We start from the raw sequence: 57,671 nt of genomic DNA, 5'->3' as shown, positions 1-57,671 counted from the left end.
TAGTCGCCCCTTCTGAAAAGGTAGAGGTAATAGGTGAAAACGCGGTGCGATGTAAATAAGATTCTATAGCGCCATTTTTATCTAGTGATGCTTCAATGTGCTGAGCCGAAACTGCATGGTAAAAACCATGTTGTATGTCGTCTTCACGCGTCCATTGCACACGAATAGGTTTGCCTACTTTCATTGAAAGGTAAGCTGCTTCTGCTGAAAAGTCAGGTTTTGACTTACGCCCAAAACCGCCTCCTAACATGGTAACGTGAACATTAATTTTGCTCTCATCCATGCCAAGCATTGCAGCCACTGTTTTCATATCGGCTTGTGGATTTTGCGTAGCAGCCCATATATCAACACTGTCTTTGTTGTACATAGCAGTTGCACAAGGCGGCTCCATTGGTGCTTGAGCAAGATGCGGCGCGTAATAATCAGCTACGAGTTTATTGCTCGATTTAGCCAACACGCCCATGGCATCGCCTTTATCACGTATGTTTGCCTGTGGAGTTTGTACTGTTTTTAATAATGACTTTTTAAATTCTTCTGAATTGTAATCGCCATTTTTGCCATCATCCCACACCACTTTTAATGCTTTACGCCCTTGCCATGCAGCCCATGTGTTTTTAGCTATAATCGCAATGCCACCTTTTGGCTGAAACTGCGGTGCGCCTTTTGGTGCAGGTATTTCAATAACATCTATAACGCCGTTTATCGCTTTTGTAGCACTGGCATCAAATGACTTAACAACACCGCCTACTACCGGCGGGCGTTCAATTATAGCCACCAGCGCTTGTGGTTCGCGTACATCGGCTGCAAATATAGCTTTTCCTGTTACTAAATCGGCTAAATCTATGTGCGCCATGCCGGTATTAATGTAGCGCCATTCTTTGCGTGTTTTAAGTGTTAGTTTGTCAGCTTCTGGTGGCGTTATTGTAAATGCTAAGTCGATTAAATCTTTATAAGTAAGCGATTTACCTGAGCTGTGTGTAACAACGTGTTGATTAGCAGTACAGGTTTGCGGGTCAACATTCCAATACTTAGCGGCAGCATGCTGCATCATGTAACGTACACTTGCGCCCATTTCACGCAGGCGCTGCATGTTGTAGCGAATACTGCGCGAGCCATCGGTATTTTGATCACCGTATTTAGGGTCGCCCTTACCCTGAATAACAATAACCTTATCCCACGCGGCTTCCATTTCATCGGCAACAATTTGTGCAATCGCGGTGCGAATTTGCTGACCCATTTCAGAGCGATGGCAGGTTATTTCAACCATGCCGTCTGGGCGCAGTGCAATAAATAAGTTTGCGCGTTTTGCCAGCTCAGATGGCTGCTCTAACACACCCGCAAATGCTCTTGGCGCACTGCCTACAAAATAAGTACCGAGTACCAACGCACCTATTGCACTGGTTTTTAAAAACTTACGGCGGTTTAAATCAAAGTATTTGTTATCTTGGTTCATACTTCTTCCCCTTGTTCATTTGGGTCAAAATACTGAACACTCGCCATTGTTTTAGCAGCTGATTTAATTGCTTTATGAATACGCGGGTATGTACCACAACGGCAAATATTTCCCGACATATTACTTACTATTTCATCGTCGGTTGGGGTTGGGTTTGCAGCTAATAAGCTTGCAGCTTGCATCATTTGGCCGCACTGGCAAAAACCACACTGCGGTACTTTATGCTCAATCCATGCTTGTTGTACTGGATGGTCGCCCTGCTCGCTTAACCCTTCAATTGTAGTAATTGAAAGACCCGCTACTGCCGCTACAGGTAATACACACGAGCGCTGAGCTACCCCATCAATATGCACGGTACACGCACCGCACTGTGCCATACCACAGCCAAATTTAGGCCCAGTTAAATTCAATTCGTCTCGGAGATACCATAATACTGGCGTTGACGGATCGCCAGAAAACTCATGTTTATTACCATTAATGGTAAGCGTGATCATACAAAACTCCTTGGCAAAGCGCTTTACAGGAGGGTTCCTTGTTGCGCGAGAACTATTTTTAATTACTTACTATTTTATACTTACTACTTTTAGCCTACCACTTAGATCTGTTTTATAAAAATACTAATTATTAGAACGTTTTACTGTTAAAAACAGTTCTACATTATCAAGCATACTAAAACATACATTAATGAGTGCTTATAACATTTTCAAATAGTAATCGCTCATCGTCTTTATAAACTTCAAGCCAACCTGGTGGTGATGTATCGCAGCCAATAATAGTTACTTGTAGCACATAATGGTTACTTGTAGCACATAACTATAACGACCATTTTTAAACGTATAGTGATGATTCCCGCCGCTGCCCTCAAATGTAATATCGCCATTTAGTAAAACCATATCAGGCTTGTCACTTGGCTTTTTATTAATACCCCACACTGCATACCGAAAATTATGCTCGCCTAAATCATTAACACGAACATGATAGTTAGCCGTTTTCCAATTGAGTACTGGTTTTTCAAAAGTATTAATACTTGCGTGCAAGGATTGTTTATCGTCTTCGATTAAGCTTTTTGCAAGTGCCTGCTCTTTAGTATTTTGTGTATTTACAGCAATAATTTTACCTTCGGTATCTACCCACATAACGCCGTTATTTAGCATAATGCCGCGCCAACCTACTTTCTCCCAATCGGTGTTAATGTTTGAACTGGCAATAACTGCCACTAGCTCATCATTAAATACTTCATCAAAGCGGTTGATAAACTCAGCTTCATTTTTAATGTCAGGTATGGGGTATCGTCGTTTTAGCGGGTAATAAACAAGCGAAGCAATAGCTGCTTTATCGTCACTTTCAAAGGCTGCAATAACAGGTAAAACGAACTCGTGATATTTTTGCTCAAGAGCAAATGTGCTAGATGTGAAAAGTAGGCATAACCACAATACTATGTGGTTATGCCCTTCAAAGTTGAACCTGATCTTCATTTAAAGGTTCTAATATAACGAAAATAATTATATTTTTAGTTTTTCTCTTAACCCTGCAGGAGATAAATATCTAATAGCTTTGCTTTTTTTACTTTTCGTAGCAATTAAAAGATCTGCATCAACTAATCCATTTAAATATGTTCTTGCTGTGTTCTCATTAATATCAAATTCTATGGAAACCTGTTTAGTAGTAAATATTTTACCTGGATGCTTTACAGCTTCTTTGAGCAACTCTAATTGACCTCGCTTGAAGTTCTTTGATAGAGGGCTTTTTTCGATCCATTCCATGAATTGATAAAATTCACTTTTTTTAGATTCTATGTGAGTATTTAATGAATTAACCGCTTTCATGACAACATCAACTTGATGATAAATAAAGTAAGTTAAGTCAAATTCGTCTGTTTCTGTGTAAACAAATGCTGCATCATAATCACTTCTCTTTTCTTGGATTAGCTTACTAATTGACACATATTCAAATAACCAATAACCAGAACTGAGCATATACCAATAAAAAATAGCTCTGGCAGTTCTTCCATTCCCATCCCCAAAAGGATGAATGTAACCGATCATGAAATGTAAAATAATCGCTTTAACTAATGGATGTATAAACGTGTCGCTATTAGCCCCATCATGCTTTTCATTTGCAAAATCACATAAAGATAATAACCTTTCCTTTAAGGAAGAGAAGCATGGAGGTGTATGCGCTAATTCATTGTAGAGGTTTGAAACTGCTATATCATTGTCTTCTCTTAAAGCTCCTGAAATCGCATCATTATCAATAGCTTTATATGTAGCAATTGCATGAAGCTCTAGTATTAGCTCTATAGAAAGAGCTTCATCTTTTCTCTCTAGTGCTTTTTTCATCAAAAGGTAATTATTGAAAATCATTTGTTCAGATTTATCGATAGGTTGCCTTTTTGTTTCAAGCATTTCTTTCGCTATTTTCCTCGTTGTAGATGCGCCTTCGAGTTGAGAAGATGTTATTGCTTCTTCCATCATTAAGCTCTTAACCAGGTACCTATCTTTTTCTTTTGTAGTAATAAATGAACCATCACCAATTGCATGCCCACCACCAGATAATTTATCGATCTGATGAAGTAATGCATGAAGTGAATCTGGAATACAGTAAGTGAATTGTTTATTTTTTTCTGCAACTAATGATATTTTTTTTGATATAGTTTTCCTTGACAGCTTCGTAGCTACCCAAGCAGCTTGTTCTGATATATCTTTAGGTATACGCCATATAAATTTATCCCAGTGGAGATATTTCCCTTCTGAATTTGTAGGACCAAACTGCCCTAAAAGTGGAATAAACTCATCAGAAGGTGTAATAGATAGTAACTCGTTTAATGGTTTGGGAACTCTAATTCTTGCCATAGTAAAACACCTAAACTTAATTTTTATATAATGAGTTTACTTATAATTAAAAACTCGTCAACGTAAAAAAACAAATTTAAGTTTAGGTAAATAACTTTATACCAAAAGCGAGCTTAATTAGGCTCGCTTTTATTTTAACTGACCTGTTCTATTGCTCAGGATCATACCCCAAGTTAGGCGATAGCCACCTTTCAGCTTCTGCTAGCGTCATATTAGTTCGTTTAGCGTAATCTTCTACTTGGTCACGTTGTACCGCTGCTACTGCGTAGTACTTAGCTTCGGGGTGTGAGAAGTACCAACCTGAAACAGCAGCACCTGGCCACATGGCGTACGAGCTGGTTAGCTGCATGCCAATGCGTTTTTCGGTGTCGAGCAACTGCCAAATTTTCTTTTTCTCGGTGTGCTCTGGGCACGCTGGGTAACCTGGCGCTGGGCGAATACCTTGGTAGTTTTCGCGTATTAGCTCATCGTTTGCTAGGTTTTCGTCTGGTGCAAAACCCCAATACTCTTTACGTACTTTTTCGTGTAAGTATTCTGCAAACGCTTCGGCGAGCCTGTCGGCAACCGCTTTAATCATTATTTTGTTGTAATCGTCTTGCTGTGCGTCAAACGCATTTGCTAAGTCGTCTTCTTCTAAACCGCCCGTTACTGCAAACGCGCCAAAATAGTCTGGTGTGCCTTTTGGTGCTATGTAGTCGGCTAGGCAGTAATTAGCAAAGTCGGTTTTTTCGGTTTGCTGACGTAAATGGCATGAGGTCGTTAATAGCTCTTTGCGTGTTTCGTCGGTGTATATTTCTATGTCGTCCCCAACGCGGTTTGCTGGGAATAAACCAATTACGCCAAGTGGTTGCAAACTGCCTGCTTTTTCAAGGTCGTCTAACATGTCGTTAGCGTCTTTAAATAAGCTTTGCGCTTGCTCGCCTACTACTTCGTCGGTCATTATGCGCGGGTATTTACCGGCGATTGACCACGTCATAAAGTATGGCGTCCAATCTATGTATTTACGCAAAGTGGCAATTGATACGTTTTTAAACTCGATCACGCCGAGCTTTTTAGGCACTGGTGGCGTGTAGTTATCCCAATCGAGTTGTGCTGCGTTATCGCGTGCGCGCTGGATTGTAACAGGCTTAGAGCGAGGTTTTTTACGCGCTTGTTGCTCGCGTACTTTTACATATTCAGCTTGGGTTTTTTCTAAAAAACCAGGCTTATGCTCTTTTGATAATAAATTAGATACTACACCTACCGCACGGCTGGCATTACTTACATACACTACGCCTTTGTCATATTGTGGCTCAATTTTTACTGCGGTGTGCGCTTTAGAAGTAGTAGCACCACCAATTAACAGCGGCAGTTCAAAACCACGGCGTTTCATTTCTTTTGCTACGTGTACCATTTCGTCAAGCGATGGGGTAATTAAGCCCGATAATCCAATAATATCGGCTTTTTCGTCGATTGCGGTTTGGAGTATTTTATCAGCCGGTACCATTACACCTAAGTCGATTACTTCATAGTTATTACATTGCAGTACAACACCCACAATATTTTTACCTATGTCGTGTACGTCACCTTTTACGGTCGCCATCACTATTTTACCGTTAGTTGAGCCTTCTTCTTTTTCAAGCTCAATGTATGGGTCTAGGTAGGCTACGGCTCGCTTCATTACGCGCGCCGATTTAACAACTTGTGGTAAAAACATTTTACCTGCGCCAAATAAATCCCCTACTACGTTCATGCCGTCCATTAACGGCCCTTCAATTACGTGAATAGGTTTATCGGCAGCAGCACGGCATTCTTCGGTATCTTCATCTATAAATGTAGTAATACCTTTTACAAGCGCGTGCTCAAGGCGTTTTGCAACAGGCCATGTGCGCCACTCTAAATCTTCTACTCGCTCGGCTTGTGCCATGCCCGAATACTTAGGTGCAAGCTCTACTAAACGCTCGCCTGCGCCTGAGTCGGTGTTAAGTATTACGTCGGTAACTGCTTTACGTAATTCTTCTGGTATATCATCGTAAACGGCTAGTTGCCCCGCATTTACAATACCCATGTCCATACCAGCTTGAATGGCATGATATAAAAACACCGAGTGAATAGCTTCACGTACGGGGTTATTACCCCTAAACGAAAACGATACATTTGATACACCGCCCGACACTTTACAGTGCGGCAAATTTTGTTTAATGCGGCGTGTGCCTTCAATAAATTCTACGGCGTAGTTGTCGTGCTCTTCAATACCGGTGGCTACGGCAAAAATATTAGGATCGAATATAATATCTTCTGGCGCAAAGCCAATGTCTTCTACCAATATTTTATAACTGCGCGCACATATTGCGAACTTACGGTCTGCCGTGTCGGCTTGCCCGTCGGTATCAAACGCCATTACAACAGCGGCTGCACCAAAGCGTTTTATTATTTTAGCTTGGCGAATAAATGGCTCTTCGCCCTCTTTTAGCGATATTGAGTTAACAATTGCCTTGCCCTGAATACACTTTAAGCCTGCTTCTATTACTTCCCACTTTGAGGAGTCGACCATAATGGGTACGCGAGAAATATCAGGCTCTGAGGCTATTAAGTTTAAAAACTTAACCATGGCGGCTTTTGAGTCCAACATGGCTTCATCCATGTTTATATCAATAACCTGTGCGCCGTTTTCTACTTGTTCGCGTGCCACTGTTAGCGCGGCTTCATAGTCTTCTTCCATGATTAAACGTTTAAACATGGCAGAACCCGTTACATTGGTACGTTCGCCGACATTAGTAAATACTGCTATTTGTTGGGTCATGCTGGCTCCTTAATTTAAGTTACAGGCTTCAAGGCCTGATAAACGCATGCGTACTTCAAGCTCTGGTAGTTGCCGTGGTTTAACGCCCGCTAAACCTTTTGCAAAAGCGCGAATATGCGCAGGCGTGGTGCCACAGCATCCGCCTACTATATTAATAAAGCCCGATTTACCCCAATCGATAATTTCGGTTGCCATATCGCCCGCTTCTAAGTCGTATTCACCAAACTCATTTGGTAAGCCCGCATTAGGATGTACCGATGTAAAGGTTTCGCACACGCGCGATAACTCTTCTACATACTGGCGCAGTAAATCAGGACCAAGCGCACAGTTTAGACCAATTGAAATAGGCTTAATATGGCGAATAGAATTATAAAATGCTTCGGTTGTTTGCCCCGAAAGCGTACGGCCAGAGGCGTCGGTAATAGTACCCGAAATCATAACTGGTAATTTACGACCTGCTTGTTCAAAGGCTTCTTCTACGCCAAACGAGGCGGCTTTTGCGTTAAGGGTGTCGAATATAGTTTCGATTAGTATTAAATCGGCGCCGCCTTCCATTAATGCAAGTGTTGATTCAATATACGCAGTAACCAGCTTATCAAAGGTGACATTTCGGTAACCCGGATCGTTTACGTCTGGCGAAATTGAACACGTTTTAGATGTCGGCCCTAAAACACCGGCTACATAGCGTGGTTTTTCTGGCGTTTTAGCCGTAAATTCATCGCAAATTGCGCGTGCTAATTTAGCCGACTCTAGGTTTATTTCACGACTTAAGCTTGCCATGTCGTAATCTTCCATCGAAATAGTGGTCGAGTTAAACGTGTTGGTTTCGATAATATCGGCGCCCGCTGATAAAAAACCACGATGAATATCAGTGATTAAATCGGGCTTGGTTAGGCTTAATAAATCGTTATTGCCTTTAATTAATACATGCCAGTCTTTAAAACGCTCTCCGCGATAGTCTTCTTCTTCTAGCTTATGATCTTGGATCATGGTGCCCATAGCGCCATCTAAAATTAAAATGCGTTCTTTTAATGCGGCGCTTATTTCGGCTTGCTTATTATTTGTAGGAGCGTTATTCGGCATAGTTGTTAGTCCTCACGTCTTGGCTAACTAAATTAATATCATACGGTGTGGTTTGGTACACGTAGTAATTTAACCAGTTCGAAAAAAGTAAAAAAGCATGGCTTTGCCACGTTTTTGAAGGTTGTTTGGTTGCATCGTCATCCGGAAAGTAATTTTCGGGTTTTGGTGCATTAGGGCTTTTTTTACAATCGCGGTCGTATTCTGCTTTTAGCGAGTCGGCGTCGTACTCTGGGTGGCCGGTTATAAACACTTGGCTACCTGATTTATTTTTAAGTAAGTAAGCCCCTACTCGCTCAGAACCTGCCAGTACAACTAGCTCATCACAGGCGTTTATTTTATTTATATCAATGTGGCCATAACGTGAGTGCGGTACTAAAAAGGTGTCGTCGAATCCGCGAGTCAGTGCGCCGTGATCAAAGTAACATTGGTGGGTAAATACACCACACAGTTTGTCGTCTTTTAAATCACGCTTTAAATTGTAACGGTGATATAACGCTGCATGTGCTGCCCAGCACGAAAATAACGTAGAGGTAACGTGTTGCTCAGCCCAATCAATAATGACCTTTAGCTCATCCCAATACGCTACATCGTCGTATTCTAAATGCGCAAGTGGCGCGCCAGTTACTATTAATGCATCGTAATTGTTGTCTTTAACCTCAGAAAAATAACGATAAAAGGTATCAAGGTGCTCTTCTGAATTGCTGCTACTGCGGTGAGTGTCGAGCCGCAGTAGTTCTACGTTTACTTGCAAAGGCGAGTTGGCAAGCAAGCGAATAAACTGAACTTCGGTTTCTACTTTATTAGGCATTAAGTTTAAAATAGCCAAACGCATTGGGCGTATTTCTTGCGTTTTTGCACGTGTTTTTGGCATTACAAATACGTTTTCTTGACGTAAACGTGCAATTGCCGGCAACTCGTCTTTTACTGTAATTGGCATATTTTTACTCCTGCTCATAAAAACCGAAAGTTAATTATGAACTGAAAGTAAAAAATATCAACCTCTAGATGTATAGATGTCTAAATGAAATTTATTCATTCTATTAAATTAGGATTTACCGAGGTGGTATGTATGAGGAAAAACGCCTCTATTATAAAATAACCTGCTTTAATATTTTGAAGTAGCGCTACTAAAAACGAGTAGCGCATATACAGTTAAAAACGGTAAACCACAGATAAATTAAGTGCGTAAATATCGCCTTCATCTGTATCAAAATATTGGTATTCAGCGCTTAATTGCCAGCGTTGAGTTAACCTAAAGTCAACGCCAGTTCCATACGTTACGCCGCCTTCGTCGTAGTTTTGCTCAGTTATTAACGTAGAATTTTTATCTGTACCAGTTATTGATTCTGCAAGGTTTTTTAAGTCGCCTTCATTGTAACTTAATTTATTTCTACCATAGCCACCAAATAAAAACACATCAGCTCGAGATGAAATTGGATAATTAGCTTTTACAAATATACTTGTTTGCAAATCAAGGCTTGAATCGATTTCGCTCTTAATGAATTCTGAGCTAAGCGAACCGTCCTGTGGGTTCTGAGTATAAACAATTCCGTTTAGAGGAGCTGACTCATCATTTAACCCAAAACCTATACGCCCTTCTAATGCAAAGTATCGCGAAAACTGATATCCAAACCGGCCATAAAGCGTTGTAAACTGTATGCTATCACTCTCGTATACATCAATTTGCGTAGACCCTATCCCTATTCCTTGGTAATAACCATTTACGTGGAGTATGTCTGCTTGGCTCGAAAATGAGTATAAACCTAAAAGTAACGCTCCTAACTTTGTAACTATTTTCATGTTCATTCCTTTAAATCTTTGTAATATTTAATAATATGATGTCTAACAACAAACTAAGTGTGGCCTGCCTATATAACTTGCTTATACTTTACAACTTGTAAATATACTGTACCACTTTTGTTAAAAATGGAATGTATTTGAACAATATAAAACAATAGATTACAGAATTTTACATAATAGAAATCCTGTAATAGTAGTGTTTTAAACGAGCAATCAAAACAAAGTACCGCTTAGGTAAGCGTATTGTTCTATACAGCATTCGTTGACTGTTTCACCTGTCAGCCACTACAATACAACATTGAAATTTTTATTATTATTTGAAGGCTTTCCTCCATGGTTTTACCTGATAAATTTATATTCTCGATGAGTCGAGTATCTAAGGTTGTGCCACCTAAGCGCACTATCTTAAAAGATATTTCGTTACACTTTTTTCCTGGCGCTAAAATTGGTGTGCTTGGTTTAAACGGTTCTGGTAAATCTACGTTACTACGTATTATGGCCGGTGTTGACCAAGATTTTGAAGGTGATGCACATCCTCAGCCTGGTACAAAAATTGGTTATTTACCGCAAGAGCCTGTTTTAGACGAAAGCAAAACAGTTCGTGAAATTGTTGAAGAAGCTGTTGGCGAAGTTAAACACGCACTTAAACGTCTTGACGAAGTGTATAACGAATACGCCATGGAAGACGCTGACTTTGACGCACTTGCAAAAGAGCAAGGCGAGCTTGAAGCTGTTATCCAGGCGCACGATGGTCACAACATCGACAACGTTTTAGAACGTGCTGCTGATGCACTTCGCCTACCAGAATGGGATGCTAAAATTGAGCACCTTTCAGGTGGTGAGCGTCGTCGTGTTGCTATATGTCGATTATTGCTTGAAAAACCAGACATGCTTATTCTCGATGAACCAACTAACCACTTGGATGCTGAGTCGGTTGCATGGTTAGAGCGCTTCTTACACGATTACGAAGGCACTGTTGTGGCGGTAACGCATGACCGTTACTTCCTTGATAATGTAGCGGGTTGGATATTGGAGCTTGACCGTGGTGAAGGTATTCCATGGGAAGGTAACTACTCTTCTTGGCTTGAACAAAAAGATGCGCGCTTACAGCAAGAACAAAAATCTGAAAAAGCACGTCAAAAATCAATTGCGCAAGAACTTGAATGGGTTCGTTCAAACCCTAAAGGTCGCCAAGCTAAGTCAAAAGCACGTATGGCTCAGTTTACTGAAATGCAGCAGTCTGATTACCAAAAACGTAACGAAACTAACGAGATGTTTATTCCACCTGGCCCGCGTTTAGGCGACCAAGTGCTTGAAGTAACTAATCTTCGTAAGAGTTTTGGCGATCGCGTTTTAATTGACGATTTAAGCTTTAGCATGCCAAAAGGTGCCATTGTGGGCATTATTGGTGCTAATGGCGCGGGTAAATCAACGCTGTTTAAAATGATCAGTGGTGAGCAAAAGCAAGACAGCGGTAGCATTACCGTTGGCGAAAGCGTACACCTTGCTACTGTTGATCAGTTCCGCGACGGTATGGACGAAAGCAAAACTGTTTTCCAAGAAATATCAGACGGTCAAGACGTGCTAAAAATTGGTAACTTTGAGTTCCAAAGCCGTGCGTATGTAAGTCGCTTTAACTTTAAAGGTAACGATCAGCAAAAGTTTGTTAAAGACCTATCAGGTGGTGAGCGTAACCGTTTACACCTTGCTAAGTTATTAAAAGCTGGCGGCAATGTGTTACTACTCGATGAGCCAACCAATGACTTGGACGTTGAAACACTACGCGCACTAGAGAACGCTATTTTAGAGTTCCCTGGTTGTGTAATGTGTATCTCGCATGACCGTTGGTTCCTTGACCGTATTGCTACGCACATTTTAGATTACCGCGACGAAGGTCAAATTAACTTCTTTGATGGTAACTATACTGAATACGAAGAGTGGCTTAAAAAGACACTAGGTGCAGCAGCAACTGAACCTAAACGTATTAAGTACAAAAAAATTGGTTAATCTTTACTGTAGCTAATTTATTACAGTAAAACTAAGCCCTGCATTTATGCGGGGCTTTTTTATGCCACCAGCATTACAGGAGCATATCCTGCTAGCATGTAGAGAATTACCCGCTATGCTTAATTTATTATAAAAATAGTAAGGCTAAATTAGGTTATGCAAAATCGTCGTCAGTTTTCTCGTGTTTTATTTTCAACCGATGCACAAGTGATTTTTAATGATCACCAATACCCATGTAAATTACTTGATGTATCTTTGCATGGCGCATTAATCACTAAATGTGATGCTTTTATTGGCAACCAAAATAGCCAAGCTGTTCTGCGTTTTTCGCTGCCTCAAAGCGAAATAGAAATAAAAATGGAGGTTGTGGTGTGCCATATAGAAGCGGATCATATTGGTTTAAAGTGCCACCATATTGATATAGACAGCATTACTTATTTAAAGCGTTTAATAGAGCTAAACTTAGCTGATGACGAACTATTACATCGCGAACTCGCTATGTTGATTCACGACACACAAGAATAGACTCATTTGGATTAGTTGATTACCATAGTGCAAACTTTTTAACTTGTGTAAACATGACTTTAAATCCACATTTACCTTTGGTGTATCACCCTAACTACTCGTTTAATTTCGATCCAAAGCATCGTTTTGCAATGAGTAAGTTTGCACATTTATATCAGCATGTAGCAAAGCTTGGTTTGATTGGCGATAACCTGGTTGAGCCAATATTAGGCACGTCAGAGCCACTTGAGCTAATACACTGCGAAAATTACATACATGATTTGTGGAATAACCGCTTAGATGAAAAAGCAATGCGTCGCATTGGCCTACCTTGGTCAAAAGAGCTTATGGCACGTACCTTTACAGCACCTCAAGGTACTTTGCAAACAGCTCGTTTAGCACTTAAACATGGTATAGCGTGCCACTTAGCCGGTGGTACACACCATGCGCATACCGATTTTGGCTCAGGCTACTGCATGGTTAATGATTTAGCCTTTACCACGCAAACTTTAATTGAATCGGGTGAAGTAACTAACGTACTTATTTTTGATTTAGACGTGCACCAAGGTGATGGCACAGCCGCAATGTTACAGCATCAAGCATACGCTTATACTTGCTCTATCCATTGTGAAAAAAACTTCCCTTTCAGAAAATCCGCTAGCGATTTAGATATTGGCTTAGCCGATAATATGAAAGACGACGAATACCTTGCCGTAGTTGACGACACCTTGAGTTATTTACTTAAAGAGCTAAACCCAAGCTTGGTACTTTACGATGCTGGCGTTGATATTTGGCAAGGCGATGGCTTGGGTAAATTAGATATCAGCTGGGATGGCATAGTTAAGCGCGACCATTTAGTGCTAAAACGCTGCCTTGAACACAACACACCCGTAGCCACAGTAATAGGTGGTGGCTACGATAAAGACCACCTTCGGCTCGCTAAACGCCACGCTATTGTTGTTGAGCAAGCAGCTCGCTTTTAGTTTGAAATGAAAATGTTAAATTCCCGTTCTTATTTAATATGTAAAATAAGAACGAACATATTATGAAGCAACTATTTATTGCCATCGCACTAATTTTTATAAGCTTTACAAGCTATTCGCAAGAAGAAAGTACGCAAGAAACATACCCTAAGTTACCTACATTAAATTTACAAATGGCTGATGGATCTACACTCAATACTCAAGATTTATTAGGTCAACCTTACGTTTTGCACTTTTGGGCAACGTGGTGTCCGTACTGTAAAAAGCTGCAGCCAGCACTTCAAAAAATTGATGATATGGGCTTAAAAGTTATTGCCGTGAGCTTTAAAGAAGATGACGATGCTACTCCCGCTAAAACGCTTAGCGATAGAGGTTATACTTTTAAAACAGCCGTAAAAGCCGATGCAATAGCACAGCAATTAGGTATAAGAGGCACACCTACTACATTGTTTGTAAATAAAGAAGGCAATGTAATTTGGCTGACTAATACGTCAAATCCAGAGGACGCAAACCTACATTTAAAAGCACGAACATTGTTGCACTCCATATCTGAACAATAATATAGGTCTAAATTTAGTTTAAAAATATAAGTAATATAAACTTTATACTACAATTTAAGCTCATAAATTAATTGAGATTATAATGCGCTTACTACTTACTTTATTACTAATCACTTTAAGTGGCTTTGCCGCAGCTGAAGAAGAAAAAGCAGAACTTCCACCGGTAGACCCCGCTTACAATGCTGAGCATCCTATGGCTTTGGTTAATCAAGGCTCGTCTATTATTGCAATGAATTTACCACCTATAATTTACCCAATGATGTGCAAGTTGTTTATAAAATAGGAAACCCCGATGTTCCATTTTTAGGCTTTGTTAGAAATGCCGAGTTAATCACCGTAAAGCCACAAGCGTTTAATATTCAGCATTTAATGCGTGGTGAAGAAATTACGATTATTGCCGATATTTACGAGGGTGATTATCAACAAGGTGGTAGTTTAATTTATTCAAAAAAAGAGTTGGTCTTGAGTAAGCAGCTGTATGCCAGAGAACTAAAAGATTTGAGTGAATCATCGCAATGGCAAGACTACGACATGATTACACTAAGCGGCACTGAGCGTATTTATATTCATAAAATTCAAAAAGCGCCGAGCTATAACCATCTTATTTTTGTCGATTTAGTTAATGCGTGCATGCAAAAGCTTCGTACCTCAAAACGTGTCCCAGCTGAAAATGAGCTTACCTATAAATTTATTAATTGCGGCACGCTTAAACCACTTTATTACAATGCTGATGATTTTAAAAAGTAAAAGAGCGAGTATACGAATGTTCAATTATTTTAATATTTAGGCATAAAAAAAGGCTCTTTCGAGCCTTTGGATTAACTTTGGAATAGTCAAAAATTTTAAATTAGGTCAGCGTTAATAGCTGTGGAGCAACGCTATGATAATCAACAGCCATAGCAATGCTTAACGCTGTAATATTAATAATTGAAAATGCGAACACTTTACGTGCCCAGCTACTCATATCAATATTACGACGATAACCACGTAGCGCCATTAGCAACCACCAAAAGCTTGTAATACAAGCAACAGCCATAAAAGCAGCACCTGTGTAGCCAGTAATTGGCAGTAACATCACAACTAAGGCGTATACAGCAATATAAAGCACAATGTGGCGTTTTGCTTTGTCGATACCTTGCGCCACAGGTAATACTGGAATACCTGCAGCTTGGTAATCTTTAAAGCGAAAAATAGCGATGGCGTAAGAGTGCGGCATTTGCCACAAGCTAAACATAACTAGCAGTATTAATGCGCCCATATCGAACTGCCCTGTTACGGCGCAGTAACCTACTACTGGCGGTACAGCGCCAGAAAGACTACCTACAAAAGTGCCATATACTGAGTTACGTTTCATGTAGAGGCTATAAACCCCTACATAAATTACGTAGCCAAAGGCTGCAAAAAATACCGCGGCTTGAGTGGTATAGGCGATAAGTAAACCAAAGCCAATAACGCCCAATAAAATACCGTGGCTAAGTGCAGCAAAGGCCGACATTTCGCCAGTTACTGTTACCCGCGTACGAGTACGTGCCATGGCTACATCTATGTCTCTATCAATTACATTATTGATAGCACAGCCCGATGCAACCACTAGCGACAAGCCAATTAATGTGGCAATCATTAACCATGGATCTATATCACCGCGCGAGGCAAGTAAAAACCCGCCCGCTACGCTGATCAAATTGCCCATAATAATACCCGGCTTTGTCACTGATAAATAACGACGAAACATCTTCAACTCCTAGTACATCATCATTGCGTTAGATTCATAAATGATCCAAACAGATAACCCAACAACCATTACGATGATCAGAGCACTGAATAGGAATGAGAAAGTACTTGCACGGCCATTTTCGGTGGTAAAATTAAGGTGTAAAAAGTACTTTAAATGCACCCAAATTTGTACGATTGCAAAAGTAACAATGCTCCAAAGCGTTGTTGCTTTTGAGAAGTCACCTTCCATAACCATATAAAACGGTATAGCAGTTAAAATTACCGATAGCACAAAGCCAATTAAGTAAGTTTTAACACTGCCATGAGATTCATCATGATGATCACTTTGCGTTTGTTTTAACGCATGCGTTTCGCTGTGGCTCATTACATTGCTCCCATCAAATAAACAACAGTAAATACACAAATCCAAACAATGTCTAAGAAGTGCCAAAATAGGCTTAAGCAGCTTAAACGCGTTACGGTAGCTTTGCCTAGACCACGTTTAGCAACTTCAATCATCATTATGGTCATCCAAATTAGTCCAGCCGTTACATGTAATCCATGTAAGCCGACTAATGAGAAAAACGATGTTAAAAAGGCACTTTGTTGTGGGCCATTACCATGCACAATTAGGTGATGAAATTCGTATACTTCCATACCAATAAACACAGCACCTAAACAAAACGTAACAAATAACCAAGTCAGTGTTAGTGCCTTTTTTTGCCCTTGAGCGGCAATCATGGCAAAGCCAAAGGTAATACTACTAATAAGTAGTGCAGCAGTTTCTACTGCTACAAAGTCGAGTTCAAAAATATCTTTACCCGATACACCACCCGCTGTGTTCATAAATAACACAGCGTAAGTGGCAAAAAACGAGGCAAACAATAGGCAATCGGTCATTAGGTATAACCAAAAACCGAATATGGTGTCACCCGATGTATCGTGATGATCATGCGCGTGGGCATGGTCATCGTGCGATACTGATTCTAAATTTGCAGAAAGTGTATTCACGCTTTTAGCTCCTTAATGCCACTTGAATTATACGCAGCTTCAGTGCGTGCAATTTCATCAGGTTGAATATAGTAATCAACATCGCTGGTGTAACAACGTTTGATAAAGATGGCAATTGCGCCTACTAGCCCAACAACAGCTAACCACCAAATATGCCAAATCATTGCAAAACAGAATACTGTTAAGCTTGCTGCCATTAACACGCCAGCTGATGTGTTTTTAGGCATATGAATAGGGCTATAGTTTGCTTTATCTTGGTATGCTTGGCCTTTTTCTTTCATGTCGGTCCATGCATCAATATCATCGATGTGTGGAATTGTTGCAAAGTTATAAATTTGCGGAGGTGAACTTGTAGCCCACTCAAGTGTGTGGCCGTTCCACGGATCGCCTGTTGTATCGTCAAGCGCTTCACGGTCTCTAAAGCTCACATATAATTGAATTACTTGGCTAACAATACCAAACATAATAATTACAGCACCGCCTGCGGCAATGTATAACCAAATGTTCCAATCTGGGTTGTTAGTGTGGTTTAAACGACGTGTCATACCTAAGAAACCAAGTACGTACAACGGCATAAATGCAACGAAGAAACCGATAATCCAACACCAGAATGATGCTTTGCCCCATTTTTCGTTAAGTTTAAAGCCCATTGCTTTAGGGAACCAAAATACAAAACCAGCAAGGTAGCCAAATACAGCACCACCAATAATGGTGTTATGAAAATGTGCAATTAAGAATAAGCTGTTATGCAGTACGTAATCGGCACCAGGAATAGCAAGTAATACACCGGTCATACCGCCTACGGTAAAGGTAACCATAAAGCCAAGTGTCCAAAGTACCGGTACGCTAATACGTAAGCGACCTCGGTAAATGGTAAATAACCAGTTAAACAACTTAACCCCAGTTGGTACAGCAATAACCATGGTCATTACCCCAAAGAACGCGTTAACGTTAGCACTCGACCCCATCGTAAAGAAGTGATGTAACCAAACAATAAAGCCTAAAATTGAGATTGCACCGCTGGCGTAAACCATCGATTTGTAACCAAATAAACGTTTACCGGCAAAGGTAGAAATAATTTCAGAGAAAATACCAAACGCTGGTAATACTAATATGTATACCTCAGGATGACCCCATGCCCAAAACAGGTTGATGTACATCATGGCGTTACCGCCCAATTCATTGGTAAAGAAGTGGAAATCGAGATAACGGTCAAGCGTTAGCATTGCAAGTACAGCAGTTAAAATTGGGAATGATGCTGCAATTAAGATGTTTGCCCATGTACATGTCCATGTGAAAATTGGCATTTTCATTAGGGTCATACCTGGTGCACGCATTTTAAACACGGTTGCTAAAAAGTTTACTGCTGTTAGAAGTGTACCGAGCCCGGATATTTGCAAGGCCCAAATATAATAATCTACCCCCACCCCAGGGCTAAAGGTCAACTCCGAAAGCGGTGGATAGGCCACCCAACCTGTTTTAGCAAACTCACCAAACACTAGCGACATATTAATTAAAATGGCACCGCTGGCTGTAAACCAAAAGCTTAAGTTATTTAAAAATGGGAATGCAACATCGCGAGCACCAATTTGCAGTGGTAAAACAATGTTCATTAAACCAATCATAAATGGCATAGCCATAAATATGATCATAATTACGCCGTGGGCAGTAAATATTTGGTCGTAGTGTTCAGGTGGTAAATAACCGGGCGCACCACTGGTAGCAAGCGCTAACTGAGCACGCATCATAATGGCATCAGAAAAACCACGGAACAGCATTATTAGTGCTAAAAGAATATACATTACGCCTAAGCGTTTATGATCAACAGACGTGATCCAGTCGCGCCAAAGCACGCCCCATTTTTTATACTTTGTAATAAGCCCGGCAATAATAAGCCCAGCTATAGCAATAACCGACATCGTGAACACAAGAATTGGCTCATGAAACGGAATTGCGTCTATTGTTAGTTTACCTAATAACGACATTATTATTCCTCGCCCTGGCTGTGAGATGATGGCATTGAGTGTTCATCCATTACTTGATGCTTCTTACTCATTTGCCCATGTTCGCCCATTGCATGTTGCTTTTTGTTCATATCGCCATGTGCCTGCATGTATTTCATAACGATGGTATGAAATAAGCCGTCATCAACTTTACCGTAATAAGCAACTGGGTTATTTTCGCTTGCTTTTGCAAGCTCAACATAATTTGCATGAGTAAGATTATTAGCGCTTGAATTCGCTTTTACATCACTCACCCACTTATCAAAACCAGCTTGAGTAGGTGTAGCAATGGCATTAAACTTCATACCAGTAAAGCCTGCACCGCTGTAGTTTGCCGAAAAGCCTTTAAATGTACCTGGCTCATTAGCAATTAAGTGAAGCTTGGTTTCCATACCGGCCATTGAGTATATTTGACTACCCAATTGCGGAATGAAAAACGAGTTCATTGTGCTCTCTGAAGTGATTTTGTATTCAACAGGCACATTAGCCGGAAACACTAATTCATTAACCGTTGCAATACCTTGCTCAGGATAAATAAATAGCCACTTCCAGTTTAATGACACCACTTCAACAGTAAGATGTTTACCTTTACCTTCAATTGGCTTGTATGGGTCTAATGCTTGAGTAGACTCCCAGGTAATAACACCTAAAATAATCACAATAACGATAGGAACAGCCCAAACAGCAGCTTCAATTTTATTTGAATGAGCCCATTTTGGAGCGTAAATTTCATGAGTTTGTGTGTCTCTATATTTCCATGCGAAATATAAAGTCATCACAATAACGGGGATCACTACAAGCAACATAAGCACGGTCGCGATGATGATTAAATTTTTCTCATCAATGCCTATCTGCCCTTTTGGATCAAGTATCCCGCCTTTACAGCCTGACAGCGCCAGCACTGTACTAGCTAAAGCAATATTACAAAGGTTACGAATTAACAAGGGAGTATCCTACAAACCTAAAAGTTCTAATTTGCTGCTTTAAATAAAAAACAAAGCAACGATTTTTCGGTAAAAACCCAAGTTAACTGGAATTAAATTATAAAAAATAAGGGGGCTATTCAAAACCTAAAGCTCATGCCAATAATGACCTAGCAACAAACCCAGCTTTCTAAACGCATTTATATAACGTAATAAAAGTTAACTTGGGTGAGTGGTGGTTGGCTGAAATGTGTTTAAAAAACACTGAGCTACTTTGTTTTAGCTAACCTTAATTATTTACAGCAAGAACAAATAATTAAAACCAGCAACAAAATGCAGCCTTACAGACAACCTGTAAAGCTAGGTGGAGCACGACAACCGTGTGCAACTTGCACTGGCTGAAGAACTTTAGCCTCGCTAAAAGCAAAGGCTGCTTTACGGAGGATAATTCCAGCACGACGCGCTGGAAAAATATGGAACAATAGCCAGCAAAGGCCAATAAGTAACTGACTTGATATGATCGGATGAGCTAAAAATTGCACAATAGTAAGTAACAGCGGCTCTACAATAAACCCATCACTTAATAGCGCTTCAAGCTTGAAGGCATCCTCTAGTGCACCGCTTAGCAACATTACAGTATTAAACACTAATAAAGTTATAGCTACACACACGCCCTTGCCTGCTTTATTCAAGCGCTCACACGTCTGCGGCTCGCCAGAGGCAAGATCCGTATTTGTATGATGCAAAGAAAGTGTGTTCAAAAACATTAACCTACTAAAATGACTATAACAAAATTAGAGGAATACAGTTTGCAATGGAAAAATCAAAAAACATCGCTGCTGTAAGCCCTAAAACCAGGTGCTAAATACGATCAAATCCGGTTAGCACAAATTTACCTTGTGAAAATTGATCCGTATCAATCAAACTTTCAAAACTTACTGAAAGTTCGAACGTGAGTATAACAAAGAGAATTTTCTGTTCAACTAAAAATCAATTAATTTGAGTTAAGCTTTCGAAGCTATTTTGTTAATAAAAAATAACATGATAATAAACAATCGATTAGAACAAATAAAAAACGATTTAAATAGAAATATTTAATAGAATTATAGCTTTTTAGGAGGGGGTAATAATTGTGTCGCACAAATAAAAACAGCCCAAATTCAGTCACCACCGAAATTGAGCCGCTTTTCACACTGACAACATCTTCACACACAATATAAAGATTTTTGGTTTACATTACGTGGCATTGTAGGGAAATAAAAACAACTCAAATACAGTCACCACCGAATTTGAGTTGCCTTTCACACTGACAACATCTTCACACACAATATAAAGATTTTTGGTTTACATTACGTGGCATTGAAAGGAAATAAAAACAACTCAAACTCGTTCTTTATGGAAGTGAATCCACCGGATTTGAGTTGCCTTTCACACTGACAACATCTTCACACACAATATAAAGATTCTTGGTTTACACTGCGTGGCAATTGCAAGGAAATAAAAACAGCTCAAATTCAGTCACCACCGAAATTGAGCCGCCTTTCACACTGACAACATCTTCACACACAATATAAAGATTCATGGCTTACATTACGTGGCATTGAAAGGAAATAAAAACAACTCAAACTCGTTCTTTATGGAAGTGAATCCACCGAACTTGAGTTGCCTTTCACACTGACAACATCTTCACACACAATATAAAGATTCTTTTAAGCGAGGCTAACTTGCCTCAAGCTTATGACGAGAGCCTTGCTCTGTGTCTATGGTTAAACTTTAGAGTGTTAGCTCCAATTTGACAAACGAGAAAAATAAACCTAATAGGTGAAAAAAACTAAACTATAGACGTTTGTCTAATACATTAAGATTGGATTACTTTAGAAGCTATCGAGTTAAGCAGTTTTACAGACACAAAAAAAGCGCTATAAAGCGCTTTTTAATATTTAAGGCGGGCTTAAATAATTTGGTTTTCTTTCCAGGCTTGCTCTTTTGCTAAACGGTTTTTGCGTTTATCACATGGATCATCGCAATCACAGGCTTTATCAATACCAACCGAACCTAAACCACCACAGCTGCTTGCCATAGATTTTTTTTGCACGATCATACCAACGGCCATAGCCGAAACTATCAAAATTAGTAAGCCAAAAGTAAGAAGAAAAAGTGACATTGCTTAGCCCCTATTGATCAGCAATTAATTAAACTCAAACATTTTTGAGCGACTGCTATTATATACCCAAATAACGCGAAAATAAACAAGCCAGCACCATACTACAAATAAGGTTTAAATGCAGGGCTTGAATAAGTAACTAAACCCTTATTTGATTTACCTATTAAGTATACCGGTAAATCGTGCTGCTGAGCGTATGCTTGCGCTTTTTCCATACCCATCACAGTAAGTGCAGTCGCTAAACCATCTGCCGTCATAGCGCTTGGATGAAGCACCGTTACCGACACTAAGTCGTGCTTAATAGGCATGCCGGTCACGGGATCAATTAAATGAGTATAGATCTCGCCATCCATTTTATAAAAAATACGGTAATCACCTGACGTAGCAATACCGTTTGTACCTGGCGATAAAACACGGTGTACCTTTCGCTCTCCAGGTTGCGCATCTGGTTGCTCAATCGCAATTTTCCAATCCTGATTATTTGGCTTTTCACCTGCTATACGCAGCTCTCCACCAATCTCAACCATGTAATTGGTAATACTATGGCTTTCTAATAACTGCGCTACTTTGTCGATACCGTAGCCTTTAGCCGTTGCCGAAAACGAAAGCTCTAACCCATTAACTGTTTTAGACAGTCCTTGCTCATCTAAAATAAGTTTATCAATACCTATTTTTTCGACCATAGTTGCAAGCTCTTCATCACTTGGGCGATTGGTTGGTTTTTTATCAGGACCAAAGCCCCATAAATCAATTAAAGGCCCCATAGTGACATCGAGTGTTTTAGTTGATTCGCCTAAGCGAATAGACTCGCTGATAACAGCCCTAAAATCTTCGCTAATTGGCATAACTTGATTTGCTGGTAATCTGTTAAATGTATTTATTTCAGAGTCTTCTATGTAAGTAGACATAGACTGATTCACATCTTTTAAAACAGCGTCTATTTGCAGCTGTAATTGTGAAGCTGATAGCTGGCCCTGCTCATCGTAATATTTAATATGATAAGTGGTGCCCATAGTCTTACCTTCTAAAAAGGTTTCCCTCGACTCTGGTTTTTCACCACACCCAGACAGTAATAAGGTCAGTGTGATTAGTAAAAAGGCCATTATGCCTTGTGAAGTACTTACTCGATTCATAACAGCTCTACTTAATAGATTGATAAAATTAAAGAATAAAAAAAGCCTCGTAACACAAGTGCTACGAGGCTGGTATTTTAACCAAAACTAAACTGTTTTGGTATTAGTGTTAGCCACCGAAGTCATCTAGTAAGATATTTTCGTCTTCAACACCTAAATCTTTAAGCATAGTAATAACTGCCGCGTTCATCATTGGAGGACCACACATGTAGTACTCACAATCTTCCGGCGCTTCGTGATCTTTAAGATAGTTCTCAAATAACACGTTGTGGATAAAGCCAGTATAGCCTTCCCAGTTATCTTCAGGTTGTGGATCTGAAAGTGCTGTATGCCATACGAAATTAGGATTTTCAGCGGCTAGGCCGTCAAAATCTTCTACGTAGAACATTTCACGTTCAGAACGTGCACCATACCAAAAGCTCATCTTACGTTTAGAGTTCAAACGTTTAAGTTGGTCAAAGATATGTGAACGCATTGGCGCCATACCAGCACCACCGCCAACAAAGATCATTTCTGCATCTGTGTCTTTAGCAAAGAACTCACCAAATGGACCTGAAATAGTTACCTTGTCGCCTTTTGTAAGTGACCAAATGTACGAAGACATTTTACCACATGGCAAGCTTAGGTTTCTTGGAGGCGGAGCAGCAATACGCACGTTAAGCATAATGATGCCTTCTTCTTCTGGGTAGTTAGCCATTGAGTATGCACGAATTGTTTCTTCGTCTACTTTTGACTCCAGATCGAAGAAACCAAAATGGTTCCAATCGCCACGATATTCTTCAGGAACATCGAAATCTGCATATTTAACATGATGAGGTGGCGCTTCGATTTGGATGTAACCACCCGCACGGAAAGGCACTGACTCATCACCAGGGATTTGCAGTTTAAGTTCTTTAATGAACGTTGCTTTGTTATCGTTAGAGATAACTTCACAATCCCATTTTTTAACACCGAAAATTGACTCTTCAAGTTCAATTTCCATGTCGTTTTTAACATTTACCTGACACGCTAAACGACAGCCTTCACGGGCTTCACCTTTAGAAATGTGATCAAGCTCAGTTGGCAGAATATCACCACCACCTTCTTTAATGTGTACACGACATTGACCACAAGAGCCACCGCCACCACAAGCAGATGATACAAATATACCTGACTCAGATAATGCACTTAAAAGCTTATTACCTGCTGATGTAGTAATGGCTTTGTCTTTATCGCCATTAATACCGATGATGATGTCACCGCTTGCAACTAACTGAGATTTAGCACCAATGATCACTAAAACTAGTAGTACAACGATAGCGATAAAAACACCAACGCCTAAGAAAATCTGATAATCCATGATTTATCCTCGCTACCCTTTACAGTGAAATACCAGAGAATGACATAAAGCCAAGTCCCATTAAACCAACAGTGATGAAGGTAATACCTAAACCACGTAAGCCATCTGGTACGTCTGAATATTTCAGTTTCTCACGGATACCTGCAAGTAATGTAATTGCAAGCGCCCAACCAACACCAGCGCCAATACCATAGACAACAGACTCGCCGAAGTCATAGTTACGCTCAACCATGAAAGATACCGCACCAAATATTGCACAGTTAACTGTGATAAGTGGCAAGAAGATACCTAATGCGTTGTATAGTGCAGGGAAAAACTTATCTAATGCCATTTCAAGAATTTGCACAAGTGCTGCAATAACACCAATGAAAGTTAAGAAACGTAAAAAGCTAAGATCCGCATCTGGATAACCTAACCAAGTAAGTGAACCTGGTGCAAGTACCGCATGGTAAACCAAGTTGTTAACAGGTACAGAAATACCCAATACAACTATAACCGCTATACCTAGGCCAATTGATGTAGTTACTTTTTTAGATACTGCTAAAAAAGTACACATGCCTAAGAAGAATGACAACGCTAAGTTCTCAATAAAAACGGCTTTTACAAATAAACTAATATAATGTTCCACTATTTGCCCCTTACGCTTTAGCTTCTACTTGGTCTTTCTTATAAGTACGAAGTACCCATATGAATAAACCAATGATGAAGAATGCACTCGGTGGTAAGATCAATAGACCCATAGGCTGATACCAACCGCCATCTTGTACTAATGGGATAATATCAACACCGAATAGTGAACCCTTACCGAATAGCTCACGAATGAAACCAACAGTAAGTAGTACTACAGAGTAACCTAAGCCATTACCAATACCGTCAAGGAAAGACATAATTGGTGGCGACTTCATCGCATATGCTTCAGCACGACCCATTACAATACAGTTAGTAATAATTAGACCAACGAATACAGAAAGCTCTTTTGCCGTAGCGTAAGAGAATGCCTGTAATACTTGGTCAACAACGATTACCAACGATGCAATAATTGTCATTTGTACGATGATACGAACAGATGATGGGATCTGGTTACGAATAAGCGAGATAAAGAAGCTCGAAAATGCAGTTACTAATGTCAATGCGATTGACATGATTAACGCATTTTTTAAGCTAGACGTTACCGCTAGCGCAGAACAAATACCAAGTACTTGTAGTGCGATTGGGTTGTTAGCTAAAACCGGACCAAATAGGACCGCCTTCATTTCTTTAGTATCAGCCATTATTTCAATGCTCCTTTACGTACTTTCGCAAGGAAAGGGCCAAAGCCATTTTCGCCAGTCCAAAAGTCAACTGCATGATCAACACCGTTAGACGTTAATGTAGCACCTGAAAGACCATCGATCTTATGCTCATCATTGCCCGCAGTACCTTTAACAATTTGAATTGGAAGTTCTTTACCTTCCCATGTAGCAGTCCACTGTGGATTTTGGATTTCGCCACCTAGACCTGGGGTTTCATTATGCTTATAAAAGATAATGCTCTTAACTGTTTCAGCGTCGCTTTCAAGCGAGATAAAACCGTACATTAAGCCCCATAAGCCGTAGCCTTGGATAGGAAGAATAATTGCATCAACTGAGCCATCTTCTTTTTTAGAGATATACACCGGCGACTCTTTAGTCACACGTTGAATACCAGCAATATCTTTAACGCCTTTCTCTTGAAGAGAAACACTTAGCGCTGCATCATATTTGCTTTTTTCAAAATCAAAAATTGTTGGGTCTGTATCTACAAACTCACCTGTAGTCATGTTTACAACGCGCGCTTCGATTTTTGCATCAAATGTTTCTAAAACATTTTCAACTTTATCGATACCCGCAGCAGCCAAGATATTGCTTTGAATATCTTTGTTTTTATTAGCTTGCTGTAAAGGACGAAGCTGTACAGAAGCAAACGATACAATGATTGCACACACTAAACATAGTGCTACAACAACTGATAACGTTTTACCGATTGATTCGTTATTACTAGACATTACGTGCCAACCTCCGCTTAATATTAGCCTGCACTACAAAGTGATCGAACAGTGGAGCGAATAAGTTAGCAAATAAGATTGCTAGCATCATACCTTCTGGGAAAGCAGGATTCACAACACGTATCATAACCACCATAAAGCCAATTAATAGACCATATGCCAATTTACCTTTGTCAGTAAATGCAGCTGATACAGGGTCAGTAGCCATAAAGAACATACCAAACGCAAAGCCACCTAGTACTAAATGCCAATACCAAGGCATTGCAAATACAGGGTTAGTTTCTGAGCCAACAGCATTTAGTAAAAATGCAGTTGCTACCATACCTAGGAATACACCTAGTACGATGCGCCAAGAAGCGATACGAACGTAAATTAAGAACAAACCACCTACTAACAATGCAAGTGTAGATGTTTCACCTACAGAACCTTGAATGAAACCGTAAAACGCATTCCACCATAATTCCATGTTTGCAAAATCAAGTGTGCCAGCAAATGCTTGGCCTAGCATAGTTGCACCAGAGAACGAATCTACTGCTGTCCATACTGTGTCACCTGAGATTTGAGCTGGGTATGCAAAGAACAAAAATGCACGGCCGGCTAAAGCAGGGTTTAAGAAGTTACGGCCAGTACCACCAAAGATTTCTTTAGCGATTACTACACCAAACGTAATACCTAACGCAACTTGCCATAGAGGAATCGTTGCAGGCAAAATAAGTGCGAATAATACTGAAGTAACGAAGAAACCTTCGTTAATTTCATGCTTACGCACAGAAGCAAATATTACTTCCCAAAAACCACCTACTGCAAATGTTACCGCGTAGATAGGTAGGAAGAAACATGCTCCATAGAACATCTTAGCGCCCCAGCCTGCATCAGCGGTTAATTCACCACCGAATAACTGGAACAAACCAACTTGCCACGTGTTTGCTAGTTCAAAACCTTGTGCTAAAGCACCTGCGGCCTGATGACCGATATTGAACATACCAAAAAACATAGCTGGGAACGTCGCCATCCACACTAAAATCATCATGCGTTTTAGGTCGATATTATCGCGTACGTGTGTCGCGCCTTTATTTACGTAGCCTGGTGTATAAAAAATAGTTGCAGCTGCTTCATACAGTGCATAAAACTTCTCATATTTACCACCGGCTTCAAAATTCGGCTCGATATCTTCTAGATATTTTTTTAAACCCATCTCTCTAGCCTTCCTTCTCGATCGTAGTTAAGCAATCGCGTAGGATAGAACCATACTCGTATTTGCCTGGACAAACGAAGGTACATAACGCTAAATCTTCTTCATCAAGTTCAAGCGCGCCCAATGAAATTGCACTGTCTAAATCGCGTGCAATTAAGTCACGTAATAATAGAGTAGGCAAAATATCTAGCGGCATTACGCGCTCGTAGCTACCAATTGGTACCATGGCACGTTTTGAACCACCTGTTGACGTTGTCATTTTAAATAAACGACTCGGCGCAAGGTGAGAAAGGAATGTACGCGTTACAGAGAATTTATCACTACCTGGTGCAATCCAGCCAAACAATTCTTTTTCGCGACCCTCAAGTAAAACAGATACTTGAACGTGGTAACGACCTAAGAATGCATGAACACCGTTTGAAATAGAACCTGATAGAACAGAACCAGAAATAACGCGGTTATCTCCGTCTTCTAGCTCACCAGCCACTAAATCATCCAATGAAGCACCTAATTGTGTTTTCACTAAACGTGGGTTTTTAACGCGAGGACCTGCAAGCGAAATAACACGATTTGTGTAAATTTCACCAGTAAGGAATAGGTGACCATACGCAATAACGTCTTGGTAACCAATATGCCAAACTTGTTTGCTAACAGAAACTGCATCAAGATGATGGATATGAGTGCCAACGAGGCCAGCCGGATGCACACCACCAAACTCATGTACTTCTACTTGAGCTATAGATGAGCTAGGAACTTGGCTACCTGCTTTTTTACACACAAATACTTTGCCATCGGTCAAACGCGAAATAACAGCAAGACCCGCTTCAAATGCTTGCGCATTTTCGGCAATTATCACTGCAGGATCTGCAGCTAATGGGTTTGTGTCAGTTGCGGTCACGAAAATAGAACTAGGATTTGCATCCACAGCCGCTACTTTACTGAATGGGCGAACACGAAGTGCTGTCCATTGACCAGACTGGATAAGTACTTCTTTGGCTTTTTCACGCTCTAAGCTCGCAAGCTCGTCTGCTTTGAAAGAGTCAAAGGTGATTTGCTCACTGCCTGCTACTTCAATAACAACAGATTGCAGCACACGTTTAGCACCACGATTTATTTCTTTTACTGTGCCAGAAGCTGGAGCAGTAAATAGGACGCCTGGGTTCTTTTTATCTTCAAAAAGTACCTGGCCTTTTTTGACTTGGTCATCCACACGAACATGCATGGTTGGACGCATACCGATAAACTCTTCGCCAAGCACAGCTACACGTTTGACAGCAGAACCGTCATGTATAACTTGCTGTGGCGCGCCCTCTAAGGGTAAATCCAGACCTTTTTTTATATTGATCATACGCACTTGCATTACATTAAAGGAAAGAAACTGAAAAATCGTATCAACCACGTCGCCATTTGAGTTATTCCAAGTTATATCAAGGTACAAAAGAGCAGCTTGCTAGAAATATCAAACAAGCAACGTAGTAAAACTCATCACATATTGTCGAGATTTTAACATCATTTTAGATGACTATGCGAGTGTATTTATGAAAATTATACGACAGAAACACTTATTTAGTTTTGTTAAGTGATTTAAATAAAAATCAAGGTAGACCAAAGTGGTAGCCTAAGCAATTATCGTTCCTGATTTCATCTCAAATTAAACAAATCGCATAATACAAAAAAAGCCGCTATTGCGGCTTTTAATAACTAGGGCCTGTTGACCTTTCAGGATTAAAATTTGTTCAATCTAGGGGCTATTTAATCGCGGCGTGAGGTTTGTAACCTAGTGGGCTAAGTAAAAACCGAGCAACAAAGAGTAAATAGCCCCTAGGCAGAACCCTTTGGGCAGCGCCTGTTTGGCATTAATGCTACGTTATCGCCCATTTATGGGGAATAACCACACTACATAGGCTCTGCCTTGCCTAAATACCAAACAGACTGCTGCAAATTTAAACTCGAAAGATAAACAGGCCCTAAGTTCTGTTAGTCAATCATATTAGCAATTGGCTTAACTGAATCTATGTCTTGATCGTAGTCAACACCGTCTATACCAAAACCAAATAAGCGTAAAAACTCATTATGGTAACCAACATAGTCTGTTAGCTCATCAATGCTGCTTGTATCAACACTATCCCATACAGCTTGAACGCGTGCTTGCACATCGTCTTCTAGCTCTTTATAGTTTTGGAATAAATGCCCACCGTCGTCAAAGCGAGGCGATTCACCATATAGGTTTTCACTAAATAATGCGTGAATTTGCTCAATGGTGCCTTCATACGTGCCATCTGCTTTCATAACTTTAAATAAAGCAGAAATATATAACGGCATAATAGGAATAGCAGAACTTGCTTGTGTCACTACTGCATTAAGTGATGAAACATACGCCTCACCATTTAAATCTTTTGTTGATTCTTTAATTGCAGCCGTTGCACGGTCTAAATCTTCTTTAGCTTTACCAATAGTAGCGTGTCCGTATATTGGCCATGTTAGCTCTTTACCAATATAAGTATACGCTGTAGTTTTAAAGTTATCGGCAAGTACACCGGCTTCTTTTAATGCGTCAATCCACATTTCCCAATCTTCACCACCCATTACTTTAATAGTGTTGTCGATATCGTCTTGATTTGCAGCTTCAACCGTAATTTCATCAATTTCACGCTTTGATGTATTTAAGTTTTTAGTGGTTACTGCATTACCTATTGGCTTAAGTGTAGATGAGAACACTTCGCCTGTATTTGGATCAGTACGACGAGGAGACGCTAGGCTGTAAATAATACAATCTACTTTACCCAAATCTGCTTTAATAGTGTCGATTGCTTTTTGCTTGATTTCGTTAGAAAACGCATCGCCATTAATATTTTTAGACCAAAGACCCGCTTCGTCTGCAGCTTCTTGAAAAGCAGCGGTATTGTACCAACCAGCAGAACCTGTTTTACGATCTGTACCTTCTTTTTCAAAGAAAATACCTAATGTTTTAGCACCACCACCAAACGCAGCAGTAATGCGCGATGCCAAGCCGTAGCCTGTTGATGCGCCAATAACTAATACATTTTTTGGTGCACTTTTTAATGCGCCTTGTTGTTTTACATAGTTAATTTGTTCTTGAACATGCTCTGCACAACCAGCTGGGTGTGCGTTTGTGCAGATAAATCCACGAATTTTAGGCTTAATGACCATTGATCATCCTATATCTTTTACAATAAAAATTAGCGCTAGTTTAAAGGCTAATACTAAAAACACTGATCTGATCAGTTAAACACTCATCAAATACTCTAAAACATTACTTAGCTAACTTTAGAGCCACCCATACAATTGGGTGAATCAGGCGCTTCGCCGCCCTGCTCTGCATACTCATCGGGTGTATATGTATGAATAGCGAGTGCATGAATATGATTTGCTAACTCATCTTTTAAAATTTCATTAATTTCGCGATGACGTTGTAATAAACGCTTACCCGCAAAATCTTCGCTAACCACTACTACTTTAAAGTGTGATTCAGTGCCCGCACTGTGCATATGGCTTTCGTTAATCACGTTTAAATGTTTACACGCAATGGCGTTGCTTATTTTTTCTTGGATCTGTTGCTGCATTGACATAAAAAGACCGTTTTAATTAGCTAATTTATACACTTACTATAACAATTTAACGCAGCGATTGGCTAACTAAATTGCTTTTGCTTAATGTGCTTTATAAATCGGTAAGTTAAACTTATTCGCGGATGCGCAAGCGTGGTTTGCTTAGGTATTGCATGTTGATAATCTCGTTGGCTATGTCCATTCATTATTAAACAGCTGCCACTTTGTAATTTTAAGTCGGTTACTTTATTGCTCGCCTTGTGCTTTAACTTTAAAACCCGATCAGCTCCTAGAGAGACACACACAATTGTTGGTTTATCACCAAGCTCTATTTCATCATCACTGTGCCATCCCATCGTATCATTACCATCTCGGTAATAATTAACGAGCAATGAGTTTAGAGGCTGGTTTAAATGTGCTTCTAAACGCTTTCGCATATTGAGTAACAATTCATCCCATGGTTCTACTATTTGCTTACTACTTGAATAGCCGTATTCAATATTTAAATCACTCATGAAACATTGCAGTCGTGGAATAGGCCCCGTTTTGCCATAAACGGTTACATCGGGTTGCTGCCAACGTAAGTTTTTTTGCAAATAATAAAATAGAACGAGGCTTTTTTGTGCACTAAGTGCCCTACTTTGATAAGAAAAGCCATTTGGTAACTGTTGGGGGTTGGCGTTTTGCCGTTGCATGTTAGAATTTACCTACATTAGATTACTGATCAACGAACCATTATGACGACGCAAGCCCAGCTAGGCGATAAAACCTTTACTCTTGAACGCTTTCCATTGGATCAAAAAAACCGCAGCTTACAAGCGTGGGATTCGGCAGATGAGTACCTTATCAATTATGTTAACGAACATCACCCAGATTGTCGCTCATTGCTTATTTTAAACGATAGCTTTGGTGCACTTGCTTGTTATTTTAATAAGTTAACGGTTTGTTCAGTTAATGATTCTTATATTAGCCACCAAGCTGCGGCTTATAACTTACAAGAAAACAAGCTACCTACAGCAGAGTTTACGCAAGTAGATAGTTTATCGGCATTACCAGAGGATGTTGATTTAGTACTTATTAAAATCCCTCGTAATGTGGGTTTTTTACAGTTCCAATTAAGTGAACTTAGTGAAGTACTTGCACCTGGTACGCCAGTAATTGCCGCAGGTAAAACAAAAGAAATTCATAATTCAACAATAAAATCATTTGAGCAATTTATTGGTGAAACAACAACAAGCCTAGCAGTTAAAAAGTCTCGTCTTATATTAAGCACAGCTAAAGGCGGATATAAAGCAGCAGACTTCCCTATAACATGGGAGCTTGAAGGTACTGAGTTTAATATAACAAATCATGCAAATGTGTTTTCGCGTGATTCGTTGGATATTGGTGCGCGCTTCTTTTTTAACTACTTACCAGAAACACCAAAAGCTAAAAGCATTATTGATTTAGGCTGTGGTAACGGCGTTGTTGGATTAATGACGCTTGCTCGTTGCCCTAATGCATCAATTACCTTTGTTGATGAGTCTTACATGGCAGTAGAGTCAGCCCGGTTAAATGTAGAAATTAACCTAGGCGATAAGTTTGATAACTGTGAGTTCATCGAAAACGATTGTTTAACAGGCTTTGAAAGAGACAGTGTGGATATGGTGCTTTGTAATCCTCCATTTCACCAAGCTCAAGCTGTTACCGATCACATTGCTTGGCAAATGTTTAAACAAGCAAAAGATACTTTAAAAGAAGGCGGCGAGCTGCGTATTATTGGTAATCGTCATTTAGATTATCACGATAAATTAAACCGTATGTTCGGAAACTGTAAGTTGTTAGGCTCAAACAAAAAGTTTGTCGTTCTAAGTGCAACTAAAAATAGTGGAATGCTATAAATGAAATTAACAAACATTATAATTGGGTGTTGTGTATTACTACTACTTGGTGGCTGTGCGAATCAGCCTAGCCAAGTAATACTCAATCCTGTTTATAAAAGTGGTCAAATAAGCACTATAAATAGTAGCTTAAGCACCAGTGTAATTGATTTACGTGGCGATTCGTCAACACTTAAACTTATTGAATCAGACAAAACTAAAACCTTTGCAAGCCAAGGTCTTACTGAATCAGTTAAAAGTGTTTTAGACAGCGCCCTTAGCCGCAATGGTGCCAGCATTTCTAACTTGGCAACTGTTCGCTTTGAAGTAGATATTCATGCACTGCAAGCGGTGGTAACCGAAAAACTAGTGAGCCATACCAGCGAAGCCCATATAGAGCTTGGCGTGCGCGTTATTCGCGCCTCAAGTAATTTTAGTAAAGTGTATAGAGGCAGTGCTAATTTAGAAGGTCCGTTTAGTCACGAGCGAGTAAAAATAGAAGGTCAGCTCAATAAGTTGACTGAGCAAATTATTACCCGCATTGTATCTGACCCTGAATTAATAGAATTTTTAGAAGGTTAACTATGAAACGACTTTTTTTAATCTGCTTAGGCCTATTTTTTAGTGTAAGTAGCTTAGCAGCCCAAGAAGGCCGCTTTGTGCAAAAGGACAACATTTTTCCACGCGTAGAAATTGTAACCTCAATGGGTAGCATCGTGGTTGAACTAGATCGTTCAAAAGCACCCATTACGGTCAATAACTTTTTAACTTACGTGTCAGATAAGAGCTATCAAGGCAGTGTTTTTCATCGTATTGAGCGCGATGTGGAAAATGACCGCGACTTTGTTATTCAAGGTGGTGGTTACGATAAGGATTACGACGGCTTACACGAAAACGATCCTATTTTTAATGAAAGCGGTAACGGTATGAAAAACGATATGTATAGCATTGCTATGGCGTATCAAGACCGTGAACCGCACTCGGGAACACGCCAATTCTTTTTTAACATGGATAATAATGATCACTTAAATCCAGGGAAAGATTGGGGTTTTGCAGTATTTGGTAATGTAATGGATGGCTACGATACCCTTGATAAGATCATGGCTGTTGAAACAGGGTTTAATGAAAAGATTGGTTACGATTTTGTTCCTAAAAAACCGGTGATCATCTTAAATATTAAAATGCTTGAACAAGTTCCACTGTAATTTATTTAAGAGCAGCTTAGCTGCTCTGCATCAAAGCCAATGAAGGCCCTATGAGCAAATCTCTCTCTATTAGCGAATATTTTTCTTACTTTAAAGACAAACGCTTAATCCATATTTTTATATTTGGTATGAGTAGCGGTTTTCCGTGGGTATTAATTGGCTCTGTTATGTCGGCTTGGCTAAAGGATGAAGGCCTAAGCCGCAGCATGATTGGCCTATTCGGCATTGTATTTGGCGCTTACAGTATCAATTTTTTATGGTCTCCGCTCATTGACCGTACAAAACTCCCTATTTTATATAAATGGCTAGGCCAACGTCGTAGTTGGATACTATTTTGCCAGAGCTTTATTTTTATTGGCACCTTATTATTAGCTGGGCTTGATTTAAAAGCTAATTTAGCAATTGTTGCTGCAATTTGTTTGTTAATCGCCATTGCTTCTGCAACGCAAGACATTGCTATTGATGCATTCAGAATAGACACACTTAAAGCAAACGAATCTCACAAAGCAACAGCGGCAGCCGCTATGGCAACATCTGGTTGGTGGACAGGTTATGCGCTTTTAGGTGCAATTCCATTTTATATGGCTGATATCCCCTCGCTCGACTGGCCACAAATTTATTACTTTTTAGCTGCTGTAATGCTGCTGCTAATGAGTGGAGCATTGTTTGCAAAAGAACCTGAATCAAATAGAGAAGCGGTACATGCCGAGCTTGAACGTGTGTACCTTGAAAAACTGTCCTCTACAAAACAAACCCCTCTTACAAAAACTGTTGCGTGGCTCGCGGTAACCGTTATTGATCCCTTTAGAGCTTTTTTTACTAAAAATGGTGTTAAAACGGCACTGGCATTACTTGCGTTTATTTTCTTATTTAAAATAGGCGAAGCGTTTTTAGGGCGAATGTCGATTGTTTTTTATAAAGAAATTGGTTTTAGCAATAGCGATATAGCTACATTTTCAAAGGTAGGTACTGCCGTACTTACAATCATATTCACCTTTGTTGGCAGTTTATTTAATCAAAAATATGGCATTGTTAAGGGTTTATTTGTTAGTGGCATTGCGATGGCGGCCTCAAACTTAGCCTTTTCGTGGATTGCTTTAGTTGGCCCTGATTTAAGACTGTATGCCTTTGCTATTGTTATTGATGGGTTTACGCAAGCATGGTCGCTGGTCGCTATGGTGGCCTTTATATCGATGTTATGCGATAGAGCATTTAGTGCAACACACTATGCATTACTGGCGTCATTAGGGAATTTAGGACGAACATTACTTTCGAGCTACAGTGGTGTAGTAATTGATGATTGGTTAATGGGAAATTGGTCGCTGTTCTTTGTTTTAACAGCCTTGATGGTTATACCTTCGCTGATATTTTTATACCTGATTAGGCATAAATTATATGAGCTTGAGAAAAATTATCATAAAAATATTTAATGCATCCCTGCATTAACATATTGCTTAGCACTATCAAGTGCCCCTTAAAGTGTACTAAGCAATGTTTGAGTTAATCTACTTTTAGCAAGCTAAGTGCTTCATGTGGATCAACTTCTAGAGCTGTACAATAACGAACAAACTCAATCACATCTAAACGGCGTTCTTGATTTTCAATCTTGCCGATAAACGAATGAGGCGTTCCCAGCACTTGTGCTAGGCTTCGCATTGTATGACCCTTTTCGTGGCGCTTACTTTTAAGCCACTTTGTTAGCTTTGCATTTTCTTCAGAAGAAACTGTTTTGCCCATCATTTTACATCTCCTACTAGATGATTTGACGTACCTATTAAAGCAGTAGTCTCTATCAATAGCTGTAGGCAAGTAAGCAGTCATACCATATTTTCAATAGCAAGCTATTGCTTAACAAAGCATGTGTTGCTACTCACTCCACCAATATAGCTAAAAAACTACGCTAATAATGTGGTAAAGATTTGTTTTTATTGAGAATGAAATTTTGCCCGTCTCATTCTTGGATACATTATATACTATTAACACTTTGGTTAAATAACTAATTACATACTCGGTACAAATATGAACACGAGTGAATATTTATAAACGCTGAATATTGACCTAAGTACTCAAAAAGTATTAATAAATTAATTTCTAGTTATAAAATATTTAAATGAATTTTTATAACAATGTTGTTCCAATTTATCGTCACATGTTTATGATTAAGCAATAATTAGCACCAAAAAGGCCGAATAATGTTCAGACTTCTTTTTTTATTACCGATTGTGTTGTGCTTGGGTTGGTACTTTTTTTTGCGCCACAACGGCGTACCAATTAAACAAGGCAAAAAAGGCTTCATATACATTTTAGCGTTTTCTGCTTTTGTACTTGGGTTTTTTGTATTGATAATGCAAATAACCGAATACGCCACAACCGATTTGTAGGCATTAAAAAAGCCGCAAAAGCGGCTTCATTCTATTTAGCGTTTGGCTGTTAAACGCTAAAGCTTGCACCACAACCACAGGTTGTTGTTGCATTAGGATTAGATACAAAAAAGCGTGCGCCTTCTAATCCTTCAGTGTAATCAACTTCACCGTCAACCAAATATTGAATGCTCATTGGATCAATAACGAGTGTTACACCATTTTTTACAATTTCTAAATCGCCAGGATTCGCTTTTTCATCAAAAGTAAAACCATATTGAAAACCCGAACAACCACCACCTGTTACATAAACACGCAGTTTTAAATCTGGATTTTCTTCTTCGTCGATTAACTGTTTAACGCGAACAGCAGCTGCATCGCTGAACTTAATTGGTAATTCTTCAGACATTTTAAAACCCTCAATATCGCAATGGCGTGATTATCTAATACCCGAGTGTTTTAATCAAGTATAGTAAAACAACTCTTTACTCTAAGTTATACCTATAAATTAGTAAAAAAGTGGCTAAACATTAGCTCACTAAAATAATACTTAAGCAAACTAAAAGCGACCCTTGTAAACTATAAATTCATTAAAAATTTTAGTTATAAAAAATAGGTCTTAATCTTTACTGCAAATTGTTAATATAAGTTACGAAAAATTCAAAATCACAAGGACTTAACTAAACTCTTTTGCTAAAATGCTGCTGAAAAATGCGGCGAGGAAATAATGCATGTGGCTTGAGCAACTCAGGCGTCGACTGGCAAAACCTAAAACATCTGTACAATTATGCTTATTAGGCGTAGTTGCCGGATTAATTGCTGCATTTTTTATTATTTTATTTCGCTTAACTATTTTGTTTTTTCAAAGCTTATTTTTGGAAACACCTGACGACTTTACTACCCTACCCACTCTTGAACGCGTTTTAATGCCATTAATAGCCGCATTTTTAATTGCGTGCTTTGCTGCATTTACTGGCTTTAAACATTACCGTTTAGGCATTCCTTTTGTTATTCATCGTATTAAACGCCATTACGGGCAAATGCCTTTATACAATACGGTTAATCAATTTGTTGGTGGCGCACTTGCACTCATTAGCGGTTTTTCGGTTGGCCGAGAAGGGCCTTCCGTACATATGGGCGCAACAGGTGCGAGTATTTTAGCGGATAAACTACATTTACCGCATAACGCCATGCGTACTTTAAGTGGTTGCGGCGTTGCAGCAGGTATAGCCGCTTCGTTTAATACCCCACTTGCAGCCGTTATTTTTGTAATGGAAGTGGTACTTCGAGAATATAAAGTACACATATTTGTGCCAATCATGCTTGCTGCTGTTACTGGTGCACTCGCTACGCAGTTTGTTTTTGGTGAAGGCTCTGAACTTGCACTCATTACAATAGCGCCATTAAGTGGTTGGCATTACCCTTATTTAATATTATGCGGTATGGCGCTGGGCGCTATAGCATTTAGCTTTAATCAAAATTTAATGCTAATTATTAAAACATTTAAACCTTTAAGTATGTTTCCTCGTTTACTAATCGCAGGCTGTATTGCCAGCTTGATAGCTTACGCGGTGCCTCATGCTATGGGTTCTGGTATGAGTGCGATTACTATCGCGGTTGAATCTCCTGATAACGTAAAGCTGCTTACTACCATTTTAATCGCTAAACTACTTGCCACATTGTTTGCTATTGGTTTGGGTATTCCTGGTGGTTTAATTGGTCCTGTAATTGGGCTTGGTGTATTAATTGGGACATTAATGGCCTTTTTTGCTCAATATATTAGCCCGGGTACTGATATTGCGGGTACGTATGGGGTTTTAGGTATGGCTGGATTATTAGCGGCTACACTGCATGCACCACTTGCTGCATTAACAACAGTAATGGAGCTTACATCATCACCTGAAATAATCGTTCCTGCGATGATAGTTATAACCACTGCATATGTAACTGCATTACAATTTTTTGGAAATCGCTCCATATTTTTGCAGCAATTAGATTTTCAGGGATTGCCGTACCATGTATCTCCCGCTACCGAAGCATTACAAAAAGTGGGAATAATGGATGATATGGATGAAGACTTTAAATTGCTTTACTCAGACGATAAAGAGCAAATAAAAAATACGCTTGATGCCATGGATAGCCAAACACCCTTGATTGTTTTTGACGAAGAAAATGGCTATCGCCTCGCTGAATACGATTTAACGCTAATGTCTGATGAAGCAATAAATATAAATTACATTAGCTTGCAGGGCATCAGCAGCCAAGCCACCCTAGCCGATGCATTCGATATACTAAAAGATAAAAGAAGTGGCGCGCTTTACGTTTATAACCTTTTAGATAATCAACAAATTATGGGGCTATTACGCTGGGATCAAATTCATCATATTTTAACCATTCGTAACAGCTTACTTTAAGCAATAAGGACTATTATGAGCGCATTATTGATTTATAAAACACTCCACATATTTTTTATGATTGCGTGGTTTGCCGGTATTTTTTACTTGCCTCGATTATTTGTATATCACGCAATGAGCGAAGAAAGATCATGTAACTCTATGCTTAAAGTTATGGAGCGCAGGTTACTTTATTTCGTAACCCCATTTGCTGTTTTAACGGCTGTATTTGGTGTGTTAACCATTGTTGAATATGGTCGTGATTGGTTTAAATACAGTATGTGGCTACATTACAAACTTGTACTGGTAATTATTTTATACCTATACCACGGCTACTGTTTTAAGTTATTAAGTGACTTTAAACATGACCGAAACACTAAAACAGACCGCTTTTACCGTATTTTTAATGAGCTCCCTGTTATTGCGCTGCTCATCATAGTGGCACTTGCGGTAATAAAACCTAATTTATAAGCGTTTCGGTGCATGTTAAACTGCGCTGCAATTTACAATACTTGCTATAACACGCGCGATTGCGTGCTCCATTTATGGATTATCGCGCCCATTTGATTGATTAGGAATTACCCCATGTTAAGTTTCCAAGGCGAACATATACTGTCTGTAAATCAGCTAGACAGAGACTGCATTGAACGTATTTTTGCAGTAGCTAAAAAAATGGAGCCTTATGCTAAAAAACAAAAGCAAACAACGGTGCTTAAAGGCGCTATTTTAGCTAATTTGTTTTTTGAACCAAGTACTCGCACGCGAGTTAGCTTTGGCACCGCCTTTAACTTACTAGGCGGTGGTGTACGTGAAACTACAGGTATGCAAAGCTCAGCGCTTGCAAAAGGTGAATCACTTTACGATACCGCGCGCGTTATTTCAGCTTACGCCGATGCTGTTGCTATGCGCCACCCCGATGCAGGCTCAGTAAGTGAATTTGCTGATGGCTGTACTGTGCCAGTTATTAATGGCGGCGACGGCCCAAATGAGCACCCGACTCAAGCATTACTTGATTTATTAACCATTGAGCGTGAATTACACCGTTTTGATCAAAATATTGATGGCATGCATATAGCGCTTGTGGGTGATTTAAAATATGGTCGCACAGTGCATTCTCTATCAAAGCTATTGTGCCATTATAAAAACGTAAAGTTTTCGATGGTCGCGCCTGATGGCCTACAAATGCCAACGAGCATTTTAGATGCCGTAGAAAATGCAGGACACAAAATTGAGCTAGTGAACAAGATGGAAGGTAATTTAGCCGCCGATATTGTCTACCAAACACGTATTCAAGAAGAGCGTTTTCCTTCACAAGAAGAAGCAAATAAATACCGTGGCGGTTTTAGAATTAGCCAATCTATTTACAGCGCTCATTGCAAACCTAACTCTGTATTAATGCATCCGTTACCACGTGATAGTCGCTTAGAAGCCAACGAGCTTGATAACGACTTAAACAGTAACGACAATTTAGCAATATTCCGCCAGGTACAAAATGGCGTATTAATTCGTATGGCACTGTTTGCTTTAACACTCGGCGTAGAAAATAAAGTCGATAAGTATGAAGTGGACGTACCTTGGTTTAGCCGCAAACGCGACAGCTAAACCCTCTTTAAGTGACAATTTATAGGATTTTTCATGACAATTAGCCAAGACTTATTTGAACGCGCTCAAGCCTCTATTCCAGGTGGCGTAAACTCGCCAGTTCGTGCTTTTAATGGTGTAGGCGGTACGCCGCTATTTATTACAAAAGCAGAAGGCGCGTTTACATTTGATGCCGACGGTAATCGTTACATTGATTATGTTGGCTCTTGGGGCCCTATGATCATGGGCCATAACCACCCTGCAATTAAACAAGCCGTGCACGAAGCCGTAGAAAATGGCCTTAGCTATGGTGCGCCAACTGAAGCCGAAATATTAATGGCTGAAAAAGTAAAAGAGCTGGTTCCATCAATCGAAAAAGTACGCATGGTTAGCTCAGGCACTGAAGCAACAATGAGTGCAATTCGTTTAGCACGTGGCTTTACCGGCCGCGATAAAATATTAAAATTTGAAGGTTGTTACCACGGCCATGCTGACTCGTTATTAGTTAAGGCAGGCTCTGGTGCACTAACAATGGGCGTACCTAATTCTCCTGGTATTCCTGAGGACTTTGCTAAGCATACACTTACTGTATCGTTTAATAACCTAGATGAAGTAAAAGCTATTTTTGCAAAATACGCTGACGAAATTGCCTGTATTATTGTAGAGCCAGTAGCCGGTAACATGAACTGCATTCCACCAGTGCCAGGCTTTTTAGAAGGTTTGCGTGATGTGTGTGACGAATATAAGTCAGTACTTATTTTTGATGAAGTAATGACGGGCTTTCGTGTTGCACTTGGCGGCGCTCAAGCGTATTACAACATTAAACCAGACCTTACGTGTTTAGGTAAAGTCATTGGCGGCGGCATGCCTGTTGGCGCATTTGGTGGTAAAACCGAAATAATGGATTACATTGCGCCTGTGGGCCCTGTTTACCAAGCGGGTACTCTTTCTGGTAACCCTATTGCGATGGCTGCAGGTTTAAAATCACTCGAGCTATTATGTGAGCCAGGTCTGCACGATAAGTTAGAAGCAACGTCTAAAGCAATTTGTGAAGGCTTTGAAGCTGGCGCTAAAAAAGCAGGCATTGCATTAACAACTAATTATGCTGGCGGCATGTATGGATTCTTTTTTACTGATGCTGAAAAAGTAACGACATACAAACAAGCGACTGAATGCGACCTAGAGCGCTTCAAACGTTTTTTCCACCTTATGCTTGAAGAAGGTGTGTACCTTGCTCCATCTGCATTTGAGGCTGGTTTTGTATGTGCCGCGCATACTGAACAAGAAGTAAAAGACACAATAGCGGCAGCAGAACGCTCGTTTGCTAAACTTTAAGTTAAAATTACTTTTTATATTTTATAAATGCCTGTTTTTAAAGTGTGTAATTAAGACTAAAGAGTGAAAAAAGCCCGAAAGGGCTTTTTTTATTTGTAAAGTACTATAAATGAATGATAATTAAGCATAACAAGGTCTATTCACCTTTACCCTAATTACAAAAATACAAGAGAGCCTTATGTCAGGATTACGCCAATTTTCTTTTCCCGCTATCCAGCTAATGGCAAATTTAAAATACAAAACTAAAATCAGCTTAATGTTTGGAATTTTACTCGTTCCTCTTGCACTTAGTTTGTTTTTTTTAGTCTCATTATTAAGTGAAAGTATCGCTGTTTCAAAAGTGCAGCAACAAGGTTTAAAAGGCTACAGGTCAATACTCTCAAATCAAATGCAGGGGGAAGCAAATCAAAATATAAAAATTGCTCGCTCACTCGGTTTTGATATAAAAGACGATCAAGCAAATGATGTACTTGAACTTGTTTCTATCCAGTCTAACTTAGCATTAGATAGCCAGTTAGCTAGTGCTTACGTAAACCGCTCTTTAGTCACGCCAATTCCTGCACTTATAATGCAAATAAACTCGACAGCGCAAAGCGCAAACACTGTTTTGGCAAGTAATCGTTTTACGCCAGATACGTTTATAGCACTTTCAAATTTTAGTAAGTCACTTCCTTTATACGAAAAACAACTCGATAAAATACTCAATGTAGCCACCAATGCAGATAAATCAGTAAATAAAGCGCTCATGCCCTCGTTAGATAATTTACACAGTGCTGTTGGTGCATTCAAAAAAGCGATAGATGAAAAACTACTTGAGCCAGACGATATTTTATTAACTCAATCAGAATTTACTAAACTAACAAACAATGTTCACAGCAGTATTAATCAACTTGTTAGTAAGAGTATTCCAACGCTTGAGAGCCTTATTGAAGCAAAACTACAAACTCAACAGTGGACTCGAAATCTTGTTTTAGCTGCTTCATTAATTAGTTTGTTATTTGCATTTTATTTGATGATTGGTTTTTATTTTGCAGTTGTTGATACTATTAATCGCTTTGCTGATGCAGCGAATAGAGCCGCGAATGGCGACTTAAATGCCACTATCGATTCGAGCACTAATGATGAAATGGGAATTATTGCATCGCGCTACAACGCATTACTTAATGCATTTTCACATTTATTAATTGATGTTAAAGCAAGTACAGAAGAGCTATGCGGCGCAACTAAATCGCTATCACATGCGAGTAGCCAAACAAGCAATGATGTTTCAAAACAGCAAATCCGAGTAAATGCCATTTATAATGCACTAAGCGAAATGGCTCAAAACGCACTTGCAGTTGAAGAGTCAGCCCATCAAGCAACGCTTACCGCGCAAGATGCTGCTGCGCATGTAAAACAAGGTTCAGACAATACAATGGAGCTTGCTAAATATATGCAAGATCTACAAATTGAATTTGCAGAGAGCCAACAAGCGCTCGATAAGCTAGCACAAGATAGCCAAGAAATTAGCAAAGTAAGTAAAGGTATTAGTGAGATAGCCGATCAAACAAACTTGCTTGCACTAAATGCCGCTATTGAAGCTGCACGAGCTGGCGAGCATGGTCGAGGCTTTGCCGTTGTAGCTGATGAAGTAAGAACTCTTGCTCAGCGTACACAAACACAAACACAAGAAATTCACCAAATTATTAGCTCCTTACAACAAGCATCTGACGACACTCAGCAAAAAATGCGCTCAAGTGTTGAAAAAATGGAGCAATCGGTAAAAGCAGCCAATCAAACCAATGAAGTATTGCAAAGCGCAGAGCAAAGTATGGGCGACATTAAACATCAAGGTGAAGTTATTGCAGAGCGTGTTAAACAGCAGTCAAATGCGACAACACAAGCATTGAATGATTCGCAAGAGGTGAGTAATTTAGCAGATCAAACGCTAACATCAGCTCAATCAACGCTGCAAGATGCACAACAGCTAAGTCGCTTATCTAATGATTTAACCAAATCAATGCAGTTTTTTAAATCTTAAGCGTTAACTACAACTTACAACAAAGCCGCTAAATAAGCGGCTTTGTTGTTTAAAGTAATCTTAAATTAACGAATACATTGTGGTCTTGGCTCAAACTCACTCGCTCTAAGCGGTAGCTGAATCACCTTGCCACATCCTGGTGGTGCCTGCTTACCCGTTTGCTCATTTACAAATGCCCAGCGTATTGATGGAGGACGCGTATCAGCTATTGCTTGTGGATTAAGTGGCTTTAAGTAGCGAATATATGCTTCTAATGCACCTACGCTGCCCGTTAAACCCGTGCTTTTGTTGTCGTCTCGACCAAGCCACGCAACAGTCACTGTATTTTGATCAAAGCCTGCAAACCAACTATCACGTAAATCGTTACTAGTTCCTGTTTTACCTGCTAGTTGGATTGATGGGAAGTGTAAATTTAAGCGTTTAGCAGTGCCGTCTTTCGTTACGCGTTTCATCGCGTATTTAGTCATATACATTGCAGATTTATCAAAACGAGGCTCTGCATTTACTTTATGTTTATAAAGTACTTTACCAACCGAGTCAGTTAATGCCGAAATTGCAGTAAGCTTTTTATATTCGCCATCTGCAGCAATTGTCGTATAAAGCTGAGCAACTTCAAAACTCGACATTTCAACAGCCCCTAAAAGCAACGATGGGTATTCGTTTATCGCCCCTTTAGCGCCTAATCCTTTTAGTGTTTTCGCGACTTTATCAACACCTACATCGAGGCCTAAATTAACCGCTGGAATATTAATACTGTTGCTAAATGCTTTATAAAGAGGGATTGCTCCACGGTATTTATGATCAAAATTTTCTGGTTGCCACACTTTTCCCTGCTCATTTGTAACCTGTACTGGCGAGTCATCAAGCAAAGTAGCTAAATTATAATGTGGTAATTGCAATGCGCTTAAATACACAGCCGGTTTTACCAGCGAGCCAATATTACGCTTTGTATCTAAAACACGGTTAAACCCTGAATAACGAACATCGCGCCCTGCAACAAGTGCAGATACACCGCCCTTTTCTACATTAACAGAGATCATGGCTGCTTCTAGTTTTTCGGTTCTAGGACGATTCTCCAGGTACGGTAAGCTCTTTTCAATAGACTCTTCCATTGCTGTTTGCTTTTGCAAGTCAAAATAAGTAAATACTCTTACGCCTGCATCAAGTGTTTGCTGATCTGGCAATAATTCATTTAGTTCTCTGTTTACTAACTCTAAATAGCCTGGATATGATTTTTGTAAACTCGCTTTCATTGGCGCAATATCAATTGGGCGATTAAGCGATGCACGGTACTCTTTTGTGCTAAGTAGCTTGTTTTCAACCATAAGGCGAAGCACTAAGTCTCGGCGCTCCATTGTGCGCTCTTTATAGCGACGTGGATTGTAATAAGATGGACCTTTAACCATTGCCACCAGCAAAGCAATTTGATCGTACTCAAGCTCATCTACCGGCTTTGAAAAGTAAAAGTCAGCAGCAAGCCCCATACCGTGCACACCTTGGTTGTATGACTGCCCTAGGTATACTTCATTTAAGTAAGCTTCTAATATCTGATCTTTTGAATAACGATAATCTAAAATAAGGGCAATAAAGGCCTCATTTATTTTTCGTACTAAAGAACGCTCACGTGTTAGGTAAATATTTTTAGCTAACTGCTGAGTAAGCGTACTACCACCTTGAACGGTGCGCCCCGCTTTAATATTAGAATAAAGCGCGCGTAAAATAGAAAACACTGATACACCATGATGTTCGTAAAAATCACGGTCTTCAACCACCAATAGCGTATCTTTTAGCATTGCTGGAAACTTATCTAGTGGTACAAATTCTCTATCTTGTTTAGAGTCATTACCAATACGCGCTATTTGCACAGGCTCTAGACGAGCTGAATTTAAACGCCTACCAAACTTATCTTTAATGGTCGCAACTTTTTGCCCTGCAAAGCGAAGTTCAATAATATGTGATTCTTCAAGGCCATCATAAAATTCAAAATCACGACGATAAATCTTGATGCTATCTGCTGTTTTAACAAACTGCCCTGTACGGCTTAATCTATTAACCGATGAATAATTTAAACGCTCTAGCTCAAACACTACTTCCTGACTTGATAAAAATTGCCCCGGATAAAACTCCATAGAACGAGCATACACTTGCGCTGGAAGTTGCCATTTATTACCTTCAAATATACGCGTTGTTTTTGAATCTAAATAAATGAAATACATTGCCATTGCAATAAAAACAGCCAAGCTTAGTTTCCAAAACACTGACCATGTTTTTCTCATAAAAGAGCGTTTAACAGTGGTTTGCACTGTTTTTTTACTGCCCTTTGAGGTGCTTTTTTTTGTCTTGCTTGACGATTTACTTGCACGTTTAACTGCAGGTTTACTGGTAGGTGTTTTTTTATTGTCGGCCATTTAAGTGTAATTTATTCCAAGGGTTATTCACGAGTGTGAGCTTAGCATATTGGATATATCCTAACATCCGAAAAGTTAACCCCCCCTGAAACAAAAAAAGCCCTACCGAAGTAGGGCTTTGTGTAAACACACTATTATTTAAATAAACTATTAGCTATTTCGAACAGAAACAAACTCTGGGTAGGCTTCAATACCACAATCGTGTTGATCCATACCGTTTAGTTCTTCTTCTTCGGTTACTCTTATACCCATTGTTTTGTTAAGTACAGTCCAAACAATGAATGATGCTACAAATACAAAGGCAAGAATACATACTAGACCCGTTAACTGATTAACAAAGCTTGCGTCACCATTGGTTAGCGGTACTAACATAATACCTAATGCGCCACACGTACCATGAACAGAGATAGCACCCACTGGATCGTCAATCTTAACTTTATCAAGTGCTATGATACTAAATATAACAAGTGCACCACCAAGTAGACCAAGTAGACATGCCATTAATGGTGATGGTGATAGAGGGTCTGCTGTTATAACAACTAAACCAGCTAATGCACCATTTAAGACCATTGTTAAATCTGATTTACCCCAAAGTACTTTACATACAAACAGTGCTGCAATAGCACCCATTGCAGCTGCTGCATTGGTGTTAAGTAATATTTGGCCTACTGCAGTTGCGTTTTCTTTATCCGAAAGTAGTAATTGAGAACCACCGTTAAAGCCAAACCAACCCATCCATAAAATAAATGTACCTAGTGTAGCCAGTGGTAAGTTTGAACCTGGAATTGGGTATATTTCACCGTTCTTACCATATTTACCTTTACGAGCACCTAAGATTAATACACCAGCTAGTGCAGCGGCTGCACCTGCGCCATGCACAATTGCAGAACCTGCAAAATCAACAAAGCCCATTTCAGATAAGAAACCACCACCCCATGTCCAGTAACCTTCAATAGGGTAAATAAAACCAGTTAGTACTACAGCAAAACCTAGGAAAGCCCACAGTTTCATACGCTCAGCAACAGCACCCGATACAATCGACATAGCGGTTGCAACAAATACTACTTGGAAGAAAAAGTCAGATTCTAAAGAATGGTCAGCATCGGCAGCTTGTGTACCAATTAAAGCGCCTATTGAAGGAATAAAACCACCTTCGGCATTGTCTACATACATAATGTTGTAGCCAACTAATAAAAACATCGTACATGCAATTGAATATAGCGCGACATTTTTAGTTAAAATTTCAGCTGTGTTTTTAGAGCGAACTAAGCCCGCCTCTAGCATGGCAAAACCTGCTGCCATCCACATTACTAATATACCTGATATTAAAAAATAGAAGGTATCGAGTGAAAACTTTAGTTCTATTATTGTATTTTCCATGAGACCCCCTTAAATTGCTTCTTCGTCAAGTTCGCCAGTACGGATACGAACAATTTGATCTAAGTCGTACACGAAAATTTTCCCGTCACCGATTTTACCTGTTGATGCAATTTTAGTAATTGCTTCAACAACGCGTTGACAATTTTCAGTACGAGTTGCAATTTCAAGTTTGATCTTAGGAATAAAATCTACTTGGTATTCTGCACCACGATATAACTCAGTATGACCTCGTTGACGTCCAAAACCTTTAACATCAACTACTGTCATCCCCTCAATTCCTAAATCAGCGAGTGCTTCACGCACGTCGTCTAATTTAAATGGTTTTATGATTGCACTAATCATTTTCATAGCGGCCCCCTCGGACTCATTATTGTTATCCTGTTGGGTTAAACAATCCAACCTTTGTGCCACTATTTTTATATTCTTTAAAACAATAAGTTAGTGAAAAACAGAAACTAAATAACAAAAAAAACGCACCAATTAGGTGCGTTAATTTAACAAGTCAGCTACATTGGTGCGTGCTATATCTCTATATATTTATCACGTACCTAGCTTTGTTTAAGAAGGGTTATACCACGCAGTTTCTGCCTTGGTTTTTAGCTTCGTATAATGCTTTGTCAGCAACACGCATTGCCTGCGTTAAGCTAGTGTCTTGAAAGTCAGCCAAGCCTATACTCGTGGTAATTTTAATTGATTTATCGCTAATAGAAAAATCGTAACTAGCCATCTTTTTCCTAAACGCTTCAAAGTATTCACGACCGCGTTCTAGCTCTATTTCAGGTAATATTATGGCAAACTCTTCTCCGCCAACCCGTGCAACCGTAAACTTTGAAAACGTAGATCGTATTAATGAACCAACCTGCTTTAAAGCCTGATCGCCGCCTTCATGGCCTAATGTATCGTTAATGTTTTTGAAAAAATCGATATCAAGCAATGCCAAAGTATTTTTCTGGTTTTTACTTTTAAGGAGCTTTTCTGCATATTGATAAAAGTAGCGTCGGTTATGAAGCCCTGTTAAGTGATCCCTATGTGCGCTTTCTTTAATATCTGAAATTAACGACAGTTGCTCCATTGTTTGAAGTACTCGACAATGAAACTCTTCATTCATAAATGGCTTTGTTAAAAAGTCATTGGCGCCGTATTTAATAAATCGTGCTGATAGGCCATGCTTTCCCGCGCCCGATAAGCCAATAATTGCTAAGTCGTCTCGGCCTCTAAAATTACGTACCGCTTTGACAAGTTCAAAGCCATCCATAGAGGGCATAGCGTAGTCGGTCATAAGTAGCTTTATATCAGGATTAGCTTTTAATATTTCGAGTGCTTGTTGTCCATCATGGGCATCTGTTACATCAAACAATTGCTTTTCTAGCATTTGCTTCATTAACGAGCGACTTAGTAATGAGTCATCTGCTATTAGTGCTTTACAGCCTTGATTTCTGAGTAATTGCGCAACGAGCTTAACGGCATAATGGTAAGAATCGCGATTATCTTTAATAACATAATCAACTACGCCCAATTCAAGCATTTGTTGGCGCTTGTACTCATCTATTTTTGAGGTTAAAACAACCGTAGGAATTTTTTTAGATAAAGTATATTTTGCAACTTCACCGTGCGGAGCATCGGGTAGAGTTAGATCAACTAACGCAAGCGTATAATCGTGCTTTTCTACATAGGTTACGCATTCTGCTAGAGACCAAGCAAAATCAATTGCTACATCAAGGTATTGTGCAGTTAAGTGGCGAAGCACCTGCTGCACGACTTTACTGTCTTCAACCACTAATACTCTTTGCATAAAGCTTCTCTTTACCTTTAATTAATTTTGTAACAAAACGACAAATACAACGCTATTACTGCAATAGCATTAGCCATAAACATCCGGTGTAGAGTGCACTTATGTGCTTGAAAGCGTAATCCATTAGATTTTTTTGGTGATAGCTTGTATATAAAATCAATACAAGTAGGCCCGCAATATACCTGAATTCTGTGATTAACTAAATAAAGAAACCAAATCCCAAATAACTATAAAAGTGGTTAGCACGCATCTCTAAGCGCATTAATACCTTACTTAACTAGTATTATCGGCCACTAGTCTCAATACTTTTGTTATTTAACTCATTAATGTCTTTAATGGTGTATCAACAATAATAAGGACACCTAATGAAGCTTAGTCGTATTATCAGTTTACCGATAACCGTTATTGCATTAATAATCAGTACAAGCACGCTTGCCGATAACCAACGTCGTATTGATGTAGACAGCAAAGTTGTTACTCAACATAAAGCTAAAATCAACGGTCAACGCTTTAATTACACCGTTGCCACAGGCACACAACCTGTATGGGATGATAAAGGCGACGCGGTTGCGACATTGCAATACACTTACTACACACGCGACAAAGTTGACGACAGGACAACTCGCCCATTACTTATTTCATTTAATGGCGGGCCAGGTTCGGCTTCTGTATGGATGCACCTTGCTTATACTGGTCCTCGCGTATTAAAGATTGATGACGAAGGCTATCCAATTCAACCTTATGGCGTAAAAGACAACCCATATTCTGTACTTGATATTGCCGATATTGTTTACGTAAACCCTGTAAATACTGGCTACTCTCGCGTACTTGAAAACGAAAAAGGCGAACTTCCTTCTAAAGCAAAACAAAAAGAGCTATTTTTTGGTGTTAATGCCGATATTAAATACCTTGCAGAGTGGTTAAATACTTTTGTAAATAGAGCTGAGCGCTGGCGATCGCCTAAATTTTTAATTGGTGAAAGCTACGGTACAACACGTGTATCGGGTCTTGCTCATGAGCTTCAAAATAGTCAATGGATGTACATAAACGGTGTTGTTCTCGTATCACCCACTGATATTGGTATTAAGCGCGACGGCCCGATTAAAGCCGCTAACCGCCTACCTTACTTTGCAGCGACTGCTTGGTATCACAAAGCACTTAAAGCCGATTTACAAGCTAAAGATCTAGATGAGTTATTACCTGAAATTGAAGAGTTTACTGTAAACGAGTTAATCCCAGCGCTTGCTAAGGGTGGCTTTATTAATGCTGAAGAAAAACGTCGAATTATTACAAAAATGGCACACTACGCTGGCTTATCAGAAAAGTTTGTTGAACAAAATAACTTGGATATTCCAACTCAATTTTTCTGGAAAGAGCTACTACGTGAACGTGGTCAAACTGTGGGTCGCTTAGATTCTCGTTATTTAGGAATAGATAAACGAGGCGCGGGTGAATCCCCAGACTACTGGGCTGAACTTACCTCTTGGTTACACTCTTTCACTCCTGCAATTAATCACTACTTACGTGAAGAGCTAAACTATAAAACAGATGTAAAATATAATTTATTTGGTAATGTTCACCCATGGGATAGAACCGGTAATAATACGGGCGAAAATCTACGTTTAGCAATGGCGCAAAACCCTTACTTAAACGTGATGATTCAATCAGGATACTTTGATGGTGCAACCAATTACTTTGACGCTAAATATACGTTATGGCAATTAGACCCAAGCGGTAAAATGAAAGACCGTTTGAGCTTTAAAGGCTACAGAAGTGGGCATATGATGTACCTTCGCCACGCTGACTTAGAAAGCTCTAATAACGATTTACGTGACTTTATACAGGACGCTTTACCTAAGAAAGGGGAAGCGGCTAAATACTAAAATATTTAAAACATAAAATGGCTCTTTATGAGCCATTTTTTATGTGCGTTTTTCATATCGTAAACAATAGCTTTTAAGTTGCGTTACTACATCGTTAAAGCATACTTCAAGCTGCTGTATATATTCACCTTTAACTATTTCACTCTCTGCATGTGTTTCTATCTGCTGGCATATATTTGCCAACTCAATAGCCCCCACAGACTTTGAAGACGATTTTAATGCATGGGCCTGAAAAGCCAAATCAACATAATTTTTACTCTTAGCATACGCATTAGCTAATTTAATTTGCTCCCCTGCCGTTTGTAAAAACGCATTAAACACCATGCAGTGCACAGTAGGATCATCACCAAGCATTGCTTTTAATAACGTGATATCTAGTTGATCAAAACTATCTGAAGCTATATTTTCACCATCAGATTTTTCTGATCGCGTGTTGACCACTGTTTGAGAGTGCTCCATCAATAACGACTTTAATTTAACAAGCTCAATGGGCTTGGTTAAAAAGCCGTTCATTCCACAATCATAACAATTATCTATATTGTTTTTGGTAATGTTGGCCGTAATTGCAATTATAATAAGTTTATCAAAATGAGTGTTTTCGCGTATTTTTTTGGCTAACCCTAACCCATCGAGTAAAGGCATTTGAATGTCGGTTAGTAAAATATCGAAGTGTTTATTTTGCAGAGTTTCCCAGGCTTGTTCCCCATTACTTACAAAAGTAGAACACACTCCAAGCATGGTTAATTGCTGCCTTAATACTTGCTGATTTGTAACCTGATCCTCTGCTACTAAAACCTCAAGCGTAGGAAGAGTTACTGTATCTAAACTTTGAAGTGTTATTTGAGGAGATTGCACTTGTGCTGGCAAATCAGTTTGATCAAAGCTGTTAAAGTTTAGTGTAAAACAAGAACCTTTGTGCTGCTCACTTTGCGCGCTTAAAGAACCCTGCATACGCTCTACCAGCTGCTTAGTTATCACTAAACCAATACCCGTACCGTTTACTTTACTGGTTTCAGCTCCTAAACGGTCAAAAGGTTTAAATAAGCGAGAAATATCATCTGGAGCAAATCCACATCCGGTATCTATTACATCTATTTCGCATTGTTTATTACTTAACACCCGGCAATTTATATTAATGCTGCCATTTGGTTTGTTGTATTTAATCGCATTTGAAAGCAAGTTAAGCATCACTTGTTTAAAGCGGCGCTGATCAATGTAAATACTCAACCCTTCTAAGGACTCGAAACCTTGGGTATGCAGTGTTATTGATTGCCCTTTAACAAGCTCAGTGACGAGCTCTACTGACTCCTCTAATATGCTTTTAATAGGCACATAAGAAAAACTAAACTGCATATTACCCGACTCAATAGCCGTTAAATCAAGTACATCGTCTATAAGTAATAGTAAATGTTCTCCAGCTTGATAAATGCTTTTCGCGTTTTCTTTTTGTACTTTATTAGCACTCTCATCATATCCATACAGCTGGGCTAAGCCTAAAATTGCATTTAATGGGGTTCTTAATTCGTGGCTCATACTGGCCATAAAATCTGACTTTGCTTTACTTGCTGACTCAGCTTGAATTCGTAATACATTTAATTTTTGATGGTTATTAGCAACCTCATCAACCATGTTATTAAATGCACTTATTACGCTGCCTACTTCATTTTGTTGTTGTTTATCTATATGGCAATCAAAGTCACCTTTGGCTAAACGTGAAAACCCCCCTTTTAACGTCCTTAAAGGCGATGTAACCCTGTAATCCACCAGCCAAGCTAAACCTATAAAAACGATAACTAAAATAATAAATTGTATATAAATTAGGGTGTAATGAAGTTTTGAAGATTCGTTTATTTCATTCGTAAAATTAACAACCAAGCTAATATTAGCCAGCGGTTTATCTAAAAACACCACCTGCTGAGATAACAACATGTCGCCGTTTTCATTTGCTCCAACCCAGTTTTCAAGCGGGTATAATTGGTTATTTGAATCCACATTAACAATTTTAATACTTTTCCAATTAGGGCGAGTTTGGAGTTGGCTGTCTATTTCTTCATACAGCTCTGCATACTGCCTAGTTAACAACGGAGTCGTTATAGAAGTCGATAACTGCGCTAAAGAACGCTGAGCAGCCTTTGAAAGCCCATCGTTTACCCAACGCGCTTGCTCAGGTAAGGCGTAAAACATAAAAAGACAGGCCATAAGCAAGCCACAAAGCAATACAACAATAAAGCTTTGTGCCCTTAGACTACGAAACCCTCTAATTTTCAACATAAAATGAGCGCAAGCCCCACTGAGTTAACTGCTGATACTCTGCTAAAGTTGCAATACTAGGTTTAATAATTGGGATACCTGCAAGTAAATGTTTATGCTCTGGGCTTTGCCCAATATCTAAAATAGCTTGTTGCACTTTTAACTGTATTGCAGGATCAACCCTTGGATGGGCTACAATTGGATGGCGACTAATTTCACGTGTTTTATAGAGAATTTTAAGCTTATTTTGTAAGCTTTCTGGTTGTTGTTTAAATGTGCCCATTACACCACCGCCCGCCATTGTTGAATGCAGTGCTACATTTAAATATACCGAAGGGTGGGTTTGTACATATACAGGCTTTATTGTTAGCCCATACAACAACGCTAAGTCGGCTCTCATTAATAATGACGCACCTAATGCATTAGGTGCAGGGAATGCTATTTCGGCGCCCTCTAGTTGGCTTAAATTATCAATACCACTATTTTTATTTACGAGCAAAATACCTTGCAGCTTTCGCCCTGCATCTTTTATTAGTGGCAAATACCCCTGTTTTTCATATGCTACAACACTGTGCCATGGGTTCATGTATGCAAAGTCGTACTCGCCATTAGCAAAGGCTTTTTCAAATACAGGAATAGACTCAACTGTAATTAGCTTTATTGTTACTCCTGTTTGCTTACTTACTTGCTTTAACAAAGGTTGCCAAATAGCATTTAGCTTTTGCGGCTCATATTGCGGCACTACACCAAAGGTATATTCTTGAGCCAATAAGAGTGAACTGTGCATAAAACATAATATAGCCACTAAATACTTCATCAATTCTCCAAATAATAGCGTGTCATTATTGTTTAAGCGTAGTTAAAGACTACTCAACACACCATAAAATTATTATATATTCGATATTTAGCACTGACCGGCTTTGATTACAGGTAGTTTTGGTGTGTATTTTTTATGTGTGAGCATTTGGTGCAAATTCATAAATGTGTTGTAAGTACTTTTCAATCCGACCTTATTGCTTAGCCAAGTAGGTATTGACCCATCAGGCAAAGCATATACTTGGTATTCAATATCAAGGCGGCCTTTGTCCTCACTAAGTAGCCAGCGAGCATTTAAAGTAGTAATTCTTATAACACCATCATTTTGGGGCAGCTCATTAGGGCGCGCATTAATAAGCAATTGGCTTTTATTTGCAGTTAACTGTGAATAACAAGAATGAGTAATGCTATCTCTATCTCTAACAGGCCAAGGAGAATTAAAATAACTGTACACTAAATTTTCTGATGGGCTTATGTGCTGAATAACCTTTACCTGAGATACATTTTCGAGCCATTGGGGTGCGGCATCGGTATCGCTAAGTAACTCTAAAAACTCATTGGTGGATACACCTTTCACGCTCATCTGCGCTTTCACTTCAAAGGTATTATCACTGTGGCTTTGATAATACACACTTACGCCATTTTTGTTTTTATACAAATGCCATATGGGCTCAGCGTAAGAGTTAAAACTAACTGATAAAAGAATAACGAATAAGCACTTTTGCAACTGAATTTTATTACAAAAGTGCATCATTTATTTTTGCCAGTAAGGTTCTATGTCAAATGAAGCAAGGCGACTTTGCTCCATCGCACTCACCAAATATTCAGACTTTTGCTCAAGCCATGATTGGATTTTAGCAAGCTGTTCGTCTTCTTGCCCGGCACATAACTGCTTTAAATACTCAAGCGTGCTTAACTCATAAATACCATGAGAAATATCAAGCCAAGGCAATCTAAACTCTAAGCGTTCTTCTTTATCAAATAACGATCCTAAGCAGTTACCGCTCAGTAAACTATTTTCAAGTTGAGTGCGCAGGTTTAAATACGAAGCGACATCGAGTGTTTGTTCTTTTGGGAGCAGTTCGTGCAGATTTTTCCAGTCTTTATTAAAAAGCCTACTCGCAATGGAAGACACGTTTTGCTCAGCCGCTTGAAGCTCTATTTGCCCCCAATCTTTACGCCACTGTTTATCAATTAACCACGTAGTTAACGACAGTAATAAACGATTATAACGCGCGCTATGAAACAGTGCATTTATATCGTTAATGCTTGGCTGTAACTCTTTTAAATCACCAATGACTTGAGTAAGTGCTGGAGCTGCATTAATTTTTTTATAAAAAGCATGGCGTTTAGACGTGTACGTTTTTAATTGAATCGCGTTTTCTACCCACGCTAATTCGCTTAATAACCATTTAAGCTCTGTACGTAAATGTTCTGTACTTTCTTTGGATACTATATCGTCGTACAGCCAAAAAGTATGGCGTATTAGGCTAATGCCGTCAGTTACGCGTTTAAGCGTTTTTAAACTTGGCTTATCGAAATAGCATTGCTCATGCTTTTGCACAAAGCGAATGCCAAAGTTCATGGCTTCAACTAAAGCACGCTCTTGGGTAGTCGACTTTGGTAATTGAACAAAACCAATAGATTTGCTTGGTGTTAAAGGTTTTTCATCTGCAAGGCGATAACCACGCGCGGCCTTAGAGTATAATCCTAAACGGATACAGTTCTGGCTAACCAGTACATCTGCAAACGCAAACAACTCATTACGACTGCCCTCAACAAGCTCAATTTCAAGCTCGCTAATAATTTCAATTTTACCCGAAGCCGCAATTTCACCTTTATCGAGTACAACTTCAATTTTAGCGCCACTTTCGGTTTCAATTAACCAAGTACGACGAATAAAGTTAGTACTAAATATTGGATACAAGTTTTTTGAGATTGCGCTTATTTGCATGCCATGAGGCCAAATATCAGCATCAAACGCCATTAAATTAGGGCGACTTGATTCAATTGGTAAATTGTACTCTGGACGTTGGTGTAAACCACCTACAACTTCACCTGCAAGCTTTATAGTTTGCTCGCATTCGCTGTCAGAACAGCGAGTTCTGAAGCCTATGTCAAGCGCTCTAAGCTCTCGGCTTGGCGTGTCGTAGTATGCATTTTGTAAGCTGCGTGACGGTTTATTCTTCACCGTTTTTGCAAATTGAGTAATTAACGAGGGGATCAGTGGAATAACGGCATCTGATACCAAAAATTTCAGTTCTATCTCAGTATCCATTCGGTTTGCGGATTACCTTTAAAATAAATAAGTGCTCAAAATAAACAAAGCACACTAACAATGCAAATTTTTTAGCCTTATTTTAGTGCCTGTTGACCTTTGTGGATTAAAATTTGTTCTATCTAGAGGCAAATTAATCGCGGGGCGAGATTTGTAACCTAGTGGGCTAGGTAACTGCTACAGGGTTACAATATCAGTCTTGCTATTGAGCTATTTAATCCATACTATCTAGCTACTTATGTGAAATGAAAATCACGTTCATAACGGACGCAGTTAGATCAACAAGGTAGATAAATGCTAAAACATTGTTTATTAGGGCTACTTTTAACAGCCACCACATTTATGAGTTATGCAGAAGAAGCAAAACCTGCAAATTCAACTAATGCAAACACCGCTTATATTATCGATAATTTATATACTTTTATGCGCTCTGGTGCGAGTAAGAATTATCGACTACTCGGCTCTGTAGATGCTGGAACAAAGTTAACCTTGTTATCTGCTGAAGAAAACGGCTTTATAAAAATTAAAGATGATAAAGACCGCGAAGGTTGGATAGAAACTAAGTTTGTTACCAAAACGGCAGGCTTACATCAGCAGTACAAAACACTTAGTAACGAAATGAGTACTATGCAAGAAAATCTGCGCCAAGCTCAAATAGAACTTCCGCAGCTACAAGAGCAAAACCAAACTTTAACTGATCAAAACCTGCAGTTATCGGCCCAAATTACTAAGCTTAAAACAACGCTAGAGCAAGAGCGCACCCAAAAAGAAGCTGCTAGCTCAAAAGAGAAACGTCAGCTACTTACTTACGGTGGTGCTATTGCGTTTTTAGGCCTGTTTTTAGGTATTATATTAACGATAGTGTTGTCACGTCGTAAACGCTATGAAGGTTGGGCATAACCCTCCTTTCTATTGAATACAAAAAAGCCGCTTTATAGCTAACACCGATCAGTTAAGGTATTTTTGATCGGTTGACCGATCTTTTGGTTGCTTCACAATACCCTTATCATCTTT

51 protein-coding genes and 1 pseudogene (1 of these 52 running past the window's edge) are annotated in these 57,671 nt (G+C 39.4%); 17 read left to right on the top strand and 35 right to left on the bottom strand.

Features of this window, described 5'->3' with window-relative positions:
• The 8 genes from I6F42_RS17280 to I6F42_RS17245 all read right to left on the bottom strand — a co-directional run.
• Positions 1–1,453: the 5' portion of a xanthine dehydrogenase family protein molybdopterin-binding subunit gene (locus tag I6F42_RS17280; protein WP_197152908.1), read on the bottom strand. The gene continues 809 nt to the left of window position 1, outside the view; the window shows 1,453 of its 2,262 coding nt (coding positions 1–1,453); it begins with the start codon at positions 1,451–1,453; the stop codon falls past the left edge of the window.
• Positions 1,450–1,947, bottom strand: a complete 498-nt coding sequence (locus I6F42_RS17275) for a (2Fe-2S)-binding protein (protein ID WP_197152906.1) — start codon at positions 1,945–1,947, stop codon at positions 1,450–1,452. The genes I6F42_RS17280 and I6F42_RS17275 overlap by 4 nt, the downstream gene beginning before the upstream one ends.
• A 282-nt stretch (positions 1,948–2,229) precedes the next feature.
• Positions 2,230–2,928: a hypothetical protein gene (locus tag I6F42_RS17270; RefSeq protein WP_374939250.1), complete on the bottom strand. Its 699-nt coding sequence runs from the start codon at positions 2,926–2,928 to the stop codon at positions 2,230–2,232.
• Between the two features lie 27 nt (positions 2,929–2,955).
• The gene (locus tag I6F42_RS17265) at positions 2,956–4,305 is read right to left on the bottom strand and encodes a Fic family protein (protein WP_010555175.1); all 1,350 of its coding nucleotides are present in this window, start codon (positions 4,303–4,305) and stop codon (positions 2,956–2,958) included.
• A gap of 148 nt (positions 4,306–4,453) precedes the next feature.
• Positions 4,454–7,087: a methionine synthase gene (metH, locus tag I6F42_RS17260; protein WP_197152904.1), complete on the bottom strand. Its 2,634-nt coding sequence runs from the start codon at positions 7,085–7,087 to the stop codon at positions 4,454–4,456.
• 9 nt (positions 7,088–7,096) lie between these two features.
• Complete coding sequence (locus I6F42_RS17255) at positions 7,097–8,170, bottom strand: homocysteine S-methyltransferase family protein (protein ID WP_166378502.1); 1,074 nt, start codon at positions 8,168–8,170, stop codon at positions 7,097–7,099.
• Positions 8,160–9,107: a homoserine O-succinyltransferase gene (gene metA, locus I6F42_RS17250; RefSeq protein ID WP_010555178.1), complete on the bottom strand. Its 948-nt coding sequence runs from the start codon at positions 9,105–9,107 to the stop codon at positions 8,160–8,162. The genes I6F42_RS17255 and metA overlap by 11 nt, the downstream gene beginning before the upstream one ends.
• 215 nt (positions 9,108–9,322) lie before the next feature.
• A complete protein-coding gene (locus I6F42_RS17245) occupies positions 9,323–9,970 on the bottom strand; it encodes a porin family protein (RefSeq protein ID WP_010555179.1) in 648 nt (215 codons plus the stop codon).
• A gap of 333 nt (positions 9,971–10,303) precedes the next feature.
• On the opposite strand from I6F42_RS17245, the gene ettA reads away from it, so the two are divergent.
• The 5 genes and pseudogenes from ettA (at position 10,304) to I6F42_RS17220 (ending at position 14,771) form a co-directional block, all read left to right on the top strand.
• Complete coding sequence (ettA, locus tag I6F42_RS17240) at positions 10,304–11,977, top strand: energy-dependent translational throttle protein EttA (RefSeq protein ID WP_007581203.1); 1,674 nt, start codon at positions 10,304–10,306, stop codon at positions 11,975–11,977.
• Between the two features lie 156 nt (positions 11,978–12,133).
• A complete protein-coding gene (locus tag I6F42_RS17235) occupies positions 12,134–12,502 on the top strand; it encodes a PilZ domain-containing protein (protein ID WP_007581201.1) in 369 nt (122 codons plus the stop codon).
• Positions 12,503–12,555: 53 nt separating this feature from the next.
• On the top strand, positions 12,556–13,464 hold the full coding sequence (locus tag I6F42_RS17230; RefSeq protein ID WP_197152895.1) for a histone deacetylase: 909 nt from the start codon (positions 12,556–12,558) through the stop codon (positions 13,462–13,464).
• 62 nt (positions 13,465–13,526) lie between these two features.
• Entirely contained in the window at positions 13,527–14,024 is a 498-nt protein-coding gene (locus tag I6F42_RS17225) for a TlpA disulfide reductase family protein (protein WP_010555182.1), read from the top strand.
• Positions 14,025–14,106: 82 nt separating this feature from the next.
• Positions 14,107–14,771, top strand: a pseudogene (locus I6F42_RS17220) (hypothetical protein).
• Between the two features lie 100 nt (positions 14,772–14,871).
• On the opposite strand, the gene cyoE reads toward I6F42_RS17220, so the two are convergent.
• From cyoE to I6F42_RS17135, 17 genes are all read right to left on the bottom strand, one after another.
• Complete coding sequence (gene cyoE, locus I6F42_RS17215; protein WP_010555184.1) at positions 14,872–15,756, bottom strand: heme o synthase; 885 nt, start codon at positions 15,754–15,756, stop codon at positions 14,872–14,874.
• Positions 15,757–15,765: 9 nt separating this feature from the next.
• On the bottom strand, positions 15,766–16,122 hold the full coding sequence (cyoD, locus tag I6F42_RS17210; RefSeq protein WP_010555185.1) for a cytochrome o ubiquinol oxidase subunit IV: 357 nt from the start codon (positions 16,120–16,122) through the stop codon (positions 15,766–15,768).
• Positions 16,122–16,748, bottom strand: coding sequence for a cytochrome o ubiquinol oxidase subunit III (gene cyoC, locus I6F42_RS17205; protein ID WP_010555186.1), 627 nt, complete (start codon positions 16,746–16,748; stop codon positions 16,122–16,124). The genes cyoD and cyoC overlap by 1 nt, the downstream gene beginning before the upstream one ends.
• Positions 16,745–18,733: a cytochrome o ubiquinol oxidase subunit I gene (cyoB, locus tag I6F42_RS17200; RefSeq protein ID WP_007581166.1), complete on the bottom strand. Its 1,989-nt coding sequence runs from the start codon at positions 18,731–18,733 to the stop codon at positions 16,745–16,747. The genes cyoC and cyoB overlap by 4 nt, the downstream gene beginning before the upstream one ends.
• A 2-nt stretch (positions 18,734–18,735) precedes the next feature.
• Entirely contained in the window at positions 18,736–19,695 is a 960-nt protein-coding gene (cyoA, locus tag I6F42_RS17195; RefSeq protein WP_197152894.1) for a ubiquinol oxidase subunit II, read from the bottom strand.
• A 320-nt stretch (positions 19,696–20,015) separates the two neighbouring features.
• Positions 20,016–20,435 carry a hypothetical protein gene (locus I6F42_RS17190; RefSeq protein WP_007581161.1) on the bottom strand — a complete coding sequence of 140 codons (420 nt, stop codon included), beginning with the start codon at positions 20,433–20,435 and terminating at the stop codon, positions 20,016–20,018.
• Between the two features lie 1,190 nt (positions 20,436–21,625).
• Positions 21,626–21,838 (bottom strand): (Na+)-NQR maturation NqrM, encoded by a 213-nt coding sequence (gene nqrM, locus I6F42_RS17185; protein WP_007376137.1) that lies wholly within the window; start codon positions 21,836–21,838, stop codon positions 21,626–21,628.
• A gap of 101 nt (positions 21,839–21,939) precedes the next feature.
• On the bottom strand, positions 21,940–22,971 hold the full coding sequence (locus tag I6F42_RS17180; RefSeq protein ID WP_007584895.1) for an FAD:protein FMN transferase: 1,032 nt from the start codon (positions 22,969–22,971) through the stop codon (positions 21,940–21,942).
• A gap of 109 nt (positions 22,972–23,080) precedes the next feature.
• Positions 23,081–24,310 carry an NADH:ubiquinone reductase (Na(+)-transporting) subunit F gene (nqrF, locus tag I6F42_RS17175; protein ID WP_007584893.1) on the bottom strand — a complete coding sequence of 410 codons (1,230 nt, stop codon included), beginning with the start codon at positions 24,308–24,310 and terminating at the stop codon, positions 23,081–23,083.
• 19 nt (positions 24,311–24,329) lie between these two features.
• Positions 24,330–24,938 (bottom strand): NADH:ubiquinone reductase (Na(+)-transporting) subunit E, encoded by a 609-nt coding sequence (gene nqrE / locus I6F42_RS17170; RefSeq protein ID WP_007584892.1) that lies wholly within the window; start codon positions 24,936–24,938, stop codon positions 24,330–24,332.
• Between the two features lie 10 nt (positions 24,939–24,948).
• A complete protein-coding gene (locus tag I6F42_RS17165) occupies positions 24,949–25,581 on the bottom strand; it encodes an NADH:ubiquinone reductase (Na(+)-transporting) subunit D (RefSeq protein WP_007584891.1) in 633 nt (210 codons plus the stop codon).
• Positions 25,581–26,333 carry a Na(+)-translocating NADH-quinone reductase subunit C gene (locus I6F42_RS17160; protein ID WP_007584890.1) on the bottom strand — a complete coding sequence of 251 codons (753 nt, stop codon included), beginning with the start codon at positions 26,331–26,333 and terminating at the stop codon, positions 25,581–25,583. The genes I6F42_RS17165 and I6F42_RS17160 overlap by 1 nt, the downstream gene beginning before the upstream one ends.
• The gene (locus I6F42_RS17155; RefSeq protein ID WP_010555189.1) at positions 26,326–27,528 is read right to left on the bottom strand and encodes an NADH:ubiquinone reductase (Na(+)-transporting) subunit B; all 1,203 of its coding nucleotides are present in this window, start codon (positions 27,526–27,528) and stop codon (positions 26,326–26,328) included. The genes I6F42_RS17160 and I6F42_RS17155 overlap by 8 nt, the downstream gene beginning before the upstream one ends.
• A 4-nt stretch (positions 27,529–27,532) precedes the next feature.
• A complete protein-coding gene (locus tag I6F42_RS17150) occupies positions 27,533–28,876 on the bottom strand; it encodes a Na(+)-translocating NADH-quinone reductase subunit A (RefSeq protein WP_010555190.1) in 1,344 nt (447 codons plus the stop codon).
• Between the two features lie 629 nt (positions 28,877–29,505).
• Entirely contained in the window at positions 29,506–30,699 is a 1,194-nt protein-coding gene (fabV, locus tag I6F42_RS17145; protein WP_007584887.1) for an enoyl-ACP reductase FabV, read from the bottom strand.
• A gap of 107 nt (positions 30,700–30,806) precedes the next feature.
• Complete coding sequence (locus I6F42_RS17140; RefSeq protein ID WP_165721276.1) at positions 30,807–31,118, bottom strand: BolA family transcriptional regulator; 312 nt, start codon at positions 31,116–31,118, stop codon at positions 30,807–30,809.
• A gap of 62 nt (positions 31,119–31,180) precedes the next feature.
• Positions 31,181–31,792, bottom strand: coding sequence for an alpha-ketoglutarate-dependent dioxygenase AlkB (locus tag I6F42_RS17135; protein ID WP_010555193.1), 612 nt, complete (start codon positions 31,790–31,792; stop codon positions 31,181–31,183).
• 42 nt (positions 31,793–31,834) lie between these two features.
• Here I6F42_RS17135 and I6F42_RS17130 point away from each other — a divergent pair, with 42 nt between their 5' ends.
• Genes I6F42_RS17130 through I6F42_RS17115 form a run of 4 tightly spaced genes read left to right on the top strand, consistent with a single transcriptional unit; the run spans position 31,835 to position 35,591 of the window.
• Positions 31,835–32,977: a methyltransferase gene (locus tag I6F42_RS17130; protein ID WP_010555194.1), complete on the top strand. Its 1,143-nt coding sequence runs from the start codon at positions 31,835–31,837 to the stop codon at positions 32,975–32,977.
• Positions 32,978–33,538, top strand: a complete 561-nt coding sequence (locus I6F42_RS17125) for a YajG family lipoprotein (protein WP_197152893.1) — start codon at positions 32,978–32,980, stop codon at positions 33,536–33,538.
• A gap of 2 nt (positions 33,539–33,540) precedes the next feature.
• Positions 33,541–34,161 (top strand): peptidylprolyl isomerase, encoded by a 621-nt coding sequence (locus I6F42_RS17120; RefSeq protein ID WP_197152892.1) that lies wholly within the window; start codon positions 33,541–33,543, stop codon positions 34,159–34,161.
• Positions 34,162–34,211: 50 nt separating this feature from the next.
• On the top strand, positions 34,212–35,591 hold the full coding sequence (locus I6F42_RS17115) for an MFS transporter (RefSeq protein WP_007584875.1): 1,380 nt from the start codon (positions 34,212–34,214) through the stop codon (positions 35,589–35,591).
• A gap of 70 nt (positions 35,592–35,661) precedes the next feature.
• Here the strand turns inward: I6F42_RS17115 and I6F42_RS17110 are convergent, their stop codons facing one another.
• The gene (locus I6F42_RS17110) at positions 35,662–35,901 is read right to left on the bottom strand and encodes a helix-turn-helix domain-containing protein (protein ID WP_007584874.1); all 240 of its coding nucleotides are present in this window, start codon (positions 35,899–35,901) and stop codon (positions 35,662–35,664) included.
• Between the two features lie 452 nt (positions 35,902–36,353).
• Here I6F42_RS17110 and I6F42_RS17105 point away from each other — a divergent pair, with 452 nt between their 5' ends.
• Complete coding sequence (locus I6F42_RS17105) at positions 36,354–36,542, top strand: hypothetical protein (RefSeq protein ID WP_197152891.1); 189 nt, start codon at positions 36,354–36,356, stop codon at positions 36,540–36,542.
• Positions 36,543–36,591: 49 nt separating this feature from the next.
• On the opposite strand, the gene erpA is transcribed toward I6F42_RS17105, so the two are convergent.
• Positions 36,592–36,930, bottom strand: a complete 339-nt coding sequence (gene erpA / locus I6F42_RS17100; protein WP_002958911.1) for an iron-sulfur cluster insertion protein ErpA — start codon at positions 36,928–36,930, stop codon at positions 36,592–36,594.
• 322 nt (positions 36,931–37,252) lie between these two features.
• Between erpA and I6F42_RS17095 the strand changes: the two genes are divergently transcribed.
• The 5 genes from I6F42_RS17095 to I6F42_RS17075 all read left to right on the top strand — a co-directional run bounded on the left by I6F42_RS17095 (position 37,253) and on the right by I6F42_RS17075 (position 43,850).
• Positions 37,253–38,935, top strand: coding sequence for a chloride channel protein (locus I6F42_RS17095; RefSeq protein ID WP_007584866.1), 1,683 nt, complete (start codon positions 37,253–37,255; stop codon positions 38,933–38,935).
• Positions 38,936–38,950: 15 nt separating this feature from the next.
• Entirely contained in the window at positions 38,951–39,385 is a 435-nt protein-coding gene (locus I6F42_RS17090; protein ID WP_007584864.1) for a CopD family protein, read from the top strand.
• A 114-nt stretch (positions 39,386–39,499) separates the two neighbouring features.
• Positions 39,500–40,516: an aspartate carbamoyltransferase gene (locus I6F42_RS17085; protein WP_007584862.1), complete on the top strand. Its 1,017-nt coding sequence runs from the start codon at positions 39,500–39,502 to the stop codon at positions 40,514–40,516.
• A gap of 33 nt (positions 40,517–40,549) precedes the next feature.
• Positions 40,550–41,830 (top strand): glutamate-1-semialdehyde 2,1-aminomutase, encoded by a 1,281-nt coding sequence (hemL, locus tag I6F42_RS17080; protein ID WP_165744316.1) that lies wholly within the window; start codon positions 40,550–40,552, stop codon positions 41,828–41,830.
• Between the two features lie 178 nt (positions 41,831–42,008).
• Entirely contained in the window at positions 42,009–43,850 is a 1,842-nt protein-coding gene (locus tag I6F42_RS17075; protein ID WP_197152890.1) for a methyl-accepting chemotaxis protein, read from the top strand.
• A 65-nt stretch (positions 43,851–43,915) separates the two neighbouring features.
• Here the strand turns inward: I6F42_RS17075 and mrcB are convergent, their stop codons facing one another.
• The 4 genes from mrcB to I6F42_RS17055 all read right to left on the bottom strand — a co-directional run bounded on the left by mrcB (position 43,916) and on the right by I6F42_RS17055 (position 49,430).
• The gene (mrcB, locus tag I6F42_RS17070; protein WP_197152888.1) at positions 43,916–46,258 is read right to left on the bottom strand and encodes a penicillin-binding protein 1B; all 2,343 of its coding nucleotides are present in this window, start codon (positions 46,256–46,258) and stop codon (positions 43,916–43,918) included.
• Positions 46,259–46,408: 150 nt separating this feature from the next.
• Positions 46,409–47,638: an ammonium transporter gene (locus I6F42_RS17065; RefSeq protein WP_010555509.1), complete on the bottom strand. Its 1,230-nt coding sequence runs from the start codon at positions 47,636–47,638 to the stop codon at positions 46,409–46,411.
• 9 nt (positions 47,639–47,647) lie between these two features.
• Entirely contained in the window at positions 47,648–47,986 is a 339-nt protein-coding gene (locus tag I6F42_RS17060; protein ID WP_004587162.1) for a P-II family nitrogen regulator, read from the bottom strand.
• Between the two features lie 220 nt (positions 47,987–48,206).
• The gene (locus I6F42_RS17055) at positions 48,207–49,430 is read right to left on the bottom strand and encodes a response regulator (protein WP_010555508.1); all 1,224 of its coding nucleotides are present in this window, start codon (positions 49,428–49,430) and stop codon (positions 48,207–48,209) included.
• 365 nt (positions 49,431–49,795) lie between these two features.
• Between I6F42_RS17055 and I6F42_RS17050 the strand changes: the two genes are divergently transcribed.
• Positions 49,796–51,313, top strand: coding sequence for a S10 family peptidase (locus I6F42_RS17050; RefSeq protein WP_197152886.1), 1,518 nt, complete (start codon positions 49,796–49,798; stop codon positions 51,311–51,313).
• 39 nt (positions 51,314–51,352) lie between these two features.
• On the opposite strand, the gene I6F42_RS17045 is transcribed toward I6F42_RS17050, so the two are convergent.
• The 4 genes from I6F42_RS17045 to I6F42_RS17030 all read right to left on the bottom strand — a co-directional run bounded on the left by I6F42_RS17045 (position 51,353) and on the right by I6F42_RS17030 (position 56,657).
• Positions 51,353–53,584: an ATP-binding protein gene (locus I6F42_RS17045; protein WP_197152884.1), complete on the bottom strand. Its 2,232-nt coding sequence runs from the start codon at positions 53,582–53,584 to the stop codon at positions 51,353–51,355.
• Positions 53,571–54,380: a phosphate/phosphite/phosphonate ABC transporter substrate-binding protein gene (locus I6F42_RS17040; protein WP_197152882.1), complete on the bottom strand. Its 810-nt coding sequence runs from the start codon at positions 54,378–54,380 to the stop codon at positions 53,571–53,573. The genes I6F42_RS17045 and I6F42_RS17040 overlap by 14 nt, the downstream gene beginning before the upstream one ends.
• An 87-nt stretch (positions 54,381–54,467) precedes the next feature.
• Positions 54,468–55,133, bottom strand: coding sequence for an START domain-containing protein (locus tag I6F42_RS17035; RefSeq protein ID WP_197152880.1), 666 nt, complete (start codon positions 55,131–55,133; stop codon positions 54,468–54,470).
• On the bottom strand, positions 55,134–56,657 hold the full coding sequence (locus I6F42_RS17030) for a CYTH and CHAD domain-containing protein (RefSeq protein ID WP_010555503.1): 1,524 nt from the start codon (positions 56,655–56,657) through the stop codon (positions 55,134–55,136).
• Positions 56,658–56,951: 294 nt separating this feature from the next.
• On the opposite strand from I6F42_RS17030, the gene I6F42_RS17025 reads away from it, so the two are divergent.
• A complete protein-coding gene (locus tag I6F42_RS17025; RefSeq protein ID WP_010555502.1) occupies positions 56,952–57,557 on the top strand; it encodes a TIGR04211 family SH3 domain-containing protein in 606 nt (201 codons plus the stop codon).
• Positions 57,558–57,671 lie beyond the last annotated feature (114 nt).

It is taken from the genome of Pseudoalteromonas sp. SWYJZ12 (assembly GCF_015864395.1).
Lineage (GTDB): Bacteria > Pseudomonadota > Gammaproteobacteria > Enterobacterales > Alteromonadaceae > Pseudoalteromonas > Pseudoalteromonas arctica.
This window is presented reverse-complemented; position numbering and strand designations above follow the sequence as displayed.

Bases quoted from the DNA above. Each gene is read 5' to 3' on its own strand.
- I6F42_RS17275 (WP_197152906.1), bottom strand. From the start codon at position 1,947: ATGATCACGCTTACCATTAATGGTAATAAACATGAGTTTTCTGGCGAT.
- I6F42_RS17270 (WP_374939250.1), bottom strand. From the start codon at position 2,928: ATGAAGATCAGGTTCAACTTTGAAGGGCATAACCACATAGTATTGTGG.
- I6F42_RS17265 (WP_010555175.1), bottom strand. From the start codon at position 4,305: ATGGCAAGAATTAGAGTTCCCAAACCATTAAACGAGTTACTATCTATT.
- metH (WP_197152904.1), bottom strand. From the start codon at position 7,087: ATGACCCAACAAATAGCAGTATTTACTAATGTCGGCGAACGTACCAAT.
- I6F42_RS17255 (WP_166378502.1), bottom strand. From the start codon at position 8,170: ATGCCGAATAACGCTCCTACAAATAATAAGCAAGCCGAAATAAGCGCC.
- metA (WP_010555178.1), bottom strand. From the start codon at position 9,107: ATGCCAATTACAGTAAAAGACGAGTTGCCGGCAATTGCACGTTTACGT.
- I6F42_RS17245 (WP_010555179.1), bottom strand. From the start codon at position 9,970: ATGAAAATAGTTACAAAGTTAGGAGCGTTACTTTTAGGTTTATACTCA.
- ettA (WP_007581203.1), top strand. From the start codon at position 10,304: ATGGTTTTACCTGATAAATTTATATTCTCGATGAGTCGAGTATCTAAG.
- I6F42_RS17235 (WP_007581201.1), top strand. From the start codon at position 12,134: ATGCAAAATCGTCGTCAGTTTTCTCGTGTTTTATTTTCAACCGATGCA.
- I6F42_RS17230 (WP_197152895.1), top strand. From the start codon at position 12,556: ATGACTTTAAATCCACATTTACCTTTGGTGTATCACCCTAACTACTCG.
- I6F42_RS17225 (WP_010555182.1), top strand. From the start codon at position 13,527: ATGAAGCAACTATTTATTGCCATCGCACTAATTTTTATAAGCTTTACA.
- cyoE (WP_010555184.1), bottom strand. From the start codon at position 15,756: ATGTTTCGTCGTTATTTATCAGTGACAAAGCCGGGTATTATTATGGGC.
- cyoD (WP_010555185.1), bottom strand. From the start codon at position 16,122: ATGAGCCACAGCGAAACGCATGCGTTAAAACAAACGCAAAGTGATCAT.
- cyoB (WP_007581166.1), bottom strand. From the start codon at position 18,733: ATGTCGTTATTAGGTAAACTAACAATAGACGCAATTCCGTTTCATGAG.
- nqrM (WP_007376137.1), bottom strand. From the start codon at position 21,838: ATGTCACTTTTTCTTCTTACTTTTGGCTTACTAATTTTGATAGTTTCG.
- I6F42_RS17180 (WP_007584895.1), bottom strand. From the start codon at position 22,971: ATGAATCGAGTAAGTACTTCACAAGGCATAATGGCCTTTTTACTAATC.
- nqrF (WP_007584893.1), bottom strand. From the start codon at position 24,310: ATGGATTATCAGATTTTCTTAGGCGTTGGTGTTTTTATCGCTATCGTT.
- I6F42_RS17165 (WP_007584891.1), bottom strand. From the start codon at position 25,581: ATGGCTGATACTAAAGAAATGAAGGCGGTCCTATTTGGTCCGGTTTTA.
- I6F42_RS17160 (WP_007584890.1), bottom strand. From the start codon at position 26,333: ATGTCTAGTAATAACGAATCAATCGGTAAAACGTTATCAGTTGTTGTA.
- I6F42_RS17155 (WP_010555189.1), bottom strand. From the start codon at position 27,528: ATGGGTTTAAAAAAATATCTAGAAGATATCGAGCCGAATTTTGAAGCC.
- I6F42_RS17150 (WP_010555190.1), bottom strand. From the start codon at position 28,876: ATGATCAATATAAAAAAAGGTCTGGATTTACCCTTAGAGGGCGCGCCA.
- fabV (WP_007584887.1), bottom strand. From the start codon at position 30,699: ATGGTCATTAAGCCTAAAATTCGTGGATTTATCTGCACAAACGCACAC.
- I6F42_RS17140 (WP_165721276.1), bottom strand. From the start codon at position 31,118: ATGTCAATGCAGCAACAGATCCAAGAAAAAATAAGCAACGCCATTGCG.
- I6F42_RS17135 (WP_010555193.1), bottom strand. From the start codon at position 31,792: ATGCAACGGCAAAACGCCAACCCCCAACAGTTACCAAATGGCTTTTCT.
- I6F42_RS17130 (WP_010555194.1), top strand. From the start codon at position 31,835: ATGACGACGCAAGCCCAGCTAGGCGATAAAACCTTTACTCTTGAACGC.
- I6F42_RS17125 (WP_197152893.1), top strand. From the start codon at position 32,978: ATGAAATTAACAAACATTATAATTGGGTGTTGTGTATTACTACTACTT.
- I6F42_RS17120 (WP_197152892.1), top strand. From the start codon at position 33,541: ATGAAACGACTTTTTTTAATCTGCTTAGGCCTATTTTTTAGTGTAAGT.
- I6F42_RS17115 (WP_007584875.1), top strand. From the start codon at position 34,212: ATGAGCAAATCTCTCTCTATTAGCGAATATTTTTCTTACTTTAAAGAC.
- I6F42_RS17110 (WP_007584874.1), bottom strand. From the start codon at position 35,901: ATGATGGGCAAAACAGTTTCTTCTGAAGAAAATGCAAAGCTAACAAAG.
- I6F42_RS17105 (WP_197152891.1), top strand. From the start codon at position 36,354: ATGTTCAGACTTCTTTTTTTATTACCGATTGTGTTGTGCTTGGGTTGG.
- erpA (WP_002958911.1), bottom strand. From the start codon at position 36,930: ATGTCTGAAGAATTACCAATTAAGTTCAGCGATGCAGCTGCTGTTCGC.
- I6F42_RS17095 (WP_007584866.1), top strand. From the start codon at position 37,253: ATGTGGCTTGAGCAACTCAGGCGTCGACTGGCAAAACCTAAAACATCT.
- I6F42_RS17090 (WP_007584864.1), top strand. From the start codon at position 38,951: ATGAGCGCATTATTGATTTATAAAACACTCCACATATTTTTTATGATT.
- I6F42_RS17085 (WP_007584862.1), top strand. From the start codon at position 39,500: ATGTTAAGTTTCCAAGGCGAACATATACTGTCTGTAAATCAGCTAGAC.
- hemL (WP_165744316.1), top strand. From the start codon at position 40,550: ATGACAATTAGCCAAGACTTATTTGAACGCGCTCAAGCCTCTATTCCA.
- I6F42_RS17075 (WP_197152890.1), top strand. From the start codon at position 42,009: ATGTCAGGATTACGCCAATTTTCTTTTCCCGCTATCCAGCTAATGGCA.
- mrcB (WP_197152888.1), bottom strand. From the start codon at position 46,258: ATGGCCGACAATAAAAAAACACCTACCAGTAAACCTGCAGTTAAACGT.
- I6F42_RS17065 (WP_010555509.1), bottom strand. From the start codon at position 47,638: ATGGAAAATACAATAATAGAACTAAAGTTTTCACTCGATACCTTCTAT.
- I6F42_RS17060 (WP_004587162.1), bottom strand. From the start codon at position 47,986: ATGAAAATGATTAGTGCAATCATAAAACCATTTAAATTAGACGACGTG.
- I6F42_RS17055 (WP_010555508.1), bottom strand. From the start codon at position 49,430: ATGCAAAGAGTATTAGTGGTTGAAGACAGTAAAGTCGTGCAGCAGGTG.
- I6F42_RS17050 (WP_197152886.1), top strand. From the start codon at position 49,796: ATGAAGCTTAGTCGTATTATCAGTTTACCGATAACCGTTATTGCATTA.
- I6F42_RS17045 (WP_197152884.1), bottom strand. From the start codon at position 53,584: ATGTTGAAAATTAGAGGGTTTCGTAGTCTAAGGGCACAAAGCTTTATT.
- I6F42_RS17040 (WP_197152882.1), bottom strand. From the start codon at position 54,380: ATGAAGTATTTAGTGGCTATATTATGTTTTATGCACAGTTCACTCTTA.
- I6F42_RS17035 (WP_197152880.1), bottom strand. From the start codon at position 55,133: ATGATGCACTTTTGTAATAAAATTCAGTTGCAAAAGTGCTTATTCGTT.
- I6F42_RS17030 (WP_010555503.1), bottom strand. From the start codon at position 56,657: ATGGATACTGAGATAGAACTGAAATTTTTGGTATCAGATGCCGTTATT.
- I6F42_RS17025 (WP_010555502.1), top strand. From the start codon at position 56,952: ATGCTAAAACATTGTTTATTAGGGCTACTTTTAACAGCCACCACATTT.